Annotated in this window: 52 protein-coding genes and 1 pseudogene (1 of these 53 cut by a window edge); 28 read left to right on the top strand and 25 right to left on the bottom strand. The window is 65.6% G+C overall.

Translation table 11 applies throughout. The features are described 5' to 3' along the window. The 7 genes from BDOA9_RS09355 to BDOA9_RS09325 form a co-directional block, all read left to right on the top strand. Window positions 1-175 carry the final stretch of an MBL fold metallo-hydrolase gene (locus BDOA9_RS09355; RefSeq protein WP_025033674.1) on the top strand. Its footprint begins 674 nt before the window's first position, so only the last 175 of its 849 coding nucleotides appear in the window; its start codon lies off the left edge, out of view; its stop codon occupies window positions 173-175. A gap of 86 nt (window positions 176-261) precedes the next feature. Next, entirely contained in the window at window positions 262-1,104 is an 843-nt protein-coding gene (locus BDOA9_RS09350) for a fumarylacetoacetate hydrolase family protein (RefSeq protein ID WP_025033673.1), read from the top strand. Between the two features lie 137 nt (window positions 1,105-1,241). Then, entirely contained in the window at window positions 1,242-1,853 is a 612-nt protein-coding gene (locus tag BDOA9_RS09345) for a glutathione S-transferase family protein (RefSeq protein ID WP_025033672.1), read from the top strand. A 16-nt stretch (window positions 1,854-1,869) separates the two neighbouring features. Then, window positions 1,870-2,736 (top strand): MBL fold metallo-hydrolase, encoded by an 867-nt coding sequence (locus tag BDOA9_RS09340; RefSeq protein ID WP_025033671.1) that lies wholly within the window; start codon window positions 1,870-1,872, stop codon window positions 2,734-2,736. 203 nt (window positions 2,737-2,939) lie between these two features. After that, window positions 2,940-4,088, top strand: coding sequence for an alpha/beta hydrolase (locus tag BDOA9_RS09335; protein ID WP_025033670.1), 1,149 nt, complete (start codon window positions 2,940-2,942; stop codon window positions 4,086-4,088). Between the two features lie 66 nt (window positions 4,089-4,154). After that, window positions 4,155-5,126: an iron exporter MbfA gene (gene mbfA, locus BDOA9_RS09330; protein WP_025033669.1), complete on the top strand. Its 972-nt coding sequence runs from the start codon at window positions 4,155-4,157 to the stop codon at window positions 5,124-5,126. Between the two features lie 94 nt (window positions 5,127-5,220). Next, a complete protein-coding gene (locus tag BDOA9_RS09325; protein WP_025033668.1) occupies window positions 5,221-6,693 on the top strand; it encodes an amidase in 1,473 nt (490 codons plus the stop codon). Window positions 6,694-6,740: 47 nt separating this feature from the next. On the opposite strand, the gene BDOA9_RS09320 is transcribed toward BDOA9_RS09325, so the two are convergent. Both BDOA9_RS09320 and BDOA9_RS09315 read right to left on the bottom strand, forming a co-directional pair. Further along, a complete protein-coding gene (locus BDOA9_RS09320; protein WP_025033667.1) occupies window positions 6,741-7,829 on the bottom strand; it encodes a Zn-dependent alcohol dehydrogenase in 1,089 nt (362 codons plus the stop codon). Window positions 7,830-8,015: 186 nt separating this feature from the next. After that, window positions 8,016-9,800 carry an acyl-CoA dehydrogenase family protein gene (locus tag BDOA9_RS09315; protein WP_025033666.1) on the bottom strand — a complete coding sequence of 595 codons (1,785 nt, stop codon included), beginning with the start codon at window positions 9,798-9,800 and terminating at the stop codon, window positions 8,016-8,018. A 230-nt stretch (window positions 9,801-10,030) separates the two neighbouring features. On the opposite strand from BDOA9_RS09315, the gene BDOA9_RS09310 reads away from it, so the two are divergent. Beyond that, complete coding sequence (locus BDOA9_RS09310; RefSeq protein ID WP_025033665.1) at window positions 10,031-10,732, top strand: SDR family NAD(P)-dependent oxidoreductase; 702 nt, start codon at window positions 10,031-10,033, stop codon at window positions 10,730-10,732. A gap of 115 nt (window positions 10,733-10,847) precedes the next feature. Next, window positions 10,848-11,678 (top strand): enoyl-CoA hydratase, encoded by an 831-nt coding sequence (locus BDOA9_RS09305; RefSeq protein ID WP_025033664.1) that lies wholly within the window; start codon window positions 10,848-10,850, stop codon window positions 11,676-11,678. A gap of 52 nt (window positions 11,679-11,730) precedes the next feature. Here the strand turns inward: BDOA9_RS09305 and BDOA9_RS09300 are convergent, their stop codons facing one another. Further along, window positions 11,731-12,354 carry a GNAT family N-acetyltransferase gene (locus BDOA9_RS09300; RefSeq protein ID WP_025033663.1) on the bottom strand — a complete coding sequence of 208 codons (624 nt, stop codon included), beginning with the start codon at window positions 12,352-12,354 and terminating at the stop codon, window positions 11,731-11,733. Window positions 12,355-12,422: 68 nt separating this feature from the next. Next, entirely contained in the window at window positions 12,423-12,626 is a 204-nt protein-coding gene (locus tag BDOA9_RS09295; protein ID WP_025033662.1) for a DUF1127 domain-containing protein, read from the bottom strand. A 110-nt stretch (window positions 12,627-12,736) separates the two neighbouring features. Here BDOA9_RS09295 and BDOA9_RS09290 point away from each other — a divergent pair, with 110 nt between their 5' ends. Then, window positions 12,737-13,636, top strand: a complete 900-nt coding sequence (locus BDOA9_RS09290) for a transcriptional regulator GcvA (RefSeq protein ID WP_025033661.1) — start codon at window positions 12,737-12,739, stop codon at window positions 13,634-13,636. Between the two features lie 220 nt (window positions 13,637-13,856). Here BDOA9_RS09290 and BDOA9_RS09285 read toward each other — a convergent pair whose 3' ends face one another. The 3 genes from BDOA9_RS09285 to BDOA9_RS09275 are packed head-to-tail and all read right to left on the bottom strand — an operon-like array spanning window position 13,857 to window position 16,463. After that, the gene (locus BDOA9_RS09285; protein WP_025033660.1) at window positions 13,857-14,270 is read right to left on the bottom strand and encodes a Rieske (2Fe-2S) protein; all 414 of its coding nucleotides are present in this window, start codon (window positions 14,268-14,270) and stop codon (window positions 13,857-13,859) included. After that, a complete protein-coding gene (locus BDOA9_RS09280) occupies window positions 14,270-15,379 on the bottom strand; it encodes an amidohydrolase family protein (protein WP_025033659.1) in 1,110 nt (369 codons plus the stop codon). Before BDOA9_RS09280 ends, BDOA9_RS09285 begins: the two co-directional genes overlap by 1 nt. A 25-nt stretch (window positions 15,380-15,404) precedes the next feature. Continuing rightward, the gene (locus BDOA9_RS09275) at window positions 15,405-16,463 is read right to left on the bottom strand and encodes an amidohydrolase family protein (protein WP_025033658.1); all 1,059 of its coding nucleotides are present in this window, start codon (window positions 16,461-16,463) and stop codon (window positions 15,405-15,407) included. A 145-nt stretch (window positions 16,464-16,608) separates the two neighbouring features. Between BDOA9_RS09275 and BDOA9_RS09270 the strand changes: the two genes are divergently transcribed. Further along, on the top strand, window positions 16,609-17,091 hold the full coding sequence (locus BDOA9_RS09270) for a CinA family protein (RefSeq protein WP_025033657.1): 483 nt from the start codon (window positions 16,609-16,611) through the stop codon (window positions 17,089-17,091). 35 nt (window positions 17,092-17,126) lie between these two features. On the opposite strand, the gene BDOA9_RS09265 is transcribed toward BDOA9_RS09270, so the two are convergent. The 11 genes from BDOA9_RS09265 to BDOA9_RS09215 all read right to left on the bottom strand — a co-directional run bounded on the left by BDOA9_RS09265 (window position 17,127) and on the right by BDOA9_RS09215 (window position 28,789). Continuing rightward, the gene (locus BDOA9_RS09265; RefSeq protein ID WP_025033656.1) at window positions 17,127-17,402 is read right to left on the bottom strand and encodes a DUF1488 family protein; all 276 of its coding nucleotides are present in this window, start codon (window positions 17,400-17,402) and stop codon (window positions 17,127-17,129) included. Window positions 17,403-17,481: 79 nt separating this feature from the next. Then, window positions 17,482-18,951 (bottom strand): AMP nucleosidase, encoded by a 1,470-nt coding sequence (locus BDOA9_RS09260; protein ID WP_025033655.1) that lies wholly within the window; start codon window positions 18,949-18,951, stop codon window positions 17,482-17,484. Between the two features lie 190 nt (window positions 18,952-19,141). Continuing rightward, window positions 19,142-20,476 (bottom strand): HlyD family type I secretion periplasmic adaptor subunit, encoded by a 1,335-nt coding sequence (locus BDOA9_RS09255; protein ID WP_025033654.1) that lies wholly within the window; start codon window positions 20,474-20,476, stop codon window positions 19,142-19,144. Continuing rightward, window positions 20,473-22,221 (bottom strand): type I secretion system permease/ATPase, encoded by a 1,749-nt coding sequence (locus BDOA9_RS09250; RefSeq protein WP_025033653.1) that lies wholly within the window; start codon window positions 22,219-22,221, stop codon window positions 20,473-20,475. Before BDOA9_RS09250 ends, BDOA9_RS09255 begins: the two co-directional genes overlap by 4 nt. Window positions 22,222-22,489: 268 nt before the next feature. Next, the gene (locus BDOA9_RS09245; RefSeq protein ID WP_025033652.1) at window positions 22,490-22,759 is read right to left on the bottom strand and encodes a GlsB/YeaQ/YmgE family stress response membrane protein; all 270 of its coding nucleotides are present in this window, start codon (window positions 22,757-22,759) and stop codon (window positions 22,490-22,492) included. A 103-nt stretch (window positions 22,760-22,862) separates the two neighbouring features. Next, window positions 22,863-23,840 carry an ABC transporter ATP-binding protein gene (locus BDOA9_RS09240; protein ID WP_025033651.1) on the bottom strand — a complete coding sequence of 326 codons (978 nt, stop codon included), beginning with the start codon at window positions 23,838-23,840 and terminating at the stop codon, window positions 22,863-22,865. After that, on the bottom strand, window positions 23,837-25,252 hold the full coding sequence (locus tag BDOA9_RS09235) for an Asp-tRNA(Asn)/Glu-tRNA(Gln) amidotransferase GatCAB subunit A (protein ID WP_025033650.1): 1,416 nt from the start codon (window positions 25,250-25,252) through the stop codon (window positions 23,837-23,839). The genes BDOA9_RS09240 and BDOA9_RS09235 overlap by 4 nt, the downstream gene beginning before the upstream one ends. Next, window positions 25,249-25,446, bottom strand: a complete 198-nt coding sequence (locus BDOA9_RS09230; RefSeq protein ID WP_025033649.1) for a hypothetical protein — start codon at window positions 25,444-25,446, stop codon at window positions 25,249-25,251. Before BDOA9_RS09230 ends, BDOA9_RS09235 begins: the two co-directional genes overlap by 4 nt. Continuing rightward, entirely contained in the window at window positions 25,443-26,501 is a 1,059-nt protein-coding gene (locus tag BDOA9_RS09225) for an ABC transporter ATP-binding protein (protein ID WP_025033648.1), read from the bottom strand. The genes BDOA9_RS09230 and BDOA9_RS09225 overlap by 4 nt, the downstream gene beginning before the upstream one ends. Window positions 26,502-26,682: 181 nt before the next feature. After that, on the bottom strand, window positions 26,683-27,579 hold the full coding sequence (locus BDOA9_RS09220; RefSeq protein ID WP_025033647.1) for an ABC transporter permease: 897 nt from the start codon (window positions 27,577-27,579) through the stop codon (window positions 26,683-26,685). Between the two features lie 196 nt (window positions 27,580-27,775). Beyond that, a complete protein-coding gene (locus BDOA9_RS09215; RefSeq protein WP_025033621.1) occupies window positions 27,776-28,789 on the bottom strand; it encodes an IS5 family transposase in 1,014 nt (337 codons plus the stop codon). A gap of 127 nt (window positions 28,790-28,916) precedes the next feature. Between BDOA9_RS09215 and BDOA9_RS09210 the strand changes: the two genes are divergently transcribed. Continuing rightward, window positions 28,917-29,876, top strand: a complete 960-nt coding sequence (locus BDOA9_RS09210) for an aminoglycoside phosphotransferase family protein (RefSeq protein WP_042336447.1) — start codon at window positions 28,917-28,919, stop codon at window positions 29,874-29,876. 41 nt (window positions 29,877-29,917) lie between these two features. On the opposite strand, the gene BDOA9_RS09205 is transcribed toward BDOA9_RS09210, so the two are convergent. The 3 genes from BDOA9_RS09205 to BDOA9_RS09195 all read right to left on the bottom strand — a co-directional run bounded on the left by BDOA9_RS09205 (window position 29,918) and on the right by BDOA9_RS09195 (window position 31,626). Beyond that, window positions 29,918-30,370: a hypothetical protein gene (locus BDOA9_RS09205; protein WP_042335899.1), complete on the bottom strand. Its 453-nt coding sequence runs from the start codon at window positions 30,368-30,370 to the stop codon at window positions 29,918-29,920. Window positions 30,371-30,412: 42 nt separating this feature from the next. Beyond that, window positions 30,413-30,847, bottom strand: a complete 435-nt coding sequence (locus BDOA9_RS09200) for a hypothetical protein (protein WP_025033644.1) — start codon at window positions 30,845-30,847, stop codon at window positions 30,413-30,415. Window positions 30,848-30,912: 65 nt separating this feature from the next. Continuing rightward, window positions 30,913-31,626 (bottom strand): hypothetical protein, encoded by a 714-nt coding sequence (locus BDOA9_RS09195; protein ID WP_152033194.1) that lies wholly within the window; start codon window positions 31,624-31,626, stop codon window positions 30,913-30,915. A 74-nt stretch (window positions 31,627-31,700) separates the two neighbouring features. On the opposite strand from BDOA9_RS09195, the gene BDOA9_RS09190 reads away from it, so the two are divergent. From BDOA9_RS09190 to BDOA9_RS09150, 9 genes are all read left to right on the top strand, one after another. Continuing rightward, window positions 31,701-33,080, top strand: coding sequence for a caspase family protein (locus BDOA9_RS09190; RefSeq protein ID WP_025033642.1), 1,380 nt, complete (start codon window positions 31,701-31,703; stop codon window positions 33,078-33,080). A 216-nt stretch (window positions 33,081-33,296) separates the two neighbouring features. Then, window positions 33,297-34,916, top strand: coding sequence for an ABC transporter substrate-binding protein (locus BDOA9_RS09185; RefSeq protein ID WP_025033641.1), 1,620 nt, complete (start codon window positions 33,297-33,299; stop codon window positions 34,914-34,916). A gap of 215 nt (window positions 34,917-35,131) precedes the next feature. Beyond that, window positions 35,132-36,145: an ABC transporter permease gene (locus BDOA9_RS09180; RefSeq protein WP_025033640.1), complete on the top strand. Its 1,014-nt coding sequence runs from the start codon at window positions 35,132-35,134 to the stop codon at window positions 36,143-36,145. Between the two features lie 3 nt (window positions 36,146-36,148). Then, complete coding sequence (locus BDOA9_RS09175; RefSeq protein WP_025033639.1) at window positions 36,149-37,048, top strand: ABC transporter permease; 900 nt, start codon at window positions 36,149-36,151, stop codon at window positions 37,046-37,048. 94 nt (window positions 37,049-37,142) lie between these two features. After that, window positions 37,143-38,912: a dipeptide ABC transporter ATP-binding protein gene (locus tag BDOA9_RS09170; protein WP_025033638.1), complete on the top strand. Its 1,770-nt coding sequence runs from the start codon at window positions 37,143-37,145 to the stop codon at window positions 38,910-38,912. Window positions 38,913-38,930: 18 nt separating this feature from the next. Next, window positions 38,931-39,110 (top strand): DUF4089 domain-containing protein, encoded by a 180-nt coding sequence (locus BDOA9_RS09165; RefSeq protein WP_025033637.1) that lies wholly within the window; start codon window positions 38,931-38,933, stop codon window positions 39,108-39,110. Window positions 39,111-39,114: 4 nt separating this feature from the next. Next, a complete protein-coding gene (locus BDOA9_RS09160; protein WP_025033636.1) occupies window positions 39,115-40,509 on the top strand; it encodes an AtzE family amidohydrolase in 1,395 nt (464 codons plus the stop codon). A gap of 1 nt (window position 40,510) precedes the next feature. Next, window positions 40,511-40,906 carry an oxalurate catabolism protein HpxZ gene (gene hpxZ, locus BDOA9_RS09155; protein ID WP_025033635.1) on the top strand — a complete coding sequence of 132 codons (396 nt, stop codon included), beginning with the start codon at window positions 40,511-40,513 and terminating at the stop codon, window positions 40,904-40,906. Continuing rightward, a complete protein-coding gene (locus tag BDOA9_RS09150; protein WP_025033634.1) occupies window positions 40,903-41,625 on the top strand; it encodes a GntR family transcriptional regulator in 723 nt (240 codons plus the stop codon). The genes hpxZ and BDOA9_RS09150 overlap by 4 nt, the downstream gene beginning before the upstream one ends. A 96-nt stretch (window positions 41,626-41,721) precedes the next feature. On the opposite strand, the gene atzF is transcribed toward BDOA9_RS09150, so the two are convergent. Together atzF and BDOA9_RS09140 are read right to left on the bottom strand one after the other, a co-directional pair. Then, window positions 41,722-43,539 carry an allophanate hydrolase gene (atzF, locus tag BDOA9_RS09145; protein ID WP_025033633.1) on the bottom strand — a complete coding sequence of 606 codons (1,818 nt, stop codon included), beginning with the start codon at window positions 43,537-43,539 and terminating at the stop codon, window positions 41,722-41,724. Between the two features lie 185 nt (window positions 43,540-43,724). Then, the gene (locus BDOA9_RS09140) at window positions 43,725-44,231 is read right to left on the bottom strand and encodes a MarR family winged helix-turn-helix transcriptional regulator (protein ID WP_025033632.1); all 507 of its coding nucleotides are present in this window, start codon (window positions 44,229-44,231) and stop codon (window positions 43,725-43,727) included. Between the two features lie 152 nt (window positions 44,232-44,383). On the opposite strand from BDOA9_RS09140, the gene BDOA9_RS09135 reads away from it, so the two are divergent. After that, entirely contained in the window at window positions 44,384-46,231 is a 1,848-nt protein-coding gene (locus tag BDOA9_RS09135) for a feruloyl-CoA synthase (protein WP_025033631.1), read from the top strand. Window positions 46,232-46,589: 358 nt separating this feature from the next. Here BDOA9_RS09135 and BDOA9_RS09130 read toward each other — a convergent pair whose 3' ends face one another. Continuing rightward, window positions 46,590-47,096, bottom strand: a complete 507-nt coding sequence (locus BDOA9_RS09130) for a MarR family winged helix-turn-helix transcriptional regulator (protein WP_025033630.1) — start codon at window positions 47,094-47,096, stop codon at window positions 46,590-46,592. Between the two features lie 83 nt (window positions 47,097-47,179). Between BDOA9_RS09130 and BDOA9_RS09125 the strand changes: the two genes are divergently transcribed. The 4 genes from BDOA9_RS09125 to BDOA9_RS09110 all read left to right on the top strand — a co-directional run bounded on the left by BDOA9_RS09125 (window position 47,180) and on the right by BDOA9_RS09110 (window position 51,764). Next, on the top strand, window positions 47,180-48,388 hold the full coding sequence (locus BDOA9_RS09125; protein ID WP_025033629.1) for a cytochrome P450: 1,209 nt from the start codon (window positions 47,180-47,182) through the stop codon (window positions 48,386-48,388). A gap of 12 nt (window positions 48,389-48,400) precedes the next feature. After that, window positions 48,401-48,724 (top strand): 2Fe-2S iron-sulfur cluster-binding protein, encoded by a 324-nt coding sequence (locus BDOA9_RS09120; RefSeq protein WP_025033628.1) that lies wholly within the window; start codon window positions 48,401-48,403, stop codon window positions 48,722-48,724. A 50-nt stretch (window positions 48,725-48,774) separates the two neighbouring features. Beyond that, window positions 48,775-49,986 (top strand): ABC transporter substrate-binding protein, encoded by a 1,212-nt coding sequence (locus tag BDOA9_RS09115; RefSeq protein WP_025033627.1) that lies wholly within the window; start codon window positions 48,775-48,777, stop codon window positions 49,984-49,986. A gap of 110 nt (window positions 49,987-50,096) precedes the next feature. Then, window positions 50,097-51,764: a tannase/feruloyl esterase family alpha/beta hydrolase gene (locus BDOA9_RS09110; protein WP_244521459.1), complete on the top strand. Its 1,668-nt coding sequence runs from the start codon at window positions 50,097-50,099 to the stop codon at window positions 51,762-51,764. A gap of 166 nt (window positions 51,765-51,930) precedes the next feature. Here the strand turns inward: BDOA9_RS09110 and BDOA9_RS09105 are convergent, their stop codons facing one another. Next, window positions 51,931-53,193: an NAD(P)/FAD-dependent oxidoreductase gene (locus BDOA9_RS09105; RefSeq protein ID WP_025033625.1), complete on the bottom strand. Its 1,263-nt coding sequence runs from the start codon at window positions 53,191-53,193 to the stop codon at window positions 51,931-51,933. 300 nt (window positions 53,194-53,493) lie between these two features. Between BDOA9_RS09105 and BDOA9_RS09100 the strand changes: the two genes are divergently transcribed. Together BDOA9_RS09100 and BDOA9_RS37765 are read left to right on the top strand one after the other, a co-directional pair. Beyond that, complete coding sequence (locus BDOA9_RS09100) at window positions 53,494-54,666, top strand: ABC transporter substrate-binding protein (protein ID WP_025033624.1); 1,173 nt, start codon at window positions 53,494-53,496, stop codon at window positions 54,664-54,666. A 151-nt stretch (window positions 54,667-54,817) separates the two neighbouring features. Continuing rightward, window positions 54,818-55,456, top strand: a pseudogene (locus BDOA9_RS37765) (IS630 family transposase); the annotation flags it as partial.

Here is a 55,456-nt window from a genome sequence, read left to right as displayed (position 1 = left end):
GGCGCATCTTCAGTGGTGCTCGACGGTGGATACCAACCCCGCGCAATCGGCGGCAAGCCGGCACGCTTTGTTCTCGCGCTTCGCCGACACGCCGACGCTGGTGATCGGCGGTCATTTTTCGGCCGGGCACATCAAGCGCGACGGGGACGCGTTCAGGTTTATGGCGCTGGGGTGATCCCCGTTTTGGGCGGTTGAATTTCGCGCCGCCGTGTTCCAAGAAGCTATTCAACCGATCGGTCCAATCTCCAGGGAGAAACGAGAATGAAGCTTGTTCGTTACGGCGAGAAGGGTGCGGAAAAGCCCGGCCTGGTCGACAGATCCGGCCAATTGCGCGACCTGTCGGCGCATGTGAAGGACCTCACCGGCGAAGCCTATTCGCCTGAATCGCTGAAGAAGCTGGCGGCGCTCGATCCCGCCTCGCTGCCCGCGGTCTCCGGCAAGCCGCGGTTCGGCGCGCCCGTCACCGGCATCTCGAAATTCGTCGCGATCGGCCTCAACTATTCCGACCATGCCAAGGAGACCGGCGCCGAGATCCCGAGCGAGCCGATCATCTTCATGAAGGCCAACACCTCGCTGTCCGGCCCGAACGATCCGGTCGAGAAGCCGCGCGGCTCGACCAAGCTCGACTGGGAGGTCGAGATCGCCGCCATCATCGGCACCCGCGCCAAATACGTCTCGGAAGCCGACGCGCTGAACCACGTCGCCGGCTATTGCGTCTGCAACGACGTCTCCGAGCGCGCCTTCCAGATCGAGCGTCTGGGCCAGTGGACCAAGGGCAAGTCGCACGACACGTTCGGCCCGCTCGGGCCGTGGCTCGCCACCAAGGACGAGATCAAGGACGTGCAGAACCTGTCGATGTGGCTCGACGTCAACGGCCAGCGCCGCCAGACCGGCTCGACCAAGACCATGATCTTCTCGATGGCCAAGTGCATCTCCTATGTCTCGCAGTTCATGACGCTGCTGCCCGGCGACGTCATCACCACGGGCACCCCACCCGGCGTCGGCCTCGGCATGAAGCCGCCGACCTTCCTCAATGTCGGCGACGTCGTCACGCTCGGCATCGAAGGCCTCGGCGAGCAGCGCCAGGAGATCGTGGCGGCGTAAGGCCTGCGCCCTCTCCCGTCATTGCGAGGAGCTCTTGCGACGAAGCAATCCAGGTTCTTTCTGCGGAGACAGTCTGGATTGCTTCGCTTCGCTCGCAATGACGAAAACAACTGCCCGATGTTCATCAGGATCGTTCCATGAAGCTCACCTTCTCCCCCGCCTCGCCCTTTGCCCGCAAGGTGCGCATCGCCGCGATCGAGCTCGGGCTGATCGACAAGATCGAGCTCGTGCCGGCAAGCGTCACGCCCGGCACGGCCAATGAGGATTATTCGAAGATCACGCCGCTGAAGAAGCTGCCGGTGCTGATCACCAATGACGGCGACGTGATCCTGGATTCCTACGTCATCGTCGAATATCTCAACGAGATGGCCGGCGGCAGCCTGATCCCGGATTATGGCCCGCGGCGCTGGAAAGCCAAGACCAATCACTCGCTGATCAACGGCATGCTCGATTCCATGCTGCTGTGCCGCTACGAGAAAATGGCGCGACCGCAGGGCCTGCAATGGCAGGCCTGGTCGGACGACCACTGGAACAGGGCCTGGACCGGCATGGCGCGCTTCGAGAACATGCCTGAGGTGCTGAACGGCCCGTTCGACATCTCGCAGATCGGCCTCGTTTGCGTGCTCGGCTATGCCGACTTCCGCTTCGCCGACTCTGGCTGGCGCAAGGCCTATCCGAAGCTCGACGCTTTCCACCAGAAGATGCTGGAGCGGCCCTCGGTGAAGATCTCGGTGCCGCCGGCGGCGTAACCTGCAAGGAGTGTCCATGAGCCTGAAGTTCTCGGTCGGCGATCTCACCATCCATCGCGTCATCGAGCAGGAGACCTCGTTCGTCCCGGCGCTGGAGATGCTGCCGGGACTGACGGCAGAGGTGCTGGCCGAGAACCGTGCCTGGATGCGCGAGGCGAAGGCGCTGGACGAAGAGGACGTGCTGCTGCTGTGCTTCCAGTCCTACTTGGTGAAGACGCCGCACCACACCATCCTGGTCGACAGCTGCATCGGCAACGACAAGCCGCGGCCGCGGCCGAAATGGAACATGAAGACCGACGACACCTATCTTCGCGGCCTCGGCGCCGCGGGGTTTTCCGTCGACGACATCGACTTCGTGATGTGCACGCATCTGCATGTCGACCATGTCGGCTGGAACACGCGGCTCGAGAGCGGCCGCTGGGTGCCGACCTTCCCCAGGGCTCGCTATGTGTTCGCCAAGCAGGAATTCGATCACTGGTCCGCGCAGAATGCGACGACGGAGATCCCGCCTTTCGCCGACAGCGTGTTGCCGGTGGTCGAGGCTGGCAGGCACGAGCTCGTCGGCAACGACCACGAGATCGGCGGCCACGTCCGCATCCTGCCGACACCGGGTCACACGCCGGGCCATATCGCCATCACGATGGGCCGCGGCAAGGACGATGCGGTGTTCTCGGGCGACCTCATGCATTCGCCGCTGCAGACGCTCTATCCGGAATTGTCGATCAAGTTCGACGTCGATCCGGCCGCAGCCGCGAAAACCCGCCGCAGTTTTTTGGAACGCTATTGCGACACCGACACGCTGTGCTGCACGGCGCATTTTCCCTCGCCGTCGGTGGGGAAGATCCGGCGCAAGGGCAACGCGTTCGTGTGTGAGTCCATCTAGCGAGATGCCGTACGGTGGGCAAAGCGAAGCGTGCCCACGTCTCCAACAATGGTGGGCACGGCGCGCGAAGTGCGCGCCTTTGCCCACCCTACGATGCTCTCCTCGCTGAAACTGCCCTGTTGAGAGATCACCCCACCCCGCTCGCGCTTCGCGCGATCGACCCTCCCCCTCCAGGGGGGTCAGAGACGCCCACGGAGGAAACGATGACCGCACTCCCCGACATCCCCCTGCCCGCCGGAATCCGCTCGCGCTACATCGACGGCATCAACGGCTTGCAGATGCATGTGCTGGAGGCCGGCTTCGAGACCAAAGGGCGGCCCTGCATCCTGCTGCTGCACGGCTTTCCGGAGCTTGCCTTCTCCTGGCGCAAGGTGATGCCGGCGCTTTCCGCCGCCGGTTATCACGTCATCGCGCCGGACCAGCGCGGCTATGGCCGCACCACGGGATGGAGCGCGGACTATGACGGGGACCTCGCGCCATTCTCTCTGCTCAACCTGGTGCGCGATGCGCTCGCTTTGGTATCGGCGTTCGGCTACAGGCAGGTCGATCTCGCCGGGCACGATTTCGGCAGCCCGGTCGCGGCCTGGTGCGCGCTGATCCGGCCCGACGTGTTTCGCTCGGTGACGCTGATGAGCGCGCCGTTCGGCGGACCGCCGCCGCTGCCGTTCGGCACAGTCGACACTCCGGCAAAGCCCGCGGTGGAAGACCCCGTGCATCGCGAGCTCGCCGCGCTGCCGCGGCCGCGCAAGCACTATCAATGGTACTATTCGACGCGCGAGGCGAACGCCGACATGCAGCACGCGCCGCAGGGCCTGCATGATTTCCTGCGCGCCTATTATCATCACAAGAGCGCGGACTGGACCGACAACAAGCCCTATCCGCTGCAAGCATGGTCGGCGCAGGAATTGGCGAAGCTGCCGACCTATTACGTGATGGACTTGCACGAGACCATGGCCGAGATCGTCGCGAAGGAGATGCCCTCGCCGGCCACGATTGCCGCCAATCAATGGCTGCCGGACAGCGACCTCGCCTATTACAGCGCCGAATATGGCCGCACCGGATTCCAGGGCGGGCTGCAATGGTATCGCTACGGCACGTCGGGCATGCTCAACAGCGAGATGCAGCTGTTCGCAGGGCGCAGCATCGACGTGCCCTCCTGCTTCATCTCGGGCAAGCAGGATTGGGGCACTTATCAGCGGCCGGGCGTGTTCGAGGCGATGCAGGGGCGCGGCTGCACCAGGATGCTCGGCTGCCATCTCGTCGATGGCGCCGGCCATTGGGTGCAGCAGGAGCAGCCGGCCGCGGTGAGCCGGTTGCTGCTCGACTTCCTCACCAAGGCCCATACGGCCTGATTTGACCGGAACCGGCGGCGCCCTATATAATTTAGAACCATTCTAAATTATAACGTCAGGGCCGTCGTGAAGAATTTTGCCGATTTGACCGAACGCGAGGTGCTGGCGGTCGCGATCTCCTCCGAGGAGGAGGACAGCCGTATCTACATGACCTTCGCCGAGGATCTGAAGGAGCGCTATCCGGACTCGGCCAAGCTGTTCGAGCAGATGGCCGAGGAGGAACGCGGCCACCGCCACATGCTGCTGGAATTGTACGAGCAGCGCTTCGGCCAGCATCTGCCGCCGATCCGCCGCGAGGACGTCAAGGGCTTCCTGCGCCGCCGCCCGATCTGGCTGACCAAGAACCTGCCGCTCGACACCATCCGCCGGGAAGTCGAGACCATGGAGCTCGAGGCCGAGCGCTTCTACGCCAAGGCCGCCGAGCAGGCCGAGGACGTCAACGTGCGCCGTCTGCTCGGCGATCTCGCCGAGGCCGAGAAGAGCCACGAGCACACGGCCGCCCGGCTGACCGACGAGATCCTGAAGCCCGACGTGCGCGCCGAGGAAGACCGCACCCGCCGGCGCATGTTCGTGCTGCAATATGTGCAGCCGGGCCTCGCAGGCCTGATGGACGGCTCGGTCTCGACGCTGGCGCCGCTGTTTGCGGCCGCCTTCGCCACGCACCAGAACTGGCAGACGTTCCTGGTCGGCCTCGCCGCCTCGATCGGCGCCGGCATCAGCATGGGATTTGCGGAAGCACTGTCCGACGACGGCTCGCTGACGGGGCGCGGCTCGCCCTGGCTGCGCGGCATCACCTGCGGGGCGATGACGACGCTCGGCGGGCTCGGCCACACCGCGCCTTATCTCGTGCCCGACAGCTGGGCCAACGCGTTCTGGATCGCAACCGCGATCGCCTGCGTCGTCGTGTTCTTCGAATTGTGGGCGATCGCCTTCATTCGCTCCCGCTACATGGATACGCCGTTCCTCCAGGCCGTGTTCCAGATCGTGCTCGGCGGCGCCATCGTGCTGGCGGTGGGGATCGTGATCGGGGCGGCGTAAGCTTCGCCCCGCATATCAATCGCGATCAAACAGAAGTTGCGAGATTCGGCCAAACTGCGCATCATCCTCCAACAACCAGAGCGGGAGAAGCGCCGTGGCCGGATCGGAATGGAGTTTCAAGAGCGCGGTCGAATTGTCGGCCGCGCTGAGCGCGAAGAACGTCTCGGCGGTCGAGCTCGCGCAGGATGCGATCGCGCGCATCGAGCGGCACGACGGCAGCATCAACGCGGTGTGCGTGCGCGACTTCGATCGCGCGCTCGTTGCGGCGCGCGAAGCGGATGCGGCGCTGGCGCGCGGCGAGCGCAAGCCGCTCCTCGGCCTGCCCACGACGATCAAGGAATCCTTCAACATCGCCGGCCTGCCGACGACCTGGGGATTCGTGCCGCAGAAGGATTTCAGGCCGGTGGAAGACGCGCTGGCGGTGGCCCGCATCAAGCAGGCCGGCGGCGTGATCCTCGGCAAGACCAACGTGCCGGTCGGCCTCGGCGACTGGCAGAGCTACAACGACATCTACGGCACCACCAACAACCCCTACGATCTCGGCCGCACGCCGGGCGGTTCGTCCGGGGGATCGGCGGCAGCGCTCGCCGCGGGCTATTGCGCGCTCGCCACCGGCTCGGACATCGGCGGCTCGCTGCGTGTGCCGGCCTTTCATTGCGGCGTCTTCGCGCACAAGCCGACCATCAATCTCTGCGCGGCGCGCGGCGAGACCCCGCCGCCGTTTCCGGCCATTCCGCGCGAGGGGGACCTTGCCGTCATCGGTCCGATGGCGCGCACGGCCGCGGATCTGTCCTTGATGCTCGACGTCATTGCGGGGCCCGATCCGCTCGATGCCGGGATCGCCTACAGGCTCGACTTGCCCGCCGCGCGGCATCAGGCGCTGCGGGATTTTCGTGTCCTGGTGATCGACAGCCATCCGCTGCTGCCGAGCGACCGGGATGTCCGCGGCGCGATCGACAGGCTGGCAACCGATCTTGCGAAGGCCGGCGTCACCGTCGCACGCGAGAGCGCGCTGCTCCCGGACTTTGCGGAGACGTCGCGGCTGTACATGCGCATGCTGCTGGGCTTTCTCGGCGCGTTCCTGCCTCCCGACGAGCTGGCGGATGCGCAGGCACGGACGCGCCAGCTCTCGGCGGAGGACCGCAGCCTCGGCGCGGAACGACTGCGCGGCATCACCGCAAGCCACCGCGCCTGGGTGCTCGACGCCGGAAGCCGCGCCGTCCTGCGCGCGCAATGGCGGGCGCTGTTCAAAAGCTTCGACGCCGTGATCTGCCCGATCATGCCGACGCCGGCCTTTCCGCACGATCATTCGCCGGAGCAGCGCCTGCGAACGATCAGCATCGACGGCAAGTCTTACCCCTATTCAGATCAGCTCGCCTGGCCGGGCATCGCAACGCTTCCGGGCCTGCCCGCGACGGCCGTTCCGCTCGGCCTGTCGAAAGACGGCCTGCCGGTCGGCGTGCAGATCCTCGGCCCGTTCCTCGAGGACAGGACGCCGCTCAAGCTCGCCGAGCTGATCGAGCGCGAGTTCGGCGGGTTCGTGCCGCCGAAGATGTTCGATGATTAGCGGTCCTTCGTCATTGCGGCGAGCTGTTGCGACGAAGGTAAACTCGCTCAGCTATCGAACACGATCACGCTGCGTAGCGTCTTGCCGGCCTTCATGTTGGCAAAGCCCTCGTTGATCTCGGACAGCTTCAGCTTGGCCGAAATCCAGTCCTCCAGATGCAGCCGGCCGCGCAAATAGAAATCGACCAGGCGCGGCATGTCGACGCGGAAATGGTTCGAGCCCATCGAGGAGCCCTGGATCTTGCGCTCGCGCAGGAAGTCGAAGCCGTGCAGCTCGATCTTCTGGCCGAACGGGATCATGCCGACGATGGTGGCGGTACCGCCGGAGGCCAGCATGCCGAAGGCCTGCTCCGCGGTCTCCTTGCGGCCGAGCACCTCGAAGGAATGATGCACGCCGCCATTGGTGAGGTCACGGACCTGCTTCACGACATCGCCGTCGGCCGGGTTGATGATGTCGGTCGCGCCCAGCTTGGTCGCGAGCTGGAGTTTTGCAGGATTGGTGTCGATGGCGATGATACGGCCGGCGCCGGCGATCTGCGCGCCGTTGATCGCGGCCATGCCGACGCCGCCGCAGCCGATCACCGCCACGGTCTCGCCGGCCGTCACCTTCGCCGTGTTCACCACCGCGCCATAGCCGGTGATGACGCCGCAGCCGATCAGCGCGGCGAGATCGAGCGGCATGTCCTTGCGGATCTTCACGATGGCGTTCTCATGCACCAGCATCTGCTCGGCGAAGGAGGAGAGGTTGAGGAACTGGTGCAGCTTCTCGGAGCGAGACCATTGCATGCGGTTGGAGACGCCCGGCAGCATCTTCACCGTCGCGTCGGTGCAGAGCACGGTGCGGCCGGTGGTGCAATTGTCGCAGGTGCCGCAGAAGACGGAGAGACATGTGACGACATGGTCGCCGGGCTTGACGTAGGTGACGTCGGAGCCGACCTGCTCGACCACGCCGGCGGATTCGTGCCCGAGCACCGCCGGCAGCGGATGCGGATAGAGACCTTCCATGAAGTGCAGATCGGAGTGGCAGAGCCCGGCGACGGCGGTGCGGATCAGCACTTCGCGCGGGCCGGGCTTCGGCAGGCTGATGTCCTCGATGACGAGCGGCTGGTTGACTTCATAGAGGACGGCGGCCTTCATCGGTGTTTCCTCGTTGTTTTTGTTTCGTTGCGTGGGCTCTGCACCTCTCCCGAAGGGAGAGGTCGGAAGCGCATCGAAGATGCGATTCCGGGTGAGGGGTCCAGGTCTCACGTGATCGCGTAACCCCTCACCCGGATCGCTTACGCGATCCGACCTCTCCCTGCGGGAGAGGTGAAGAGAGAGAGCCTACGCCGCCAGGACCAGTTCGCCAACCTCGCTCATGCCGGCTGCGCGATCGCCGAGCAGCAGTTCGGCGATCTTCGCTTGCGCGGCATTTTCCGTCAGCCGGAACGGATCACTTGGTGCCACCCGATGATCGACCACGAGCCGCGACAACAGCAGCCTACGCGCATCGCCACGCATCTCGTAGATGCGGTGTGCCTCCCAGGCGAGGGCCACCGCGCTGGCGACGTGATAGAGCACGCTGGTGGCGCGGCGCGCATCGGCTTCGTTCTCGGACTTGGCCGCGACTTCGCGTGCAAAGCCGACGGCGCGGTCGGTGAGGCCACGCAGATGATCGCGCCAGGCCTGCGGCACCGAGGCGCTGTCGTCGAGGCGGGCGTGCAGATCGGCCGCGAGCGCGGATTCCGCGCCGTGACGACCGACGGCCCGCCGCAGCGCATCGATCGCGACGATGTTGCCGGTGCCTTCCCAGACCGAGCCGAGATGGGCATCGCGCAACAGGCGGGCGGTGGCGAATTCCTCGATATAGCCGATGCCGCCGCGCATCTCGAGCGCATCGCCGCAGACCTTGCGCGCATCGCGGGTAGCCCGGAACTTCAGCGTCGGTGTCAGGATGCGCAGCAGCGCCGCGGCATCCTGGCTGCCGGCCTCGGCGCGGTCGAGGGCGTCCGCAGTGAGGAAGCTCATCGACAGGCCCTGCTCGACCGGTAGCATGATCTTCAGCATCTGCCGCCGTCCCAGCGGCAGATCGATGATGCGCTGCCCGAACACCACGCGGTTGGTCGCCACCGTCATCGCATCGTGATAGGCGCGGCGCATCAGTGCGGTGGACTTGACGCCGTTGGAGAGCCGCGAGGAGTTCACCATCTCGGCCATCTGCACGAAACCACGGTCGAGCTTGCCGACGGCGTAGGCGATCGCGCCTTCCAGCTTGATCTCGCCAGAGGCCATCGAGCGCGTGCCGAGCTTGTCCTTGAGGCGCACGATCCGGTAATGGTTCTGCGAGCCGTCGTCGAGGAAGCGCGGCATCAGGAACAGGCCGACGCCGCGCGTTCCGGGCCCGGCGCCTTCGGGCCGCGCCAGCAGCATCACGACCTTGGCGTCCGCGTTCGAGCAGAACCATTTTTCGCCGGTGAGGCGCCAATGGTCGCCCTCCTGCACCGCGCGCGTGGTCAAGGTGCCGACATCGGAGCCGCCTTCCTTCTCGGTCATGAACTGGCCGCCCTGGGTCAGCTTGCTCATGTCCGTCGAGGTCAGGCCGTCCAGATATTTCGCCTTCAGCGCCTCGCTGCCGAAATTCGCCAGCAGCTTGGCGCAGCCGTCGGTGACGTTGATCGGGCAGCCCATGCCGAATTCGGTCTGGTTGAACAGGAACGTGAAGGCGTGCTTGGCGACAACAGGATATTTGTCCGGCCAGCCCATGATGCCCTTGCGGATCGAGAGCGCATGGATGCCGAACTCGCCGAACCCGGCGTTCTCCAACTCGCGATAGGCCGGGTGATATTCGATCCATTGCACGTCGCGGCCGAACTTGTCGCGCTGGTGCAGAATCGGCGTGTGACGGTCGGCGAGCCGCGCGCATTCGTCGAGATGGCCGCCGGCGAGCTCGCCGAGACGGTCGAGATGCGGCTCGATGTGGCGGAACAGGTTTTCCGGTAGATGAATGCGGAGCAGGTCCGTGAGCGAGGGATCGGCGCGATAGAAATTCATGCCCGACGTATCGGGCGCCAGCAGGCCGGATGGTGCGGCCGCGACGTTTTTCGGCTGTGCTGTGGCCGGCTTGTGCATGATCGTCCTCTATTGTTTCCGCCTTGCGGACATTTTGCGCTGATTTGGCGCTTGCCGCTTGAGATGATGTCGATCATGCTCCAGTGAGCAAGCGCGATAAAGCCGCAAATTGTCAGAGAGGCATGATCGCAACGATGGAGCAATTCGCCCTGCGGAATTGTGATCGTCCTGGCTGGTCGTTCGCGTAGGCATGCATAGATCTACGGCTCCCAGTCCTCAGAGAGCACGCCATGGAACATCCGAAATACAAGATCGCCCTCATCGTCGGTGCCGGCGAAGGCCTGAGCGCGTCGCTGGCCCGGCTGCTGTCCGCCCAGGGCATCCGCGTCGCTCTCGCCGCGCGAAAAATCGAGAAGCTTGGCGCGCTCTGCACCGAGACCGGGGCCAAGGCTTATGCCTGCAACGCCACCGAGCCTGACGAGGTGGAGCGGCTGTTCGGCCTGGTCGAGCGCGAGATCGGCACGCCCGATCTCGTCGTCTACAATGCCTCCGGCCGCACGCGCGGGCCGCTCATTGACCTCGTGCCGGCCGACGTCGCGCAGGCGATTGCGGTCAGCGCCTATGGCGGCTTCCTGGTGGCGCAGCAGGCGGCCAAGCGCATGCTGCCGAACCAGCACGGCGCGATCCTGTTCACCGGCGCCTCCGCCAGCGTCAAGGGCTATGCGCAGTCCGCTCCCTTCGCGATGGGCAAGTTCGCGCTGCGCGGACTTGCGCAGAGCATGGCGCGCGAACTGTCGCCGCAGGGCATCCATGTCGCGCATTTCGTCATCGACGGCGGCATCAGGAGCGCGACGCGAAGCGAGGCGGCGGATAGGCCGGACTCGATGCTCGATCCCGACGCGATCGCAGAGAGCTATTGGAACGTGCTGCAGCAGCCGCGCAGCGCCTGGAGCTGGGAGCTGGAGCTGCGGCCCTGGGTGGAGAGGTTTTGAAGGCGCACTGCCGTAGGGTGGGCAAAGGCGCGAAGCGCCGTGCCCACCATCTCGGCGCGATAAGAAATGGTGGGCACGCTTCGCTTTGCCCACCCTACGAGAGCAGGGAGGATCAATGACCACGGAAACCACTGTCGATACCGGCACCAGCGAGCTCCTCTGCGTCATCCGCGACCGCGTCGCCATCATCACGCTGAACCGGCCGGAGGCGCGCAACTCGCTGTCGGATGCACTGACGCCGGCGCTGCGCACGATGATCCGAGCCTGCGGGGAGAATCCCGACGTCGGCGCGCTGTTGCTCACCGGCGCGGGCGAAGCCTTCTGCGCCGGCGGCAACGTCAAGGGCATGGGCGCGCATCGCGACAAGGCGAAGCTCGACATGTCGTTTGACGACAAGGTCGCCGATCTGCAGGAGCGGCAGCGGCTGCTCACCGGCGCGCTGGTGTCGGTGCGCAAGCCGACGATCGCTGCGCTCCCCGGCCCCGCGGTCGGCGCCGGCCTTGCCATCGCCATGGCCTGCGACATCCGCATCGCCGCGCAATCGGCCTTTGTCGCCACCGGCTATGCCCGCATCGCGCTGTCAGGCGATTACGGCATCGCCTGGCTGCTCACGCGGCTGGTCGGCACCGCGCGGGCGCGCGAATTGATGTTCACCGGCGACCGCGTCGATGCCGCGCGCGCCGAGGCGATCGGCCTCGTCAACCGCGTCGTGCCCGACGACAAATTGCAGGCCGAGGCGTTCGCACTGGCCAGATCGCTCGCCGAAGGCCCGCGCCTCGCGCTGCGCTACATGAAGGACAATCTCGACGAGGCCCTGCTGTTCGACTTCGAAACCGCGCGCGACCACGAAGCCGAACGGCTGGTCCGCCTCACCACGACCGCCGACCACAAGGAGGCCGTGCAGGCCTTCATCGAGAAGCGCAAGGCGGTGTTCACGGGGAAGTAGCTGCGCAAAAAAACGCCCGGCTCTGGCTTGGCCAGGCCGGGCTGCAGTCAGGTCAGGCCGAGGCTGAGGGGCTGTCGGCCTGACGGGAAAGGGCGGCGAGGCGCCAGCTCGCGCAGGGAATGTCTTGCGGCACGAGGTTGATCTCCTTGTCGAAGCGCACCAGCTTCCAATCATCGGGATGGTTGACGAAAGCGAAGCCGGATTTGCGCGCGAGCGAGAGCATGGCCTCGTTGGAGCGCAGCGTTTCGCCGAACATGCGCTCTGCACCAAGCGCGGCCGCGCGGCACTCGAGGTTCTTCATCAGTGCGGTGGCGATGCCGTGGCCCTGCCAGCGGTCATCGACCGAGAGGCCGAACTCGAGCGTCGCGGTCTCGGCATGGAAGGCATAGCGGGTTTCGGCTACGATGGTCTCGAAGCCGTCGACCATCATGGTCGCCACGATGGTGAAGCGATCGCGCTCGCCGACCTCGAGGAAATCGTGCAGCAGGCCCTTCGGCAACTCGCTGATCGCGCCGAAGAAGCGGTTGTAACGGGAGCGGGTCGAGAGGATGCGGAAATAGTGCTGCAGCTCATCGGTGTCGCGCGGCTCGACGAAGCGGACATTGAGCCGCTCGCCGTGCCTTGTGCGCAGCACGTCCGAATATTGCTTGAGGTCTTCGAGGCGAAGCGAGCTCATGACACATGCCCTGCGAAAAAGGGACCGCCGGCGCCCCTGTGCTCAGGCGGCGCCGGCCTGGCGGCCTATCAGGCCCGCCAGAAGGGTTTATCGGCCTCGTAGGCAATGTCGGACCAGGACAGCCCGACGTCGTGGAGGTCCCGGGCGGTCCAGTGGGTCAGCTCGCGCCGGGTCCGGTAGCGCTCGTGCCAGACGTGAAGGATCTCGCCGATCTGGTAGAGCAAGCCCTGTGCATGATGATTTGTCATCGAATTGTCGGTCAATGTAGACATTTTCAGCTCCTGGAGCTAAGTTGATCGCTAATATCTGCCTGCTGCTGCGCTGCCACAAACGACAATTTGTACCTCTTCGCATGAAATAACGTCATGCATGCTGCTGCCAGATGACTGCCAGATTGCCTTCCCTGAACGGATTGCGGGCGTTCGAGGCCGCCGCGCGCCATCTCAGCTTCACGCTCGCAGCCAGCGAGCTGAACGTGACTCAGACCGCGATCAGCCATCAGATCCGCAGGCTGGAGGAGGAGCTCGGCATCCGCCTCTTCATCCGGCAGAACCGCGCGCTGGCGCTGACGCCGGAGGCGCGCGACTATCTTCCGGGCGTGCGCGCCGCCTTCAACGATTTGCGCCTCGCCACCGATCGTCTCTTGCGCAGGGACGACGACAAGGTGCTGACGGTGTCGACGCTGGCCTCGCTCGCCGCCAAATGGCTGCTGCCGCGGCTGACCGATTTCCAGGAGCAGCATCCCGGCATCGACGTGCGCATCACCACCTCGACCAGCCTCGTCGACTTCCAGCGCGACAACGTCGATGCGGCGATCCGCTATGGCCGCGGCCAATGGCCGGGCCTGCGCGCCGACTGGCTGATGGCGGACGAGCTGTTTCCGGTGTGCAGCCCCTCGCTGCTGCGCGGCGACAAGCCGTTGCGCCGGCCGGAGGATCTGCGCAACCACGCGCTGCTGCATACCTCGAACGCCAACAGCGATGATTGGCGGCTGTGGCTGACCGCGGCTGGCCTGCCGGCGGATATCGCGCGGCAGCCCGGCATCACCTTCGACATGATCTTCATGACCATCCAGGCCGCGATCGACGGCATCGGCGTCGCGATGGGGCGGACCTCCTACGTGCAGGACGACATCGCCAAGGGCAGGCTCGTCGTCCCCTTCAAGATCGCGCTGCCGGCGGATGCCGGCTTCTACCTGGTCGCGCCCGAGGGGCGCCGGGAGGCGCCGAAGCTTGCCGCGTTCCGGCAATGGGTGCTCGCGGCGGCGCAGAGCAGAGCCTAAGAACCAGCAGCTTCCTCCGGAAAAACCCTGACTCTGTCGCCGCCCTTCACCCTCCCCTGGAGGGGGAGGGTCGCTTCGCATAAAGCAAAGCGAAATGCGAAGCGGGGTGGGGTGACGGTCTCTCCCCATCCGACAGTGCCCAAGAGGAGAGATCACCCCACCCCGCTCGCGCTGCGCGCGATCGACCCTCCCCCTCCAGGGGAGGGTGAACAGATGCCGCTTACAGCTCGACCACCACGTAGTCGCTTTCGACTTTCACCGGGATGGTCTCGGCGACATAGGGTCCCTTCACCACGCTGGCACCCGGCTCGACATGGGCGGGATAGGCTTTCACGCGGAAGCGGCGGGGATCGCAATAGGATTGGCCGGTGCGGATATCGAACTCCCAGCCGTGCCAGGGGCAGCGGATGATCTCACCCAACTTGGTGTATTCGATCTCGCCGGGATCGCGCGACTGCGCAAGGCCGATCAGCGGCCCCTCGCACAATGCCGCGCCCTGATGCGGGCAGCGGTTCATCAGGCCGAAATATTCGCCCTTGATGTTGAAGACCGCGATCGGTCGTCCGTCGATCTCCAGGAATTTTCGCGTGCCCGGCGGAAGCTCGTCGACCGGCGCGATGACGTGTCTTGCCATCAGGAAATGCCATACAGCTTCTTCGCATTGCCGAGATAGAACGCCTCGCGGTTGGCCTCGCTGACGCCGGCCGGCAAGACGCGCGAAGGCTCGTCATAATCCCAATGCGGATAGTCGGTCGCGAACAAGAGGCGGTCCCAGCCGATCCATTTGATGACGTCGAACAGGTCCTCGCGGCTTTCAGGATCCTCCATCGGCTGCGTGGTCCACCACACATGCTCGCGGATATATTCCGACGGCGGCCGTTTCACGTGCGGCACCTCGCTCCTGAGCCGCTGCCAGGCCTTGTCGAGCCGCCACGCCAGCGACGGCGCCCAGCCGAAGCCGGCCTCGATCATCACCATCTTCAGCTTCGGGAAGCGCTCGAACACACCCTCCAAAACCAGGCTCGCCAGCGCCGATTGCTGGCACTGCGAGTGGCCGACCATCTCCTCGATGTAGTAGGACGGCCAGCCCGACGGCGTGATCGGGTTGCCGCCAAAGCCGAAGGCGTGGACGCCGACGGGGAGCCCCGCCTCTTCCGCAGCCTGATAGATCGGCCAATAGCGGCGCTGGCCGAGCGGCTCGACATTGCGGCTGAGCAGCAGCACCTGCACGAAGTTCTTGTCGCCGGCGCGCTCGCGGATCTCGGCGGCGGCCGAAAGCCCGTCCTCATTGCCGACGACGATGGAGGCCTTCAGCCGCTTGTCCTTGCTGGTCCATTTGTCGATCTGCCAGTCGTTGATCGCCGAGCACAGCGCGGCGGAGAGCTCGTGATTGCGGATGCCCTGCCCGGTGTTGAGCGGATTGAGCACACCCAGCTGCACGTTGTTGGGATCGAGCAGCTGCTTCTGCATGAAGGCGAGCGAGGAGCCCTGCGGGCCGCCTTCCGGCGGATAGGCATCGCGGCGCGAGGCATTGGGTTGGGCCTTCGGATAGGGCGGGCCTTCCATCATGCCCTGATAGGCATGGACGCCGTAGACTTCGAGGTGATGCTGCCAGCGTTTGGCAAGGTAGGGGTAGAGCTCGGTGCGGGTCGCGCGTGCCGGATGGATGTCGCAGTCCGCGATCGCGGTTTTGACGGACAGTGGGGAAGCGGCTTCTTGGTTCTCGCGGAACTGGATATTCATCGCCTTGCCTCCTTTGGCAGCGGGCTCATTTCAGGCGGGGATAGGTTGCATGCGGATTGTCGATCATGATCTTGCGCACGAGATCGGGGGACAGACCTTCGGGCAGCGCGTCCTGGCCGTCGAACTGCCAGTGCGGATAGTCCGTGGAGAATAGGACCAATTCGTCCGACTGCATATGATCAAACAGGCGAATTAATGTCTGAGGTTCCGGCGGCGCATCAAATGGCTGTAACGAGAAGCGGATGTTGCTGCGCACAATCTCCAGCGGCGCGCGATCGACCCACGGCGTCTCCATCCGCACTCCGCGCCAGAACTTGTGCAGGCGCCAGAGATAGGGCGCGATCCAGGACACGCCCGACTCCAGCAGCACGATTTTCAGGTGCGGATATTTGGCGAACACGCCCTCGACGATCAGGCTGGTGAGCTGGGTCTGGAACGCCTGGGCCTGCCCGACATAATCCTCGATGTGATAGGAACCCCAGCCCACCGCGGTCGGCGGATTGTGATAGGCGGAACCGGCGTGGATGCCGACCGGGAGTTCCAGACGTTCCGCGGCCTCGTAGATTGGCCACAGCGCGCGCTTGCCGAGCGGCGTGTCGCCCATCACCAGCATCAGCACCTGCACGAAGCGCTTGTCCGGTGCGCAGCGCTCGATCTCGGCAACCGCTTTCTCGACGCTCTGCGTAGGGATCACGATCGAGCCACGCAGCCGCGTGTCGCGATCGAGCCATTCCTTCGCCAGCCAGTCGTTCAGCGCGCGGCAAAAAGCCGCCTGCATGTCCTCCGAAAACACCATCTGCACGCCGTAGAGCGGATTGCAGATCGCATGCTTGAGCTGGAAGGGGTCGAGCACGTGGCGCTGCATGGCCTCCAGACTCTCGCCGGGCTTGCCGGTCTCGGGGCGCCAGTCCGGCCGCGCCGTGATCGGCGAGTTCTGCGGATAGGATTGCGAGATAAGGTCGACCATGCCGCGCGTCGTCACCTGATCGCGCCAATAATCGTTCAGGTACGGCAGCAGGCTGGTCAGATGCGGCACGGCCGGATGCACGTCGCAATCGATGCCGCCGGCGATCAGGGACGCCATCACGTTTCCCTTCTCACGTTTCCTCGCAGGTCTCTTCTTGTCCCGGCCATTGAAGCAGGCCTGCCCGTCGCCCGCAACTCGGCCAAGCGTCCTGCCATATGCTAGGAAGGCTGAGCTCGGTTGCGAAGGAATGAGGGGTTACGACATGAAAGAGCTCGTGGGCATTGCGGAACAGGTCGCCGCCAAACTGATCGCGCGCAAACAGGCCATTGCGGTTGCCGAATCCTCCGCCGGCGGCTTGATCTCGGCCAGCCTGCTCGCGGTGCCCGGCGCCTCCGCCTATTACCTCGGCGGCGCGGTGGTCTATACCCGCGATGCCAGGCGCGTGCTGATGGATATTTCGGACGAAGGAATGAAGGGCTTTCGCTCCTCGTCGGAGCCCTACGCGCGGTTGCTGGCCGAGCAGATGCGAGCGCGCTTCAATTGCGATTGGGGCCTGTCCGAGACCGGCGCTGCCGGCCCCACCGGCAACCGCTACGGCGATGCGGCGGGCCATAGCTGCATGGCGGTCGCGGGACCGGCCGTGGAGGTGATGACGCTGGAGACTGGCAGCAATGACCGGTTCGCGAACATGCAGCTGTTCGCGGCGACCGCGCTCAAGCTGCTGCTGAGGAAGCTGGAGGGATGAACGGCGGTCAGCTCCGCTGTCGTCCTGGCGCAACCTCACCGTCCCAAATGCCGCATGAAGATCCGCACCACATAGCCCGGGAAGCGTGGCGCTTCGTCGTAGAGATCCGACGCGATCCGCTCGATGGTCTCGCGCAGCGACAGGAATTGCGCCTGACGCGCGCTGCTTTCGGTACCCTGCATGCCCGCGAGCTCGTCCATCGCGGCGTCGCTGATCTGGCACTGCACGACCTCACCGTCGTTCAGCATGGTGAAGCGAAAGGCCAGCCGTTCCAGATCATGGCCAATGATCTTGTCGCGCATCAGCGGCATCAAGTCGTCCCGGTCGCGCCCCCGCGCGGACAATGCGGAAAATCGCCCCGCTTGTCAGCAGCAAAGTGTATCTTCGGTCCTACTGGAAGGCCACTTCGGCGAAGCTGCGGAGCTTGCGCGAATGCAGCCGCTCCGATTCCTGCTGCTTGAGCCGCTCCAGCGCCTTCAGGCCGATCTCGAGATGCTGGCCGACGCGGCGGCGGTAGAATTCACTGGCCATCCCCGCGAGCTTGATCTCGCCGTGCAGCGGCTTGTCGGAGACGCAAAGTAACGTGCCGTAGGGCACGCGGAAGCGGTAGCCGTTGGCGGCGATCGCAGCCGATTCCATGTCGAGCGCCACCGCGCGCGACTGTGACAGGCGCCGGATCACTTCAGGGCCTGAGATCTCCCAGTTGCGGTTGTCGACGCTCGCCACGGTCCCCGTGCGCATCAGGCGCTTGAGCTCGAAACCTTCGAGCCCGGTGACGTCCTCGACTGCCTGCTCGAGCGCGACCTGCATCTCGGCCAGCGCCGGGATCGGCACCCACAGCGGCAGCTCGCGATCGAGCACATGATCCTCGCGCACATAGCCGTGCGCGAGCACGTAGTCGCCGAGGCGCTGCGTGTTGCGCAGGCCCGCGCAATGGCCGAGCATCAGCCAGGCATGCGGCCGCAGCACCGCGACGTGGTCGGTGACGTTGCGCGCATTGGACGGACCGGTGCCGATGTTGATCAGCGTGATGCCGCGATAACCGGGCGCGATCAGGTGGAAAGCCGGCATCTGCGGTGCGCGAGCCGGCGCGGTGCCGCTGATGGCGCCGCCGCTGGTCGTGATCACATTGCCGGGCGCGACGAAAGCTTCGAGCCCGGCTTCGCCGGCCTGCAGCCGCTGCTGGCACGCTTGCGCGAAGGCGTCGACATAGAACTGGTAGTTGGTGAAGATGACGAAGTTCTGGAAGTATTCGGGATCGGTGCCGGTGTAGTGATGGAGCCGGCGCAGCGAGTAATCGACCCGGGCGGCGCGGAACAGGGACAGCGGCTCCGGCGCGCCCGGCTGGAGCTCGAAGGTGCCGTCGGCGATCGAATCGTCCATCGTCGCGAGAACGGGCACGTCGAACGCATCGCGCAGCGAGCGTGTGACGGGCGAATTCTCGCTGGTGGTGATGGCGGCTTCGATGTTGATGTCGCGGCGATAGGCGAAGTGGATCGGGATCGGCTCGGCGGACTCGCCGATCTCGACCGGCACGCCGTGGTTCTGGACCAAGAGGCCGATCTGCTCGGTGAGATAACTGCGGAACAGATCCGGCCGCGTCACGCTGGTTTCATGCACGCCGGGCCCGGCGACGAAGCCGTAGGCGAGACGCGAATCCAGCCGGGCATGCGTCGCGGTGGTGAGCCGGACGAAGGGATAATAGGCGCGCACCCGCGTCGTGATCGCTTCGCCGCCAACATAGGCCTCGAAACGATCGCGCAGGAATTTCGTGTTGCGCTCGTAGATCTCCTCGAGACGGGCAACGGCGAGAGCTGCATCGGTGAAGGACTGGGTGGCGATGGAGGGTGGAGACTGCATGGTTCGACCGCCGTGTTGCTGGGCTTTGAGTCGAACTATAGCAAGAACGGAACCGCGTAGGGTGGGTTAGCGCAGCGTAACCCACCACTTCTGCTCCTGCGGAAACCAAAGAGGTGGGTTACGCCAGCGGACTGCGCTTCGCGCAGCCGCAAGGCTAACCCACCCCACAAGACCTTCGCGCTTTCGCGCGTCACTTCTCGCGGAACGCCCGCATCAGCTGGTCGTGGAACGGCTTCATCAGATAGGACAGCATGGTGCGGTCGCCGGTCTGGACGAAGGCTTCCACGGGCATGCCGGGAATCAGCTTGACGTCGCCGAGCCGGGCGAGCTCCTCGGCCGGCATCGAGACGCGGATGGTGTAATAGCCTTGGCCGGTGCGCTGGTCGGTGGTGACGTCGGGCGAGACGCGGCTGACGACGCCGTTGAGCTCTGGCGTGGTGCGCTGGTTGAATGCTGAGAGGCGCAGCAGCGTCTTCTGGCCGATCTGGAGCTTGTCGATATCGACCGGATTGACCTTGGCCTCGACCTGGAGATCGTCGGCCTGCGGCACGATCAGCATCAAGGTATCGCCAGCGGTGACGACGCCGCCGATCGTGTGCACCGTTGATTGCAGCACCATGCCGTCCTGCGGCGCGCGGATGTCGACGCGGCGGAGCTGGTCTTCGGCCGCGACCTTGCGCTCGATCAGCTCGCCGATCTTGTCGTTGGTCTCGCGCAGGTCCTTGGAGACCTCGCTGACCACGTCCTTGTCGATCTGGATGATCTGCAGCTCGGTCTCGGTGATCTTGCCCTTGGCCTGGGCGCGCGCGGCGATGTACTGCGCGCGCTCGCCGTTGAGGCGGGCCGAATCGCGCTCGAGCTGGGTCAGGCGCGAGATCTGCACCAGGCGCTTGTCGTAGAGCTCGCGCACGCCGGTGAGCTCGTTCAGCACCAGCGCGATCTCCTGGTCCTTGGCTTTTTCCTGGGCGCTGAGACCGGCGATCTCCTCGTTGAGCTGCGTGATGCGTTCGCGCAGCTGCGCCTTCTGCCCGGTGCGGCCGTTGACGCGGACCTCGAACAGCTTGGTTTCGGCCGACAGCAGTATCTTGACGTCGGGATCGTTGGCGCGCTCGAGGAGGCTTTGCGGGAATTCGATCTTGTCGACACCGCGCTGCTCGGCCTGCAAGCGCGCCGCACGCACCTGCGCCGCATCGAGATTCTTGGTGACGATGGCAAGGTTGGCCTTGGTGACGGTGTCGTCGAGGCGCACCACGATGTCGCCGGACTTGACCAGGTCGCCGTCGCGGGCGCGCACCTCGCCGACCACGCCGCCGGTGGGATGCTGCACCTTCTTGACGTTGGATTCGACCACGATCTGGCCCGGCGCGATCAGCGCGCCCGAGATCAGGACGGTCGAGGCCCAACCGCCGAGGCCGGCGACCAGGACCACCACGATCGCGAGGCCGAGCAACAGGTGAAACTTGATGGAGTCGCGTACGGTCTTCTTCGCGGCCGCCTTGGTGCCGCCGATGGCCATCGTGCTCATGGTTTGGCCACTCCGCCTTCGCTGACGATCTTGATCGGCGCCGGCGGCGTCGCGCGCGGCTGCAGCACCTGGGCGAGCACCTGCTCCTTGGGGCCGAAGGCCTGCATGCGGCCGTCGCGCAGAACCAGGATCTGGTCGACCGCCTCGACGCCGATCGGCCGGTGCGCCACCACGACGACGATGGCGCCGCGCTCGCGCGCCGAGCGGACGGCGCGGGTCAGCGCCTCGTCGCCTTCGGTGTCGAGGTTGGAATTGGGCTCGTCGAGCACGATCAGGAAGGGGTTGCCGTAGAGCGCGCGCGCCAACGCCACGCGCTGGGCCTGGCCCGCGGAGAGCGAGGCGCCCTGCTCGCCGACTTGCGTGTTGTAGCCCTCGCGCATCTTGATGATCATCTCGTGCACGCCGGCCTCCTTGGCCGCGGCGATGATCGCCTCGGAGGTGGCCTCGGGATCGAACCGGCTGATGTTCTGGGCGATGGTGCCGCCGAACAATTCGACGTCCTGCGGCAGATAGCCGATGTGGCGGCCGAGCGCGTCGCTCGACCATTGATCGAGCGCTGCGCCGTCGAGCCGGACCTTGCCGCGCACCGGCTGCCAGACCCCGACCAGCGCGCGGATCAGCGACGACTTGCCGGAGCCGCTCGGGCCGATCACGCCGAGACCGTTGCCGGCGGTGAGCGCGAAGGTGACATCCTGCACCACGAGGCGCTGATCACCGGGCGGCACCATGGCGACGCCCTCGACCGAGAGCCGGCTGGTGGGCGCCTGCAACTGGGTCGGCATCGCCTGCGCCGGCATCTGCTCCAGCAGGCGGGTCAGGCGGTGCCAGCTCTGGCGCGCCGCGACGAAGGATTTCCAATGCGCGATGGCGAGATCGACCGGCGCGAGCGCACGGGCGGAGAGGATCGAGCCGGCGATGATGATGCCGGCGGTCGCCTCCTGGTGGATGACGAGATAGGCGCCGACCGCGAGCACGGCCGATTGCAGCATCATCCGCAGCACCTTCGCGACCGCGCCGAGACCGCCGGCGACGTCGCTCGCCCGCTGATTGCCGGCGAGGTACTTTTCGTTGGCCTCGCTCCAGCGCTGGTTCATCCGGCCGGCCATCCCCATCGACACCATGACTTCGGCGTTGCGGCGGCTGGCCTGGGCGAGATCGTTGCGCTGGGCGGCGAGGCCCATCGCCTCCTTGGCCGGCTGGCGGGACATGAACTCGGTGACCAGCGTCAGCCCGACCAGGATGATGGCGCCGACCAGCGCGGTGACGCCGATCAGGACGTGGAAGGCGAAGCAGATGGCGAGATAGAGCGGCAGCCAGGGCAGGTCGAAGAATGCGCTCGGACCCATGCCGCCGAGGAAGGAGCGGACATTGTCGAGATCGCGCAGCGGCTGCAGGCCCTCGTTGCGGCTGCCGACCAGCAGCGGCAGGCGCACGATGGTGTCGAACACGCGCTTGTTGAGGGCCTCGTCGAGCGAGGTGCCGATCCGCCCCAGGATGCGGTTGCGGATCATGTCGAGCACGCCCTGCGCCATGTAGAGGAAGCCGGCGAGGATGATGAGGCCGACCAGGGTCGGGATGCTGCGGCTCGGCAGCACCCGGTCGTAGACCTCCAGCATGAAGATCGACCCGGTCAGATAGAGCAGGTTGATCATGCAGCTCATCAGGCCGACGCCGATGAAGGCCGTGCGACAAGCGCGTAAGGCGTCACCGAGCTCTGAACGGCGGACGCCAGGGATGGCTGCCATCAGTCTGATCTCTTTCGGCTAAAGGGCAAGGCCCTGATTTGCAAGGCCCTGATTTCAAAGGCGATTCAAGGAGTACTCGCCTCGGATTAACATCTGTTTTCCGGCCGTCCAGCGCGGTTGAATTTAATCCGAAGCCTGATGGGCCACATCTACCCCCGACAGCCTTCCGCGCAAGTCCGGAATTCCACAGGCTTGCGGCTTTTTCTTGCAGGCTTTCAGCCGCTTCCGCGAAAAGTGCGGCTCGAGTTCCTCTCGGCCGGGGGCGGGGCTAGAGCCGGCCCCCGCCGCGCACCAGCCGCACTACCAGCAGCAGGATGACCGCGCCGATGGCGGAATAGACGATCTCGGAGATCAAGCCGGTGCCGAGGCGGATTCCGAGCTTTGGAAACAGCAGGCTCGCCACCAGCGCACCGCAGATGCCGATCACGATGTCGCCGATAATGCCGAACCCGGCGCCCCGCACGATCTTGCCGGCGAGCCAGCCGGCGACGAGACCGACGAACAGGATGACGAGCAGGCCTTCGTTGGAAATGTGCATCAGTGAGGTCCCTCTCCGCAAACGGGAGCCATGGAACGGGAACCGGGATGAATGGGGTGTGAATGCTGGGAACGCTCGCACAGCCGGGTTCAACTCACCCGAACTATGACGGCACGGTGACCGGCTCCGCCAGCACGCACCTCGCCGCCCGACCCGGCCCGACCGCGACATTCCCCGGCAATTGCTCCAGGCAGCGCGGCTCGGCGAGCTTGCAGCGGGGAGCGAAGGAGCAGTTGTGCGGCTTCTCGGCCAGCGACGGCGGCGTGCCCGGGATGGTCTCCAGCCGCTGGCCGCGCTTGGCGCCGTGGATGGTGGAGGCGAGCAGGCCCTTGGCATAGGGATGCACCGGCGAGCGGACGATGTCGCGAAGAGTCCCCTGCTCCACGATCTGGCCGGCATACATCACCGCGACGCGGTCGCAGATCTCGATGGCGACACCGATGTCGTGGGTGACGAAGATGACGGACATGCCGAACTCGCGCTGCAGCTCGCGCAGCAAGAGCAGGATCTGGATCTGCACGGTGGCATCGAGCGCGGTGGTCGGTTCGTCCGCCAGCAGGATCTTCGGCCGGCAGGCGAGCGCGAGTGCGATCATCGCACGCTGGCGCATGCCGCCGGACATCTCGTGCGGATAGGCGTCGAGACGCCGTTTGGCCGAGGGAATGCGCACGACCTCGAGCATTTCGAGCGCCCGCGCGCGCCCTTCCGCATAGCTCCTGCCTTCGTGGCGCACGACGCTTTCGGCGATCTGCGCGCCGATCGTGTAGACCGGATCGAGCGCGAGCGCGGGCTCCTGGAAGATCATCGAGACGGTCTGGCCGCGGAACGACGACAGCTCCTCGTCATTCATGGCGAGCACGTCCTGTCCCATCACGTTGACCGTGCCCGAAATCTGCGTGCGCTTCTTCGGCAATAGCCGCATCAAGGCACGCAGCGTCACGCTCTTGCCCGAACCGGACTCGCCGAGCAGGCCCAGCACCTCGCTGTTTCCGAGCGAGAGGCTGAGATCGTTCACGGCATAGACCGTGCGCTCGCCGGTGAAACGGATGTTGAGGCCCGAGATCTCGACGAGGTTTGTCATGACGGCAATGTCGGCAATCGGTCGTGATAGTCGGTGGCGCGCTGGAACGCGGCGCCGATGGTGAGCAGGGTGGCTTCGTCGAAGGAGCGGCCGATCAGCTGCATGCCGATAGGCAGGCCGGTCTTGGTGAAGCCCGATGGAATGGTCAGTGACGGCAGGCCGAGGTAGTTCACCGGGCGGGTGAACAGCGTCAGCCGCTGCAACAATGCCGGCGCGTTCGGGCCGCCACCGACGTCGCTCTCCTCGATCGTCGGCGCCGGCACCGGAGATGCCGGCGCGATCACCGCATCGACGCCTGCGGTCGCGGCATCGTGGGCCGCGAGCGCTGGCCCGCGCCAACGCATCGCCTCGAGATAGGTGATGGCGGGCACGGCAAGGCCGTTCTGGAGGCGCATCAATGTCTGCGCGCCGTAATCCTGCGAACGCTCGATCAGCCAGCGCTTGTGGAAGGCGGCGGCTTCAGCGGCCAGCACGAGCTGGCTCGCCGCCTGCAATTGCCGCTGGTCCGGCAGCTCGACCTTGACAATGTCGGCGCCCTCGCGCCTGAGCACTGCGATGGTCTCGTCGAGCACGCGCGCCACCTCGCTGTCGAGATCGTCGACATAGTAGGTCGCGGGCACGCCGATCTTGAGGCCTTTCAGGGACCCCTTGGTCGCGGCGACGTAGTCCGAGAGGGGCTCGTGGCTGCAGGTCGAATCGGCGGGATCGGGGCCGGCCATCAGCGCCAGCAACAGCGCGCAATCCTCGGCGGTGCGGGCCAGCGGGCCGACCGTGTCGAGCGATTGGGACAGCGGCATGGCGCCGGCGCGGCTGACGCGGCCCACCGTGGTCTTCAAGCCGGTGACGCCACAGAAATGCGCGGGCATGCGGATCGACCCACCGGTATCCGAGCCGAGCGCCGCATAGGTCAGGCGCGCGGCCACCGCCGAGCCCGAGCCCGATGACGAGCCGCCGGTGATGTGGGCGACGTTCCAGGGATTGCGCACCGGGCCGTAATGGGCGTTGTGCCCGGTCGCACCATAGGCGAATTCGGCCAGATGCAGCGTGCCGAGCCGAACCTGCCCGGCGTCCTTCAGTCGCTGCAAGGCGGTGGAGGTCGTGGTCGCGACGAAATCGCGACGGATCAGCGAGCCGCAGGTCGCAACATAGCCGGCATCGTAATACATGTCCTTGTGCGCGAGCGGCACGCCATGCAGGGGGCCGCGGACATTGCCCTTGGCGAGCTCGGCATCGGCGGCATCCGCCGCTTTCAACGCAGCCTCGGCCTCGATCGACATGAAGGCGTTGAGATGCGGTTGCCACTGCGCGATGCGCTGCAGCAGCGCGCGCGTCGCCTCGTGCGAGGACACCTGCTTCATCGCGATCGCGCGCGCGACCTCGGTGAGCGTCATCAAAGCGGGCTCACGGCTCATTTCGACACCTTCTGCGTCTGCGCGAGCACGTAAGTTGCGGGCTCCAGATCGAACGGCAGCGTGCCGGCGATGGCGGCGAAGCCTTCGAAGGCGGGGCCGATGGCATTGGAGATGCGGGTTGCGATCTCGTCGTCCACGGGCACGCCGGCAATTTGCGCGATCGGCTTGATCTCTTTCGGTGTCGGTCTGGTCATGCGGTTTCTCCCCTGGGCGCGCGGCTGTGGCCTGAATCCGGTATCGCCATGTAGCACGCGGCCTCGTGACCCATATTATCCAGCGCGGTGAGCTTTGGTGTCGCATTTGCGCAGAGCGGCTCCGCAAACGGGCAACGAGTGTGGAAACGGCAGCCCGGCGGCGGATCGATCGGATTCGGCGGATCGCCCGTGATCGGCGGCGTCTCGGTGCGACGATCAGGGTCGGAGGACGGCATCGCGGCTAGCAGCGCGCGGGTGTAGGGATGCGCCGGGCTGTCCCAGACCTGGTCGACCGGGCCGAGCTCGACGACCTCGCCGAGATACATCACCAGCACGCGGTCCGAGATGTAGCGCACGACGTTGAGGTCGTGGCTGATGAAGAGATAAGTCAGGCCGAATTCGCGCTTGAGATCGGCGAGCAGATTGAGCACCTGCGCCTCGACGGATTTGTCGAGCGCGGAGACGGCTTCGTCCAGGATCACCAGCCGCGGCGACAGCGCCAGCGCACGTGCGATGTTGACGCGCTGGCGCTGGCCGCCGGAAATCTCGTGCGGATAGCGGTTGGCGAAGTTTTCGGGGCGCAGGCCGACCTTGCCGAGCAGCTCGCGGGCCAGGTTGCGCGCCGCGCCGTCGGCCATGCCGTGGACTTTCGGGCCGAAGGCGATGGATTCCTCGATGGTCAGGCGCGGATTGAGCGAGGCGTAGGAATCCTGGAACACCATCTGCATGCCGCGGCGCAGCTCGCGCAAGCTCAGCGACTGGCCGACGGTCATGCCGTCATAGATGATGTCGCCGTCATCGCGCGGCATCAGGTGCATCAGGAGGCGCGCGGTGGTGGACTTGCCGCAGCCGGATTCCCCGACGATGCCGACGGTCTCGCCCTTGGCGACGGAGAAGGAGACGTTGTCGACGGCACGCACGGTGCGCTTGGCGGCGAAGAGGCCGCCGCGCACCGGGAAATGCTTGGTCAGGCCGTTGACCTGCAGCAACGGCTGCGCGAGCCCGCCGCGGTCCTCGACCGGCTCCAGCATTTCGACGGAGGCATTCTCGCTCATGGCCGTCGTCCTTCACCTCTCCCCATCGGGGAGAGGTCGGCGCGCAGCGCCGGGTGAGGGGGCGCGGCAAATTCGGTGGAGCGTACCCCCTCACCCGGATTGCATCTTGCGATGCAATCCGACCTCTCCCTCCAGGAGAGGTGTAGCACCGCCGCTGCGGCAAGCTGCGTCCTTCTCATCCTTAGTTCCTGATGTCCATGGCGCTACGCAGGCCGTCCGAGAGCAGGTTGAAGCAGATCGAGACCGCGAAGATCATCGCGCCCGGCAATGCTGCGACCCAGGGATTGACGTAGATCGCGGTGCGCAGCGTGTTGAGCATCAGGCCCCATTCCGGCTCCGGCGGCTTGGTGCCGAGGCCGAGGAAGGAGAGACCGGCGGCCAGAATCATCGAGACCGAAATGAGGCTGGTGGCATAGACGAAGATCGCGCCGAGCACGTTGCCGAGGATGTGCACGCGCATGATGGTGAAGGCGCCCGCGCCGGAGGCACGCGCGGCCTCGACGAAATCCATGTTGCGCACACCTGTCGTGACGCTCTCGGCGACGCGGGTGATCTGCGGCACGAACACGATGGTGAGCGCCACGATGGAGTTCAGGATGCCGGCGCCGAGCGCGCCGGAGATCGCGATCGCCAGCAGCACCGACGGGAAGGCGTAGAACACGTCCACCGTGCGCATGATCGCGGTGTTGAGCTTGCCGCCGACATAGCCGGCGATGATGCCGAGCGAGGTGCCGATGCAGAAGGCCAGGATCACCGGCAAAATGCCGATCACCAGCGACAGCCGGCCGCCATAGATCAGCCGCGCCAGCATGTCGCGGCCGAGCTCGTCGGTGCCGAGCGGATATCCCGTGGTACCGATGTGGCGGAGGCGGCGGATCATCGAGCCCTTGTAGGGGTCTTCGAGGCCGAGCCACGGCGCAAGGATCGCGGAGAGCAAGATCAGCAGCAGCACCAGCGCGCAGGCCATGCTGACCTTGTCGCGCATGATGCGGCGGCCGACGGTCGCCCAGTAACCGCGCGCCTTGGTGGCGGGTGCGGCCTGCAGCGCGGCATCGGCGGACAGGGGGAGCTCGCTCATCGGCTTGCTCCCGTTGCATACGGGTATGGTCGGTGCGAACCGCGGGCTCCCTTAACCTCTCCCGCTTGCGAGAGCTTTGCGTAATGAGTTGTGCTGGAGTGAAGTTCGATCTGGAGCTTTTTTTGAACGGCCTCACGTAGCCCCAGAGGGGTGGGGCGTCTGGTTTTCGTGGCCGCGGGGTAGCGGCGGGTGGTGGTCACGCTGCGGCTCCTATCGGGCACAGCACCGCCCATCGTTTGAGGTTCATGGCGAGGCAGATCAGGCGCAGATGTGTCTGATTGCGCGCCAAACCCAGATAGCGAGCGCGCGCCCAGCGGTAGCTGCCCTTGAGGCGCGCGAAGACCTGCTCGACCGGTGCGCGGCGCTTTCCCACGGCATCGTTGAAGCGCTTCTGCCGCTCGGTGAGCGGATGATGCTTGTTGGGCCGGAACATCAGCCTCGGCTTGATTCCCCGCGCGGCGAGCCCGCTGCGGCGCTCGTGCTTGTCATAGGCTTGATCGGCATAGACCGCCTTCTCATCACCACAGACCAGTTCGTCGGCGGGCACTGTGTCGTTGACCGCAGCGTCGGTCAGCTTGCTGCGGCGGACGATGGCCGAACCCTGATCCATGCCGATATGGGCTTTGTAGCCGAAGTACCGCTTGCCGCCCTTCTTGGTCCAGCGTGCATCTGGATCGCGCTTGCTGTTGACCAGCTTGCTCGGTTCACGGCCGTCCGGGCCGGGCGGCTGCGGGTCCTCTGGCGGCTTCGGCGGCTTTACTGCTGCCGAGATCAGGCTCGCATCGATCAATGTGCCCCGGCGCAGCACCAGCCCGCGTGCGTCGATCTGATGCAGGATCTCGGCGAACAGCTTCTCGTCCAGACCGGCTCGCTGCAAAGCCTCGCGGAATCGCCAGATCGTCGTGTGGTCAGGCGTCTCGTCGCTCAGCACAAAGCCGCAGAAGGCTCGGAACGAGGCCCGGTCGTCGAGCGCTTCCTCGAGCGCCGGATCGGAAAGCCCATACCATTGCTGCAGCAGCAGCGCCTTGAACAGCACCAGTCGCGGATAGGGCGGAGGGCCACGCTCCGGCTCCGGAAGACCACCCAGCACTCTTTCCACAGCCGCCCAGTCGACCAGTTCGCCAATCCGCTTCAGCACCGCGTTACCCTTCCCTCGCCGCGATACCAGCGCGTCCGCGAAGCTCGGTTGCCCAACCTCTCGATATGCCATCCGAATCCGCCTCCACCACAGGCCCTAGAGAATCGCAAATCCTCCTCTTATGCAAAGCTCTCGCAAGCGGGAGAGGTGCACCGTCTCCTCGGTTCGCACTGAAGAATCAATCAAGCTCAACTCGATGATGACCACCGCTCCATTGCAGATGTTGCCGGTTTTCACCGACGCCGCAAGCTTCCGCGCCTTCCGTTCCGCGTCGCCGCAATGGCTGCCGATCGCGCTCGACATCGCGCGCAGCCACGGCCTCGACACCGGCTCGCCGCATGTGTTTGCGACCGGCACCAATCTCGTGGTCGCCCTCGGCGACAAGCTGATCCTGAAGATCTTCCCGCCGCTGCTCGCAGCGCAATTCGTCTCGGAGCGCGCCGCGCTGACGCAGCTCAAGGGCCGCGTGCCGCTGCCGATCCCCGAGATCGTCGCGGAAGGGATGCGCGACGGCTGGCCGTACCTGATCATCACGCGCCTCGCCGGCACGCTCGGCTCCGAGGTGTGGCCGCAACTGCCGGAAGATCAGAAGGAGCGCCTGCTGCGCCAGATCGGCGAGACCATCGCTGCCGTGCAGCGCGTTCCGCCCGGCGAGCTTGCGTCCATCGAGCCGCGCTGGGATGCATTCATGCGCGCCCAGCTGCAGGGGTGCCGCGCCAGGCACACGCGCCTCGGCCTTGCGCCAAAATTCCTCGCCGGCCTCGACGATCTCCTGCGCGATGCCGCGACGCTGATCCCGATGGACGCGCCGCCGGTGATCCTGATCGGCGAGTACATTCCCGAGAACTTTCTGCTCGCCTGCGATGACGGCCAATGGTCGCTCGCAGGCCTGTTCGATTTCGGCGACGTGCTCACAGGCTGGCGCGACTACGATCTGCTCGGCCCCGGCGCCTTCATGGCGGCGGGCCGGCCGGGCAGGGTGAAGAGACTGCTCGAAGGTTTTGGCTATGCGAAGCTCGACTACACGCTCAAGCGCCGCCTGATGGCCCTGATGCTGCTGCACCGCGCCAGCGACCTCAACGCGCATATCTGCATCGAGGGCTGGCAGGACAAAGCGAACGATCTGGTCGCGCTGCAGGAGCTGATCTGGGCGGAGTGAGGGCGCGGGGAGCCGCGAGGCTCCCCGTCGCGTGTCCCCCGCTAACCTTTGGACTGGATCAGCTGGGCCGCCTTGGCCAAGACGCCGACGATGGCGCTGAGCCCGGAGCCGTGACCAGCGGTGGCCTGCTTGACGAGACTGGCGAACACGGACCGGCACTGAGAGATTGCGGAGAGTGCCTGAGCCTTGTTGCTCGCGGCGCGCAGCTGCGAGGCCGCGCTCTGGAGCGCGCTGCGTGCCTCCGGAGGATCATACCGGTTGAGGGTCCCGCCCATGCGATCCAGGACACCTGCCACGCAGTCGTAGAGCATCTTGCCGGCGATGGCGCTGCATGATTGCAGGCCGGCACTGCCGACCGCGGCCGCCGCAGCGGCGCCGCCTCCGGCGTAGGCAGGGCCCGCCGCCGGCACGGCGGCTCCGACCAGCAGCAATACCAAGATGCTGCGCAGCCGCGCCTTCGTCGATCTGATCAGGTCATGTCCGCTAGCCATCATGTATCCTCCTCTGTTGTTATCCCTTGTCCCGTCCTGTCCGTCCTATCCCTTGGCCTGGATCATTCGCGCCGCTCGCGCCAACACGCCCGCTATCGACGCAAGCCCATCGTCGCCCCATCCGGGCACCATCATGTTGCCGCCGGGTGTTGCCTTCACCTGCCGCAGCGCGCCTGCGATCGCGGCCTGGCATTGTGTAATGGCGGAAAGCGCCTGCGCCTTGCTGCTCGCAGCGCGCAACTGGCTGGCGGCGGTCAGGAGCGCACGTTGAGTCTCCCCGACTCTGACCGAATTGACGTCATTGGCCACGCGCTCGAGCACGTCCGCGACGCAGTTGTAGAGAGCCTTGCCTTGGCTGGCGTTGCACGCCGAGAGGCCGGAATTGGCGGTGGCCGCCGCAGCATTCAGTACGGTGGAAGCGGATGTGTCCCGGTTGGGGATCAGCACGGCTAGAATCGCCAGCATGATCAGCGCGAGCATGCGCGAGCCGGTCTGTCGGAGGCCCCTGCGGGCTCCGGAAGTCAGTATCGTCATGAAAGTCCCCCTTACCGCGCTGACGTTGGGGTCACCGCGTTGCCGACCGTGAATTCGCACGGCACTGTCGTCAGTCTCGGTTCACCCTTAAGCGCGAACAGACGCTCCCACTGTGATCTGCGGCACACGACGCCGCCCGGCGCGTCCTCGACGATCACGACGGCATAGAGCCGGTCGCGCTTCTGGAACGCCTTGATGCTGGTGTCTTCGGGAAAGGTTTGCAGCAGCGTCAGCACGCCATGGCCGCTGTCGGCGTCGGCCGCGATGCCGGCGATTCCCGAGATGGTGCGCCATTTGCCGCCCTCGGTGGTCGCGCCGATGAACGTGCCTTCGGTCACGGTGTTCTGCAGGATTTTCTGCTTGAGGAATTCGGGGCCGAGTTCGTTGCTCTGGCGCAGCCGGTTCTTCAGGCTCGGCGAGTAGAAGATCTTGTCGGTGCCGCCCTGAAACACGATGGTTGTGCCTTCAGGGCCGCCCGCGATCAGGTTCTGGAATTCGCGTCCGCTCAGCACGCCGGCCGATCCCGGCAGCGGTTGAAAGGTGAACAGCGCGCCGGTCGCGATGAGCCGCAGGGTGGATCGGAAGAGGAGATTTGGACGCGGCATGGAGGGCAAAAAATGCTTTCTGAAAAACTCAATTCTAGATAGACGCCGCCTCCTCGTCGAGAGCAGCCCTCCCGATTGTCGATCCAAATCTTCCCGCGTCTGCGCGGCGCGCCCCGGCATGACAGCGTGACGTCAATTGCGTAACCTCGATGGGACATGACGGTGTGATGGTAATGCGATTAAGCGCTCTCGCGATGATCCTGGCTGTAGCGGTCATTGTCCAGGTGACAAGTGCCGTCTGCGCCGCGGCACAGACCCGAAAACCGGTCGCCGATTCCGCGCCGCGGATCGCGCTGGTGATCGGCAACGCCCGTTACGCAAAACTCGGCACGCTCGCCAATCCCGTAAGCGACGCCCAGTTGATGGCGGAGCGGTTGCGGCAGACCGGCTTCGATGTCGACTTGGTCGCCGATCGCGACCTGAAGAGCCTGTCGCAGGACGTCGAGGAGTTTGCGCAAAAGGTGAAGGCCCGGGGTCCTTCGACCGTTGCCGTGCTCTATTACGCCGGTCATGGCGTCGAGAGTGACGGCGTCAACTACCTCGTGCCCATCAATGCCGACATCAAGCGGCGCGCCGACATCGTGTCGCAATCCCTTCCGGTCAAGCGCCTTGCCGATCGCCTCGCCGCTTCCGGCAATGCGCTCAACATCCTCATCGTGGATGCCTGCCGCGACAATCCCTTTCCGCCTGGCGTTTCCGGCGGCGCGACGCTCGGGCTGGTGCCGATGGGCGCGGTATTTGGAGTTTTCATCGCCTCGGCGACCGGCTCGGGAAAGGCCGCCTTCGACGGCGAGGACGGTCACAGCCCTTATACGAAGGCGTTGGCGGATGCGATAACCGTGCCCGGCGAGCGGCTGGAGGACGTGTTCAAGAGCGTGCGCCGCCAGGTGCGCCTTTCGACCGGCGAGCAGCAGATTCCCTGGGAATCCACCTCGCTCGAGCTCGACTTCTACTTCGTGCCGCCGCCGCTTCCGCCGAGCCAGGCCGCGCAATTGCTCGCCGCAGCGAAGGAGACCGGTAATGTCGCGCTCTATGATCTCCTGATCGATCGCTTTCCGGCAAGCCCCGAGGCCAACGATGCGCGCGCCGCCGCCGCCGAGCTGAGGAAGGGTGCCGCCGCCAGGGCTCCCGCGGCTGCATCCCCTGCCTCGCTGGTGCTCGATCGCGCGCGGCAGACGCGGACGCCCGAAGCCTATGATCTCGTCGCAGCGCTGTTTCCGGATACACCAGAGGCAGATGAAGCGCGGGCCGCTGCCTCGCGCCTGCGAGAGATCACTGTGCTCGACAGTGCCGGGCCGACCTATGAGGGCCGCGAGCTGGTGCAGCTGATCCAGGAGCAACTGGTGCGGCTCGATTGCTTCGGCGGTGAGCAGGGCGGGATATTCGACGCCGCGACGATCCGAGGCCTGCGCCGCGCCTCACAGCTCTCCGACGAACACTTCCTCTGGTATCGGCCGACCATGGCCGCGTTGCGCGCACTCAAGAAGGTGGATGGCAAGGACGGCTGCGCCGGACGGAAGACGGTCGCGGCGCCGCGCTGCCTGCGGGTCAACAACGAGGACTTCTGCCAATAGCCTATCGAATAAGCTTCTGATTTGAGCGGTCTATTTATTGGGCAAATGCGCAGCTTTGTATGCAATGAAGGTGACGTCAAGCTGCGCCTGTTTGGCGCCTGGGAAAATTTTACGTTTGATATCAATGGTTTAATCAAAAAGCAACGTCTCGTTAAGCCTTGGCACGAACCTTGCGAATCCAGTTCCAACCAAAAACTTTCATGTTGGAGCGATTTCATGAAGCGCCGCGATTTCCTCAAATCCGTTTCCGGGTTGGCCGCTGGCGCGGCGCTTCCGGCGATGCCGTCCGTGATCTCTTCGGCCAGGGCCGATGCCCGCTCGGAGACCTTGCTGATCGTCTCGGAAGGCGGCCCGAACAATCTCGACATCCATGGCATCGGCACCAACGTGCCCGGCTATGAAGTCTCCTGGAATTGCTACGACCGCCTGATCAGCCACGAGATGAAGAGCGGCCCCGGCGGCGTGCCCTATTACGACCGCGACAAGTTCAAGGGCGAGCTCGCCGAGGATTTCAAGATCGACGAGATGTCGGTCACCTTCAAGCTGAAGAAGAACGCCAAATTCCACGACGGCGCACCCGTCACGGCGAAGGACGTGAAATGGTCGCTGGATCGCGCGGTGAGCGTCGGCGGCTTTCCCACCTTCCAGATGAGCGCGGGCTCTCTCACCAAACCTGAGCAGTTCGTCGTGATCGACGACTACACCGTGCGCGTCGACTTCCTGAAGAAGGATCGCCTGACGATTCCCGATCTCGCAGTGATCGTGCCCTGTATCGTCAATTCCGAGCTCGTGAAGAAGAATGCGAGCGAGAAGGATCCGTGGGGTCTCGAGTTTACAAAACAGCAGACCGCCGGCTCCGGCGCCTACAAGGTGACGAAGTGGACCGCGGGCACCGAAGTGATCATGGAACGCAACGAGGATTGGGTCGGCGGCCCGCTGCCCAAGATCAAGCGCGTGATCTGGCGCATGGTGCCGCAGGCCGGCAACCGCCGGGCGCTGCTCGAGCGCGGCGACGCCGACATCTCCTATGAGCTGCCGTTCAAGGATTTCCAGGAGATGAAGGCGAACGGCAAGCTCAACGTGGTGTCGCTGCCGTTCTCCAATGGCATCCAGTACATCGGCATGAACGTCACCAAGCCGCCGTTCGACAATGTGAAGGTGCGGCAGGCCATCGCCTATGCGCTGCCGTATCAGAAGATCATGGACGCGGTGCTGTTCGGCCTCGGCAATCCCATGTTCGGCGCAAAGGACAAGGCCACCGAAGTCGCCTGGCCGCAGCCGCACAAGTACAACACCGACATCGAGAAGGCGAAGGCGCTGCTGACGGAAGCCGGTTACGCCAACGGCTTCGAGACCACGATCTCGTTCGACCTCAACTTCGCCGGCGTCAACGAGCCGCTCTGCATCCTCGTGCAGGAAAGCCTCGCCCAGCTCGGCATCAAGACCACCATCAACAAGGTGCCCGGCGCCAATTGGCGCACCGAATTGAACAAGAAGGAGATGCCGCTGTTCACCAACGTGTTCTCGGGCTGGCTCGATTACCCCGAGTACTTCTTCTACTGGTGCTATCACGGCAACAATTCCGTGTTCAACACCATGAGCTACAAGTCGCCGGAGATGGACAAGCTGATCGACGGCGCGCGAACCGCCGCGTCGATCGGCGACACGGCAACCTACGACAAGGACGTGAAAGGCTTCGTCGATCTCGCTTTCGCCGACGTCCCGCGCATCCCGCTCTATCAGCCCTTCGTCAACGTCGCGATGCAGAAGAACATCAGCGGCTACCAGTATTGGTTCCACCGCAGGCTGGACTATCGCGCGATGGCGAAGGGGTGAAAGGTGATGCTGATCGTCGGCGACGCATCGGCATCGGCACTGGGCTCCCTCTCCCGCTTGCGGGAGAGGGTTGGGGAGAGGGTGTCTCCGCTTTGGGGTTGGCAGGGTTTGCCTAGAGTGTCCCCGCGCGGCGAGAGCCCTCACCCGCCGCGCTCTGCGAGCACGTCGGCCTCTCCCGCAAGCGGGAGAGGCGAAGCAAGCCAGCGGAGCACCCCATGCTGACCATGATCGGCAAGCGCCTGATGTTCGCGATTCCTTCGCTGATCGGCGTCGTCATCGTCACCTTCCTGCTGACGCGCGCTCTGCCGGGCGATCCGGCGGCCTACTTCGCCGGCCCCGCCGCGACCAAGGAAGCCGTCGAGCAGATCCGGAAAAAGCTCGGCTTCGACAAGCCGCTGATCGAGCAGTTCTTCCGCTATGCCAACGATCTCGCGCATGGCGATTTCGGCAACTCGCTGACGACGGGCCAGCCGGTCGCCACCGAGATCCGCAACCGCCTGCCGGCCTCGGCCGAGCTGACGCTGCTCGGGCTCTTCGTCTCCATCGCGATCGCCATCCCGCTCGGCGTGCTCGCGGCGACGCGGCCGGGATCATGGATCGACCATCTCTGCCGGGTCACGACCACGGCCGGCGTGTCGCTGCCGGTGTTCTTCACCGGCCTCGTGCTGGTCTATGTCTTCTACTTCTGGCTCGGCTGGTCGCCGGCGCCGCTCGGCCGTCTCGACGTGTTCTACAGCGCGCCGCCGACGGTGACCGGCTTCTATCTGATCGACACTTTGATCGCGCGCGATTTTGAAGCGTTCCGCTCGGCCCTGAGCCAGCTCATCCTTCCCGCAACGACGCTCGCGATCTTCTCGCTGGCGCCGATCGCGCGCATGACACGCGCCTCCATGCTTGCGGTGCTCGCATCCGAATTCGTCCGCACCGCGCGCGCCAGCGGCCTGTCGCCGGCGACCGTGATCGTCACCTACGCCTTCCGCAACGCGATGCTGCCTGTGATCACCACGCTCAGCATGGTGTTCTCGTTCCTGCTGGGCGCCAACGTGCTGGTCGAAAAGGTGTTCGCCTGGCCGGGCATCGGCTCGTACGCGGTGGAAGCACTGATCTCCTCGGACTTCGCGCCGGTGCAGGGTTTCGTGCTGACCATGGCGGTGATGTACGTGCTGCTCAATCTTGTGATCGACATCCTGTACGGCGTGATCGATCCGCGTGTCAGGTTGGAGGGCTAAGCTATGAGCTCCGTTGCGCCTGCTGTTGAACCTGTCGGCCCCGCCCGCACGTCGGGCCTCGTCGCGGTGCTCGAACAGACCCGCTACGTCCTCGGCGAGAACAAGGTCACGGGCTTCGCCTTTGCGCTGCTCCTGATCATCGTGTTTGCCGCGCTGTTCGGCCCTTACGTGGTGCCCTACGATCCGCTCGCCTCGGATACGGCCGCTGCGCTCAAACCGCCGTCGGCGGCGCACTGGTTCGGCACCGATCAGCTCGGGCGCGACATCTTCAGCCGCGTCATCGTCGCCACGCGCCTCGACTTCTTCATCGCGATCGCCTCGGTCGCGCTGGTGTTCCTGATGGGCGGCCTTGCCGGCATCGCGGCCGGCTATTTCGGCGGCTGGACCGACCGCGTCGTCGGCCGCATCGCCGACACCATCATGGCCTTCCCGCTGTTCGTGCTGGCGATGGGCATCGTCGCCGCGCTCGGCAACACCGTGCAGAACATCATCCTGGCGACAGCGATCGTGAACTTCCCGCTCTATGCCCGCGTCGCGCGCGCCGAAGCCAATGTCCGCCGCAATGCCGGCTTCGTGCAGGCTGCGCGTCTCTCCGGCAACGGCGAATTCCGCATCCTGCTGGTGCACATCCTGCCGAACATCATGCCGATCATGATCGTGCAGATGTCGCTGACCATGGGCTACGCCATCCTCAACGCCGCCGGCCTCTCCTTCATCGGCCTCGGCGTCCGCCCGCCGACCGCGGAATGGGGCATCATGGTCGCCGAAGGCGCGGGCTTCATGGTGTCGGGCGAATGGTGGATTGCGCTCTTCCCCGGCCTTGCCCTGATGATCGCCGTGTTCTGCTTCAACCTCCTCGGCGACGGCCTGCGCGACATCGTCGATCCCCAGCGGAGGACGTGATGGCAGACGTCCGTCAAAAATTCTCCAATGATTTCAGTCGCCGCTCCACTGTGCATGGGGTTGTTTTCGAATGTTTGAGTGACGGGAGCCGTCCATGACCGCCCAGCCGCTGCTTGACGTTCAGGACCTCACGGTCGAATTCACCACCCGCCGCGGCATCGTCAAGGCGGTGCAGCACGTCAACATCTCCGTGGCAAAGGGCGAGACGCTCGCCATCGTCGGCGAGTCCGGCTCCGGCAAGTCGGTGACCTCCTACGCGGTGATGCGCATCCTCGACCGCGCCGGCAAGATCGCCGAGGGCTCGGTGATGTTCGCCGGCATCGACGTCAAGGCGGCGACCGAAGACCAGATGCGCGATCTGCGTGGCCGCGAAGTCTCGATGATCTTCCAGAACCCGCGCGCCGCGCTCAACCCGATCCGCAAGGTCGGCGATCAGATCGAGGACGTCCTGCGCACCCATGTGCAGCAGGCCCAGGTCGCCGATCACGGCGAGAAGGCGATCGAGGCGCTGGAGCAGGTCAAGATCGCCCGCCCGCGCGAGCGCTATCACGCCTATCCGTTCGAGCTGTCGGGCGGCATGTGCCAGCGCGTCGTCATCGCCCTCGCGCTGGCCTGCAATCCGCAGCTCCTGATCGCGGACGAGCCGACGACGGGATTGGATGTCACCACGCAGAAGGCGGTGATGGACTTGATCGTCGAGCTGACGAAGCGCCGCGCGATGTCGACCATCCTGATCACGCACGATCTCGGCCTCGCCGCCGCCTATTGCGACCGCGTCGTGGTGATGGAGAAGGGCCGGGTCGTCGAGACCGCCACGGCCGCCGACATCTTTGCGAACCCGCAGCACCCCTATACGAAGAAGCTGATGCGCGCGACGCCGCGGCTCGGTGTGAGCTTGCGCGATCTGCTGCCGGAAGAGGAGGGTGCCTCTGTCATGGCCGGGCCTGACCCGGCCATCCATCACGCTTCGCAGGACTCGTCTCAGTCGATGGACCCCCGGGTCAAGCCCGGGGGTGACGAGAATCCAAAGCTCCTCCTCCGCGTCGACAAGCTCGTCAAGGAATATCCCCGCCAGGGCGCCACCGCTGTGCTCGGCAAGCTGTTCGGCCGCAAGCCGACGGTGGAGCCGGACGTGTTCCGCGCCGTCGACGGCATCAGCTTCGTCATCGGCCATGGCGAGAGCGTCGGCCTGGTCGGCGAATCCGGGTGCGGCAAATCGACCACGTCGATGATGGTGATGCGCCTGCTCGACCAGACCTCCGGCCTGATCCAGTTCGACGGCGAGGACATCTCCGACATCGCTCCCGCCGCCTTCGCGCGGCTGCCGCAGCGCAGCCGCATCCAGATGGTGTTCCAGGACCCGACCGACAGCCTCAACCCGCGCTTCACCGCCGCCCGCGCCATTGCCGACCCGATCATGCAATTGGGGGACATCAGGGGACGCGACGCGCTGCGCGCCCGCTGCGAGGAACTGGCCACCATGGTCGGCCTGCCGCACAATCTGCTCGACCGCTTTCCGCACCAATTGTCCGGCGGCCAGAAGGCCCGCGTCGGCATCGCCCGGGCGATCGCGCTGCATCCCAAGCTCGTCATCCTGGACGAGCCGACCGCGGCGCTGGACGTCTCCGTGCAGGCCGTCGTCCTCAATCTGCTGCAGGACCTCAAGGCGCGGTTAGGTATGAGTTATCTGTTCGTCTCGCATGATTTGAATGTGGTGCGCTTGTTGTGCGATCGTGTCATTGTGATGCGGACGGGACGGATCGTCGAGGAGGGCTTGTCCGAGCAGGTGCTCAGCGATCCCAAGGACGACTACACCAAGGAGCTGCTGACGGCGATCCCGCATCCGCCGCTGCCGGTGCATTGAGACATTTTTGAGAGCGTGATGGCCGAACCTCTGGACGACTATATCGACGCCGTATCGAAGGCGCTGGCGCTGCCGATCGAGGAGGCCTGGCGGCCTGCCGTGCGCGCCAACCTCGAGGTCTCGCTGCGGCTCGGCCGTCTGGTCGACGAATTCGCGCTGCCGGACGACACCGAGCCGGCACCGATCTTCACGGCCTGACCCCATGTCCGCCAAGCCAGAGATGACGGCCGCCGAGATTGCAAGTGCGGTCGCGGGGCGCAAGATGTCCGCGCTCGCTGCCACCGAAGCCGCGCTCGCGCGCATCGCGCAGCATGATCGCACCCTCAACTCCTTCACCGACGTCACCGCCGAACGCGCCCGCGCGAAAGCGCGCGGGATCGACGCCGACATCGCTGCGGGCAAGACAGTCGGCCCGCTCGCCGGCGTACCCTTCGCCGTCAAGAACCTGTTCGATGTTGCGGGCCTGCCGACGCGCGCCGGCTCGAAGATCAACCGGGACCTCGCGCCCGCCAGGCGCGATGCGACGCTGATCGAGCGGATGGAGGCGGCCGGCGCCGTTCTCGTCGGCGCGCTCAACATGGGCGAATACGCCTACGATTTCACCGGCGAGAACATCCATGATGGCCCCTCGCGCAACCCGCACGACACCACGCGGATGAGCGGCGGCTCCTCCGGCGGCTCCGGCAGCGCCGTCGGCGGCGCGCTGGTGCCGATCGCGCTCGGCTCCGACACCAACGGCTCGATCCGCGTGCCGTCGTCGTTCTGCGGCATCTTCGGCCTGAAGCCGACCTATGGCCGGCTGTCACGCGCGCGCTCGTTCCCGTTCGTGGCGAGCCTCGATCATCTCGGCCCGTTCGCGCGCTCCGTCGTCGATCTCGCGCTCGCCTATGACGCGATGCAGGGGCCGGACGCGGAGGACAGCGCCTGCACGACCCGCGGGCTGGAGCCAACGCTGCCGTTGCTCGCCAATCCTGTTTCGGATCTACGCATCGCCATCGCCGGCGGGCACTTCCAGAAGAACGTGTTTCCGGAAGCGGTCGAGGCGGTCAGCCGCGTCGCCAAGGCGCTGGGCGCGACGCAAGTGGTGGACGTTCCCGAAGCCTCGCGCGCCCGTGCCGCCGCCTATGTCATCACCACCACCGAAGGCGCTTCGCTGCATCTCGACCGCCTGCGCAAGCGCCCGAACGACTTTGACCCGGCGGTGCGCGACCGGCTGATCGCGGGCGCCCTGGTCCCGGCGCCGCTGGTCGATCGCGCGCAAAAATTCCGTCGCTGGTATCGCGCACAGCTTGCCGAGATCTTCAAAACGGTCGACGTGCTGCTGGCGCCGGCGACGCCCTGCACCGCGCCAAAGCTCGGACAGGTGAACTTCAATCTGGACGGCGTCGAGCTGCCGGTGCGCGCCAATATCGGCATCCACACCCAGCCGATCTCCTTCATCGGCTTGCCGGTGGTTGCCGTCCCTGTCCCGCTCGAGCCGCTGCCGATCGGCGTGCAGATCATTTGCGCGCCCTGGCGCGAGGATATCGCGCTCCGCGTCGCGCACGCGCTGGAGAAGATGGGCGTCGCCGCGGCGCCCGCACCGAGAGGAATCTGACATGGAGATCGATCTCCCCGAGGTGATCGCGGACGTCAAAGCCGCGTTCGAGCGCTATGAGCAGGCCCTCGTCAGCAACGACGTCGCCGTGCTCGGCGAGCTGTTCCGCAACGATCCCCGCACCTTGCGCTACGGCATCGGCGAGAACCTCTATGGTTACGAGGCAATCTCCGGTTTTCGCGCCGGCCGTTCGCCGGTCGGGCTCAACCGCCGCACCGCGAAAACCGTCATCACCAGCTACGGCCGCGACACGGCCGTGGCGTCCACCTTGTTCTATCGCGATACGGCTCCCGGCAAGGTCGGCCGGCAGATGCAGACGTGGATACGTTTCCCGGAGGGCTGGCGCGTCGTCGCCGCTCATGTCAGCATCATCGAGGAGCCGAAAGAGACCGTATGACGCTTGATGATCTTCCGCAGGGCGCATTGCCGGCCGAGCCGGTGGTGCCGCGCGTCGACCGCGCATCGCCGTCGCTGCTGAAGGTCACGCGCGCCGAGGAGCTGCGGCTGCAGCTTGCCGACGAGATCGTGCGGGGAACGCTGGCGCCGGGCTCGCCGCTGGACGAGACCGACATCGCGCGGCGCTTCAACGTCTCGCGCACGCCGGTGCGCGAGGCGTTGCGCCAATTGGTGGCAAGCGGCCTCGTCGAGGCGCGGCCGCATCGCGGCGCCGTGGTGGCGCGGCCATCCGTCGAGCGGCTGAAGGGCATGTTCGAGGCGATGGCGGAGCTCGAGGCCTTGTGCGCGGGCCTTGCCGCCGAACGCATGTCGGCGGCCGAGCGTCATGGCCTGGAGGCCGTCCACGAGGAGCTGCGGGTGCTGAGCTACACCGGCAATCCCGAGCGCTTCCACGAGGTCAACGAGCGTTTCCACAACGCGATCTATGCCGGCTCGCAGAACGGCTACATCGCCGAAATCACGCTCGCGACCCGCGTGCGCGTGCAGCCGTTCCGCCGCGCCCAGTTCCGCAATCTCGGCCGCCTCGCCAAGTCGCAGGCCGAGCACGACCGCGTCGTCGTCGCCATCATGCGCGGCGACAAGCAGGGCGCCGCCGCCGCCATGCGCGCGCATATCGAGCTGGTGCGCGGCGAGTACGAGATCTACGCGGTGTCGGTGTAAGACGGTGCGCTCGGTGCCGTAGGGTGGGCAAAGCGAAGCGTGCCCACCTTATGGTGATGGTGGGCACGACGCGCGAAGAGCGCGCCTTTGCCCACCCTACGAGACCTGCTTTGCTGTAGCTTCCTTCATAAAGGCGCGCCAGCCGCCATACGCGGTGATATCCCGCGCATCGCCCAGCACTTCCGGCTCGACGAGAAAGCCCTTCACGCTGCGCCCGTCGGCTAGCCTGATCGTACCGATCGCCATCGGTGCGGGAATCGCGTTGACGAACTTGCCGAAGGCGGATGACGACAACGACCAGATCTCCAGCTCGATCGCAGCGCCTGTGCCGGCCGCGACGCGCAGCAGGCCCGGCTTCGGCGGCGTGGTTTGAAGCGCATAGAGCTTGTAGTCGGCGGCCGTCCTGGTGGCCTCGATCAAGCGTGCGTTCAGCGCCGTCAGCTCGCCGTTCAGCGCCATGCCGGACAGATGCGCGCCGACCACCGCGATCGGAATCTCGTCGTCGCCGCCGGTCGGGAGTGGCGCGAGCGGGGCCTGCGCCACCCCCTTCGCGCCGACCGTCAGCTTCGTATCGGCATGGAACACCCGCCCGATGCTCGCGAGCAGCGCATCGCATCCCGCGGGCGCCAGCAGCGTGATGCCGAACGGAATGCCGTCGCTGCGCATCGATGCCGGTACGGCGAGGCCGCAGAGGTCGAGCAGGTTGACGAAGTTCGTGTAAGTTCCGAGCCGGCTGTTGAGCTCGATCGGATTGGCCAGCACCTGCGCGGTGGTGTAGGCCGTCGGCGCCGTCGGCAGCACCAGCGCGTCGATGTTGGCGAACGTGCGCTCGGCGATCTTGCGCAGGCCCTGCAGGCGATAGAGCGCCGAGAATGTCTCGGCCGCGGTCAGCCGCGCGCCCGCCGCTGTGATCTCGCGCGTGACGGGGTGGATCGTGTCGGGCGCGGACGCCAGCAGGTTCTTGATCACGAGATAACGCTCGGCGACCCACGGCCCCTCATAGAGCAGCCGCGCCGTCTCGTAGAACGGCTCGAGGTCGAACTCGGCCAGCGTGGCCCCGAGCGCGGTCCATCGCTTCAGCGCATCGTTGTAGGCGGCCTCCGCTTGCTTGTCGCCGAAGAAGATCAGCTGGCCGTTGCGCGGCACGCCCAGGCGCAGCTTCGCCGGCATCGGCGTGATCGCGCCGAGCGGCCGGTCGCGCGAGAACGGATCGGCCTGGTCGGGGCCGGCCATCACCGACAGCGCGAGCGCGGCATCGTCCACCGTGAGTGCGAACACCGAAATGCAGTCCAGCGTGCGGCAGGCCGGCACCAGGCCTGCGGTCGAGATCATGCCGAGGCTCGGCTTCAGCCCGACGATGTTGTTGAGCATCGCCGGCACGCGGCCCGAGCCGGCGGTGTCGGTGCCGAGCGACAGCGGCACCAGCCCGGCGCCGACCGCGGTGGCCGAACCCGAGCTCGAGCCGCCGGGAATGAGATCCTCGCGGATCGAATTTTTGGGAATGCCATAGGGCGAACGCACGCCGACGAGGCCGGTCGCGAACTGGTCGAGATTGGTCTTGCCGATGATGATCGCCCCGGCCGCGCGCAGGCGCTCGACCGCGGTCGAATCGTGGGTGGGCGTGTAGGAGAAGGCCGGGCAGGCCGCGGTGGTGGGAAAGCCCAGCGCGTCGATATTGTCCTTCACCGCGACCGGCACGCCGTAGAGCGGCAGGCTGGCCGCGTCCGCGCGGGCCGCGAGCTTGTCGGCCTCCGCGACCGCGTCCTTCTCGTCGCGCAGGCTGATGAACACGGCGGGATCGTTGTAGTCGCGGATGCGCCGATAGGTCCGCGCGACCGTCTCTGCCGGCGAAAGCCGGCCCGCGCGGTGCGCGGCCACAATCGCGGCGATCGTTTCAGGCTGCTCGGCCCCCATGGCGGCAAAACTCCGGCAATTCGTCTTCGCCCGGAGTGAAGCAAGCGATGTGCCATTGTGTACAGAATCCGGGCAGGACCATCGTGCCGGATCCTATCGTGCGATCAGTGGCTTGGGCGATATTTCGGCCGGCGCTCGGCCGGTCGCCTCAGTGACCCATCTGCCCAAATCATGGGCAGTCGGGATCAGGTGAAGCCGGAGAGGATCCGGAGCAGCTGCGCCCGGTTCTCCTTGCCGATCTTCGCCTCGACGTGCCGCTCGTGCTCGGCCGCCAGCCGCTTGAACTTCTCGAGCGCCGTCTCGCCCTGCGCGGTGAGGTGCAAAGCATGCGAGCGCCGGTCCTCTTTCGACTTGATCCGCTTCACCAGCTTGCGCTGCTCGAGGCTGTCGAGCAGGTGCACCAGCCGGGCGCGCTCGATGCCGAGGCGTTTTGCCACCGCCATCTGCGACAGGCCCGGATTGGCGCCGATCACGGTCAGCACCGAATATTGCGTCGGCCTGATGTCGACCTCGCCGAGCGTCTTGATGAAGTCCTGGAAGATCCAGATCTGGAAGCGCCGCACCGCATAGCCGGCGTGGCCGACCAGTGCGTCGAGGCCGACGCCGTCTGCGTCGCTCCGCGGTACAGCGCCGTTGCCGGCGCGCTTGCGTGGGCCGTGGCGGGTGTCGGCCCGGGCTGCGGTGGGTGGCAAGTCGGTGTCTCCTGTCGCGCAATCCTAGCGCGCTTGAGTCACAAGCGAAAGATTGTTGTTGACGACAACAATTGGCGTGCCCAACATTATGACCAAGGCGGCCCGGAACGAGGCTGCGACCGATCCCGTAGCCGGGATGGAGGAGGAAACCCATGACGATCGCCTCACATGGTGACGTTGCAGGCCTGTTCGCAGCGCCGAGGACCGTCGCGGAGCATCGGCCCGACGGCAGCATCGTTCTGCGCTCGCCCGAGCCTCTCGGCGAGTTCGCGCGCTGCACCGGCGACTGGCTGGAGCAATGGGCGCAGCAAAGGCCGGACGCGATCTTCCTCGCCGAGCGCGGCAATGTCGAAATGCCCTGGACCACCGTCACCTATGCGCAGGCGCTGCGGAAGGTGCGCGCCACCGCGTCCTGGATCCTGGCGCAAGGGCTCAGCGCGGACCGCCCGCTCGCGATCCTCTCCGACAACAGCATCGATCACGCGCTGCTCGCGCTCGCCGCCCAGCATGTCGGCGTGCCTTCGGCGGCGATCTCTCCGGCCTATTCGCTGATGTCGAGGGATTTCGACAAGCTCAAGAGCATGATTGCGCTGCTCGAACCCGGCGCGATCTACGTCTCTGCGCTCCAGCCGTTCGCGCCGGCGTTGGCCGCCATCAAGCCGCTGCACAACGCGCAGATCATCAGCGGCAATGCCGATGATGCCGACGCGCTCGCGTTCCGCGCCGTTGCAGCAACGCCCGAGACGCCCGACGTCGCGAGAGCCTTCGCTGCACTGACGCCGGACACGATCGCGAAATTCCTGTTCACGTCGGGCTCGACCGGCACGCCCAAGGCGGTCATCAACACCCAGCGCATGCTGACGTCGAGCCAGCAGGCCAAGGCGCAGACCTGGACCTTCCTCGAACAGAGCCGCGATCTCGTCATTCTCGATTGGCTGCCCTGGAGCCACACCTTCGGCGCCAACCACAATTTCAACCTCGTGCTGCGCAACGGCGGCGCGCTCTACATAGACGGCGGCAAGCCCGCGCCGGGCCTGTTCGCGACTTCGCTCGCCAACCTCAGAAGCGTGATGCCGACGGTCTATTTCAACGTGCCGCGCGGCTTCGACATGCTGATCGCGGCGCTGCGCAATGACGAGGAATTGCGCCGCCGCTTCTTCGGCGAGGTGAAGTTCGCCTTCTATGCCGGCGCCGCGCTGCCGCAGAATCTCTGGGATGCCTTGGCGGAACTTTCGACCAAGACCGTAGGCCGCGCGCTGCCGATGGTCTCGGCCTGGGGCTCGACGGAAACCTCGCCGCTCGCCACCGACTGTCATTTCCTCGCCGAGCGCTCCGGCAATATCGGCGTGCCGATTCCCGGCACCGAGCTGAAGCTCGTCACCTCCGGCGACAAGCTCGAGGTGCGGGTGCGCGGCCCCAACGTCACGCCCGGCTATTGGAAGGCACCGGAGCTGACCAGGCAAGCGTTCGACGAGGAGGGCTTCTACCTGATCGGCGATGCCGTGAAGCTTGCCGACAGCGCGCGGCCGGAGCGCGGCCTGTTCTTCGACGGCCGCGTTGCCGAAGACTTCAAGCTCAACTCCGGCACCTGGGTCAGCGTCGGCGGCTTACGCGTTGCCGGCATCGCTGCGCTGGCGCCGCTGGCGCAGGACATCGTCGTCGCCGGTCACGGCGGCGACGAGGTGCGTTTCCTGGTGTTCCCGAATATTGCGGCTTGCCGCGCGCATGCCGGCCTGCCGGAGACGGCGGACGTGAGCGAGGTGCTGGCGCATGACAGGATCAGGGCGGCAATCGCACAGGGTCTGGCGAAGCTAAAACAGCAGAGTGCCAATTCCTCCGGTCACGCCACCCGCGCGCTGCTGCTCGCCGAGCCGCCGTCGGTCGACGGCGGCGAGATCACCGACAAGGGCTACATCAACCAGCGCGCCGTGCTGACACGGCGCGCCGACGTGGTGGCGCTGCTGAACGATGACGCGTCGGGGGAGTGGATCGGGTTGTAGCTAGCAGCTGACCAAGGGGACTTCAGGCGCGCTCTTCCACGTCGTCATTGCGAGGAGCCCTTGCGACGAAGCAATCCAGACCCTTCCTGCGGAAGGAATCTGGATTGCTTCGCTGCGCTCGCAATGACGGGAAAGGCGAGGAGTTCGCAAAAGCAGGCCAGCAACCCTGCCGCATTATCCTGCCGATTCTTTTGTTGCCTTAGCAACTAATTTGTGCGAACGGTTCCGGACTGAGATGACGGCGAGCCAACCGCTGCGTTCTTTTCTGGAGGAAGCAATGCACGGCAGAAGAGGTGCCGTCGGCAAATGCCGGCGCATGACCGGGAATGACGGGAGACTGCGCGCCGCGCGCGACCCGTCAGCTTTCGATGCCGCCGGTCACCGCGCCGAGATTTTCGTGCAGCCGGCGCAAGAGCTCGATCAGCACCTCGCGCTCGTCCTTGCTCAGGCAGGACAGCAGCCGCCGCTCGCGTTCGAACGCCGCCACGATCACCTTGTCATGGGTGGTGCGGCCTCTCGCCGTCAGCGAAATCGAATGGGTGCGGCCGTCGTTGGGATCGGTGCGGATCGAGATCAGCCCGCGCTTCTCGAGGCCCGCCAGCGTCCTGCTCACCGGCCCCTTGTCGAAGCCGATGACGTGGCAGATGCGCGAGGCCGGAATGCCAGGCTCGATCGCCAGCAGCGACATGATCCGCCATTCCGTGACGTTGACGCCGAACTCGCGCTGATAGAACGCGGTCGCGCTGTTCGACAGCTTGTTGGCGATGAAGGTGATGAAGGCCGGGACGTAACGGTCGAGATCGAGCGTCGGTCCCGCATCGCTGGGCGCGGGCTTGTGGCGGGCTCTGGTCGAGGACGGCGGCATATCGGGTTTCTGATTAGCGGCGGGCGCAAAGACCTAAGGGCATGCGCCGTCCTTTCACAAGATCAAAATGAGGGAGGTCTTCCATGACCGCATCCGGCTCCGCGGGATCGGGGGTCCCGCATCTCGACGTCGATCCCTTCGACATGAGCTTCTTTGCCGACCCCTATCCCGCCCATGAGCTGCTGCGGGAAGCCGGCCCCGTGGTCTATCTCGACAAGTGGAACGTCTACGGCGTGGCGCGCTATGCCGAGGTCTACGCCGTGCTGAACGATCCCGCAACCTTCTGCTCCAGCCGCGGCGTCGGGCTGTCCGACTTCAAGAAGGAAGCGCCGTGGCGCCCGCCGAGCCTGATCCTCGAGGCCGATCCGCCCGCGCACACCCGCACCCGCGCCGTTCTGTCAAAGGTGCTGTCGCCGACGGCGATGAAGCAGGTGCGCGACCGTTTTGCCGCGGCGGCCGAGGAACGGGTCGACGCCCTGCTCGACCAGCGCCGCTTCGACGCGATCACCGACCTGGCCGAGGCCTATCCGCTGTCGATCTTCCCCGATGCGCTCGGCCTGAAGCCGGAGGGGCGCGAGCATCTGATCCCCTATGCCGGCGTCGTGTTCAACGCGTTCGGTCCACCCAACCGGCTGCGCCAGGAGGCGATCGAACGATCGGCACCGCATCAGGCCTATGTTGCCGAGCAGTGCCAGCGCGCGAATCTGGCACCCGGCGGCTTCGGCGCCTGCATTCACGCGCAGGTCGACGAGGGTGCCATCACGTCCACCGAAGCGCCGCTGCTGGTGCGCTCGCTGCTCTCGGCCGGACTCGATACCACGGTCAACGGCATTGGCGCTGCCGTGTATTGCCTCGCACGCTTTCCCGATCAATGGCAGCGCCTGCGCGAGGATCTCACGCTGGCGCGCGGGGCCTTCGAAGAGGCGGTGCGCTTCGAGAGCCCGGTGCAGACCTTCTTCCGCACCACCACCCGTGAGGTCGAGCTGTCCGGCGCGAAGATCGGCGAGGGCGAGAAGGTGCTGATGTTCCTCGCCGCAGCCAACCGCGATCCGCGGCGCTGGGACAAGCCCGACCGCTACCACATCACCCGCCGCACCTCCGGCCATGTCGGCTTCGGCTCCGGCATCCACATGTGCGTCGGCCAGCTCGTCGCCCGCCTCGAAGGCGAGGTGATGCTGACGGCGCTGGCGCGCCGCATCGCGAAGATCGAGATCACGGGCGAGCCGAAGCGCCGTTTCAACAACACGCTGCGCGGGCTCGACAGCCTGCCGGTCACCATCACCCCCGCCTGACGAGGAGTCTTGATGCCCGACATCATCTTCATCCATGCCGACGGCAAGCCCGACCGCGTCGAAACTTCAGACGGCGAGAGCGCCATGCAGGCGGCGACCCGTCACGTCGTCGCCGCCATTTTGGCCGAATGCGGCGGCAACGCGATGTGCGCCACCTGCCACGTCTATGTCGATGAGAGCTGGCTCGCGCGCCTGCCGGCGATGGCCGACGACGAGGATGCGCTGCTCGACGGCACTGCCGCCGAGCGGCGGCCGAACAGCCGCTTGTCCTGCCAGATCACCATGACGTCCCAACTCGACGGGCTCGTGCTGAGACTGCCGGAGCGGCAGATCTGATTCTCGATTCGCCGGCGAGGGCCGGCAACCAACAAACAGGGGAGGGAATGATGAAGCATCTGAAGTGGACGCTCGCACTGGCCGCGAGCCTGGTGACCGGCGCGGCGAGCGCCGAGATATCGGACAATGTCGTGCGCGTCGGCGTGCTCAACGACATCTCCGGCATCTTCCAGGACACCAACGGCATGGGCTCGGTCGAGGCCGCGCGCATGGCCGCGGAGGACTTCAATGGTGGCGGTAAGAGCATCAAGGTGGAGATCGTCTATGCCGATCACCAGAACAAGGCCGATGTCGGCAATGCCATCGCGCGCAAATGGCTCGATGTCGAAGGCGTCGACGCCATCGTCGACGTGCCGAACTCGGCCGTCGGCCTCTCCATCAACGCGCTCTTGCGCGACAGCCGAATGACCTTCCTGGCGTCATCGACGGCGAGCTCTGATCTGACCGGCAAGGCGTGCTCGCCCAATACCATCCAATGGGTCAACGATGCCTGGGCGACCGGCAACACCACCGCAGCCGCCATGGTGTCGCGCGGCGGCAAGGACTGGTATTTCCTCACGGTCGATTACGCGCTCGGCAAGGGCATCGAGGCGGAGGCGCAGAAATACATCGAGGGACACGGCGGCAAGGTGCTGGGCTCCTCCAAGCATCCGCTCGGCACCTCCGATTTCGCCTCCTTCCTGTTGCAGGCGCAAAGCTCGAAGGCGCAGGTGATCGGGCTTGCCAATGCCGGCGGCGATACCATCAATGCGGTGAAGCAGGCCGCCGAATTCGGCATCCAGCAGAGCGGCCAGAAGCTCGTCGCCTTCCTGCTCTTCATCAACGACATCCACGGCATGGGCATCAAGGTCGCGCAGGGCCTCCAGCTCATGGAAGCCTTCTACTGGGACATGAACGACGATACCCGCGCGTTCGCCAAGCGCTTTGCCGCGCGGCCCGGCATGAACGGCAAGATGCCGAGCGGCAATCAGGCCGGGGTCTATGCTTCCACGCTCGCTTATCTCAACGCCGTCGCTGCCACCGGCAGCGACAATGCCAAGCGGGTCGTGCCCGAGATGAAGAAGTTCAAGGGCAAGGACAAGCTGTTCGGCGACACCACGATCCGCCAGGACGGTCGCGTCGTGCATCCGATGTATCTGTTCGAGGTGAAGAAGCCGGAGGAATCGAAATATCCGTATGACTATTACAAGCTGGTCTCGACCATTCCCGCCGATCAGGCGTTCCGCCCGCTGGCGGAAGGCGGATGCGAACTGGTGAAGTAAAGGGTGTTGTGCCTCCGACATCGTGCGGCGGCACTTGCCAAACTATGAAATGGGGGTAATAATTATAACATATAATTAAATAGGGAGGGTCCGCCATGAGGGCTGGCTTAATGTCAACCGCCGCGCTGGCCGCGCTTTTGGGATCGACCGCGCTGGCGCGCGCCGACGGCGAGGCCTGTTCGCCGGTCACCACCGCTTCGCTCGGCATCTCCGGTGTCGAGATCACCGGGTCGAAAACGCAGGACGCGGGAAGCGGTCTGCCCAAACATTGCATCGTGACGGGCCTTGCCAACCAGCGCACCGGCGTCGATGGGAAATCCTATGCGATCGGGTTCGAGTTGCGATTGCCGGCCGAGTGGAACGGCCGCTTCCTGCACCAGGTCAATGGCGGCAATGACGGCGTGGTCGTGCCCGCTCTTGGCAGCCTGCCCGAGGCCTTGGCCTTCGGCGGCACAGTGCCGCTGGCGCGCGGCTTTGCCGTGCTGTCGTCGGACAGTGGTCATTCCGGCTCGGACCCCGCGAACAAGTCGCTGGGTCTGACGGCCGGCGCGGCGTTCGGCCTCGATCCGCAGGCGCGGCGCGACTATGGCTATGCCGCCGACATGACGCTGTCGCCGGTCGCGAAGCAGATCATCGCCCTGCATTACGGGCGCAAGCCGGATCGCTCCTATATGGCGGGATGTTCCAACGGCGGGCGTCACGCCATGGTGGCGGCGTCGCGGATGCCGGAAAATTACGACGGCTTCCTCGTCGGCAATCCTGGCTTCGACCTGCCGCGCGCTGCGATCCAGCACGCCTGGGACGTGCAGGCCTTCCTGAAAGCTGATCCCGATCTGCGCAAATCCATCACCAAGGAGGACGCTCAGCTCGTGTCCTCGCGCATCACGGAGGCCTGCGATGCGCTCGACGGCGTCAAGGACGGGCTGACGGCCAATCTCGCCGCCTGCCAGAAGGCGTTCGATCTCAAGAGCCTGGTCTGCGCGCCGGGGCAGAACAGCGCCTGCTTGTCCGAAGCCAAGGTCGACGCCCTGAAGATGAGCCTCGCCGGCCCGAAGAATTCGAAAGGTGAGGCGCTCTATTCCGACTGGCCCCTCGATGGCGGGGTCGGCACGGGCAATTGGCGCACCTGGAAGGTCGAGAGCCCCATCGCGCCCTGGAATAACTATCCGATCATCGCCACCATGGGTGCAGCGTCGCTGAACTACATTTTCTCGACGCCGCCGGTCGTGGTCGAAGGCAGCAACGAGAAGCTGGTCGAGGCCCTGAAGGCCTATGACTTCGACAAGGACGCACCGAGGATTTTCGCCAAGGACGCGACCTTCACGGAATCGGCCATGGACTTCATGACGCCGCCCGACGTCGATGATCCCAAGCTCGCATCCCTCCAGAAGTCCGGCGGCAAGATGCTGATCTATCACGGCCAGGCCGATCCGGTGTTCTCGGTGAACGACACCATCCGCTGGTACGACCGGCTGAACAAGAACCTGCAGGGGCAGGCCGACATCGTCGCGCGCCTGTTCACGATTCCCGGCGAAACGCATTGCGGTGGCGGCGTCACTCTCGACAAGTTCGATGCGCTGGCCGCGCTGATCGACTGGGTCGAGAAGGGCAAGGCACCCGAGCGCATCATCGCGTCGGCCAGTCCCGCCAACAAGGAAATCCCCGCATCCTGGAGCCCAGGCCGCACGCGGCCGCTCTGCCCGTATCCGAGCTACGCCGCGTATTCCGGCCAGGGCGACAGCGAGGACGCCGCGAATTTCGTTTGCAAGGCGCCGTAGCTCGTTGTGTATCGGCGGTCTCGTGCCCCGGACGCGGTGCAGCGCGAAGCGATGCGCCGCAGAGCCGAGGCTCAAAATATGGGTCCCGGCTCTGCGTCGCGCCATGCGGGACGATGCATCGCATCGCCCGGACATGCCGCGCCGCGTCCGGGACACGAGAGCATCGTCACACCACCTTGCTCGACCCCTGCGTGATCAACCGCGCCGCGCGCTGGTCGCGCGCGTAGATCCACAGCCAGCTCAGCGCAACGCTGAGGCGGTGGCGCAGGCCGATCAGGAAGTAGATGTGGGCGATGCCCCAGATCCACCACGCGATGGCGCCGCGCAGCTTGACCTTGCCGAAGTCGATCACCGCCAGCCGCTTGCCGATCTGGGCGAGGCTGCCGGCGTGCTTGTAGCGGAACGGGCCGGTCGCAGCGCCGCGCAGCCGCGCAATGATGGTCTCCGCGACATGACGGCCCTGCTGCTTGGCGGCCGGCGCGATGCCGGGCACCGGCTTGCCGTCCCAGGCATTGATGCTGACGGTGTCGCCGATCGCGAAAATCTCGGGATGGCCGGGAATCGTCAGGTCGGCCTCGACCAGCACGCGTCCAGCGCGATCGTGCGGCGCGCCCAGCCACTCGGCGGCGGGGGAGGCGCGCACGCCGGCCGCCCAGATCCGCGTCTTCGCCTCGAGCAGCTTGCCGCCGAACACGACGCCCTCGCGGTTGATCTCGGTGACGGCCTGTCCGAGCACGACCTCGACGCCGATCTTCTCCAGCGAGGCCTGCGCATAGGCCGAGAGATCGTCGGGAAAGCCTGCCAGCACGCGCGGCCCCGCCTCGATCAGCACCACGCGCGCCTTGTGCGTGTCGATGTTGCGGAAATCGCCGGGCAGGGTGTGATGCGCCATCTCGGCGATGGTGCCGGCGAGCTCGACGCCGGTCGGGCCGGCGCCGACGATCACGAAGGTCAGTCGCGCCGCGCGCCTCGCCGGATCGTTCTCGCGCTCGGCGCGTTCGAACGCCACCAGGATGTGCCGGCGCAAGGTGGTCGCGTCCTCCAGCGTCTTCAGGCCCGGCGCCCATGCCTCCCATTCGTCGTGGCCGAAATAGGCGTGCCGAGCGCCGGTGGCCAGCACCAGCGTGTCGTAAGGCACCTCGCTGCCGTCATCGATGAGCACGGAGCGCCGCCCGGCATCGACGCCGCTCACCGTGGCGAACAGCGTCGTCACCTCGCGTCGGTCGCGCATGAGATGGCGGATCGGCCAGGCGATCTCGCTGGTCGCGAGCGAGGCGGTCGCGACCTGGTAGAGCAGCGGCTGGAACAGATGGTGATTGCGACGGTCGATCAGCGTGATCTCCACCGGGGCGCCCGCAAGTCGGTAGGTCGCCTCCAGCCCGCCGAAGCCGGCGCCGACGATGACGACGCGATGGGGAGTTGCGGCCATGATTGAACCCTCGAATCTCGCTGTTGCGCCTCTTCATTTAAGTGCGGATTGGGTGCCGCGGTCCAATAGAGGTCATCAATCGTCGCATAGGCCTGGTGTATCGATCCGGCGCGAAAAAGCGCCGCAGCCTCCGTCGAGTTGAGTAGAATTATATTTCTTGCCATCTCCGATCGGAGCGAAATATGGTGCAGGGGCGGGCGCTGAGCCATTGGCGGCGCGACGGATTTTGCGTTCAATAGAGACAGGCCTGGCGCGGCGATCACCCCGCTTCCGGGACCGATAATAAGGAGGGGAGTTGTTATGAGGACGGCATTCTGGCTGGCGGGCGCAGCGGCGCTTGTGCTGGCAGGCCCGGCATCCGCCGGCGACACCATCAAGATCGGTTTCGTCTCGACCTTCAGCGGTCCAACCGCCGTGATCGGCAACGACATGCGCAATTCATTCGAGCTCGCGCTCGACCATCTCGGCCGCAAGATGGACGGCAAGCCGGTCGAGGTGATCTACGAGGACGACGGCCAGAAGCCCGACGTCGGCAAGCAGAAGACCGAGAAGCTGGTGCAGTCCGACAAGGTCGATTTCATCGTCGGCTACATCTGGTCGAACGTGCTCCTGGCCTCGCTCAAGACCGCGGTGGACTCGCAGACCTTCCTGATCTCGGCCAACGCCGGTCCGTCGCAGCTCGCCGGCGAGCTGTGCTCGCCTTACGTGTTCTCGACCTCGTGGCAGAACGACCAGACGCCGCAGGCGGTCGGCACCTACATGAACCAGAAGGGCGTCAAATCGGTGTTCCTGATCGGCCCGAACTACGCCGCCGGCAAGGACATGCTGGCCGGCGTCAAGAGCACCTTCAAGGGGCAGGTCGTGGGTGAGGAATACACGGTGTGGCCGAGCCAGCTCGACTTCTCCGCCGAGCTCTCCAAGGCGCGTGCCTCCGGCGCCGCGTCGATCTTCGTGTTCTATCCCGGTGCCGCGGGCGTGCAATTCCTCAATCAATATGCGCAGGCCGGGCTGAAGAGCACGATGCCGCTCTACACCGCCTTCACCATCGACGAGCTCTCGCTGCCGTTGCAGAAGGAGAACGCGCTCGGGGTGCCCGGCGCGCAGCAATGGGTCAACGACCTCCCCAACGAGCAGAACAAGCGCTTCGTCGCCGACTACCGCAAGAAGTATCCCGGCCTGCGCCCGACCTTCTACGGCGCGCAGTCCTACGACGCCGCGAACCTGATCAACAGCGCCGTCGTCGCCGTGAAGGGCGACACCTCCAAGAAGGACGCGATGAAGGCCGAGATGGAGAAGGCCAACTTCAAGTCGGTGCGCGGCGCGTTCAAGTTCGGCAACAACCACATTCCGATCCAGAACTTCTACCTGCAGGACGTGGTCAAGGATTCCGAAGGCCAGCTCGCCCTGAAGACCGTCGCCACCATCGTCGAGAACGACCAGGACCGCTTCCACGACAAGTGCAAGATGAAGTGAGGTTTTGCCATTCCCTCTCCTCGCAAGCGGGGAGAGGGCCATGGTGACGGGGTCTCCGCTAAAGCGGGATGGCTTTAGTCTGAATCGATTTGGGATTCCCAAATCAGTTTGTTTCTGATTCACCATGCTTGCTGGAAGGAGGCCAGCATGGATGGGCAAGCCGTACTCTCTAGATCTTCGTAAGCGTGTCGTGGCCGCGATCGAGGGCGGGATGTCCCGTAATCGGGCCGCCAAGCAGTTTGGGGTCGCGATCAGCACCGCCATTGGCTGGATGAAGCGGGTCGATGAGACCGGCAGCGTCGAGCCTAGTCAGATAGGCGGCTACAAGCCGAAGGCGATTTCGGGCGAGCATGCAGTCTGGCTGTCGCGTCGGATCAAGGACGGCGATTTCACTATACGGGGGCTCGTGGCCGAGCTTGCCGGACGCGGCCTGAAGGTCGATTACCACTCGGTGTGGGACTTCGTGCATGCCGAGAAGCTCAGCTTCAAAAAAAAGCGTGGCGGCTGGCGAACGCGATCGACCCGACGTGGCGCGGCGGCGAGCTCAGTGGGCAAAGTATCAAGGTCAGGTCGAAGCTGAGCGGCTGGTCTTCATCGACGAGACCTGGACCAGGACCGATATGGCTCCGCTGCGCGGATGGGCACCGCGCGGGCACAGACTTCACGCCAGGGTTCCCCACGGCCGCTGGAAAACCATGACCTTCCTGGCGGCCCTGCGCCATGACCGGATCGATGCGCCATGGTTCATCGAGGGGCCGATCGATGGCGCGAGCTTTCGCGCCTATGTCGA

The sequence above is a fragment of the Bradyrhizobium sp. DOA9 genome (assembly GCF_000617845.2).
Classification (GTDB): domain Bacteria; phylum Pseudomonadota; class Alphaproteobacteria; order Rhizobiales; family Xanthobacteraceae; genus Bradyrhizobium.
Note: the sequence above shows the minus strand (reverse complement) of the source record. Positions and strands in the feature narration are given on the sequence as shown.

What these genes read in the sequence shown, in the direction of transcription:
- BDOA9_RS09180 (WP_025033640.1), top strand. Translation starts at nt 35,132, where the DNA reads ATGCTGACCATGATCGGCAAGCGCCTGATGTTCGCGATTCCTTCGCTG.
- BDOA9_RS09190 (WP_025033642.1), top strand. Translation starts at nt 31,701, where the DNA reads ATGATCCTGGCTGTAGCGGTCATTGTCCAGGTGACAAGTGCCGTCTGC.
- BDOA9_RS09210 (WP_042336447.1), top strand. Translation starts at nt 28,917, where the DNA reads ATGACCACCGCTCCATTGCAGATGTTGCCGGTTTTCACCGACGCCGCA.
- BDOA9_RS09260 (WP_025033655.1), bottom strand. Translation starts at nt 18,951, where the DNA reads ATGCAGTCTCCACCCTCCATCGCCACCCAGTCCTTCACCGATGCAGCT.
- BDOA9_RS09160 (WP_025033636.1), top strand. Translation starts at nt 39,115, where the DNA reads ATGTCCGCCAAGCCAGAGATGACGGCCGCCGAGATTGCAAGTGCGGTC.
- BDOA9_RS09265 (WP_025033656.1), bottom strand. Translation starts at nt 17,402, where the DNA reads ATGCCGCTGATGCGCGACAAGATCATTGGCCATGATCTGGAACGGCTG.
- BDOA9_RS09315 (WP_025033666.1), bottom strand. Translation starts at nt 9,800, where the DNA reads ATGCACAAGCCGGCCACAGCACAGCCGAAAAACGTCGCGGCCGCACCA.
- BDOA9_RS09120 (WP_025033628.1), top strand. Translation starts at nt 48,401, where the DNA reads ATGCCCGACATCATCTTCATCCATGCCGACGGCAAGCCCGACCGCGTC.
- BDOA9_RS09165 (WP_025033637.1), top strand. Translation starts at nt 38,931, where the DNA reads ATGGCCGAACCTCTGGACGACTATATCGACGCCGTATCGAAGGCGCTG.
- BDOA9_RS09340 (WP_025033671.1), top strand. Translation starts at nt 1,870, where the DNA reads ATGAGCCTGAAGTTCTCGGTCGGCGATCTCACCATCCATCGCGTCATC.
- BDOA9_RS09215 (WP_025033621.1), bottom strand. Translation starts at nt 28,789, where the DNA reads ATGGCATATCGAGAGGTTGGGCAACCGAGCTTCGCGGACGCGCTGGTA.
- BDOA9_RS09230 (WP_025033649.1), bottom strand. Translation starts at nt 25,446, where the DNA reads ATGACCAGACCGACACCGAAAGAGATCAAGCCGATCGCGCAAATTGCC.
- BDOA9_RS09310 (WP_025033665.1), top strand. Translation starts at nt 10,031, where the DNA reads ATGGAACATCCGAAATACAAGATCGCCCTCATCGTCGGTGCCGGCGAA.
- BDOA9_RS09175 (WP_025033639.1), top strand. Translation starts at nt 36,149, where the DNA reads ATGAGCTCCGTTGCGCCTGCTGTTGAACCTGTCGGCCCCGCCCGCACG.
- BDOA9_RS09280 (WP_025033659.1), bottom strand. Translation starts at nt 15,379, where the DNA reads ATGAATATCCAGTTCCGCGAGAACCAAGAAGCCGCTTCCCCACTGTCC.
- BDOA9_RS09185 (WP_025033641.1), top strand. Translation starts at nt 33,297, where the DNA reads ATGAAGCGCCGCGATTTCCTCAAATCCGTTTCCGGGTTGGCCGCTGGC.
- BDOA9_RS09110 (WP_244521459.1), top strand. Translation starts at nt 50,097, where the DNA reads ATGTCAACCGCCGCGCTGGCCGCGCTTTTGGGATCGACCGCGCTGGCG.
- BDOA9_RS09275 (WP_025033658.1), bottom strand. Translation starts at nt 16,463, where the DNA reads ATGGCGTCCCTGATCGCCGGCGGCATCGATTGCGACGTGCATCCGGCC.
- BDOA9_RS09205 (WP_042335899.1), bottom strand. Translation starts at nt 30,370, where the DNA reads ATGATGGCTAGCGGACATGACCTGATCAGATCGACGAAGGCGCGGCTG.
- BDOA9_RS09130 (WP_025033630.1), bottom strand. Translation starts at nt 47,096, where the DNA reads ATGCCGCCGTCCTCGACCAGAGCCCGCCACAAGCCCGCGCCCAGCGAT.
- BDOA9_RS09290 (WP_025033661.1), top strand. Translation starts at nt 12,737, where the DNA reads ATGACTGCCAGATTGCCTTCCCTGAACGGATTGCGGGCGTTCGAGGCC.
- BDOA9_RS09350 (WP_025033673.1), top strand. Translation starts at nt 262, where the DNA reads ATGAAGCTTGTTCGTTACGGCGAGAAGGGTGCGGAAAAGCCCGGCCTG.
- BDOA9_RS09345 (WP_025033672.1), top strand. Translation starts at nt 1,242, where the DNA reads ATGAAGCTCACCTTCTCCCCCGCCTCGCCCTTTGCCCGCAAGGTGCGC.
- BDOA9_RS09170 (WP_025033638.1), top strand. Translation starts at nt 37,143, where the DNA reads ATGACCGCCCAGCCGCTGCTTGACGTTCAGGACCTCACGGTCGAATTC.
- BDOA9_RS09335 (WP_025033670.1), top strand. Translation starts at nt 2,940, where the DNA reads ATGACCGCACTCCCCGACATCCCCCTGCCCGCCGGAATCCGCTCGCGC.
- atzF (WP_025033633.1), bottom strand. Translation starts at nt 43,539, where the DNA reads ATGGGGGCCGAGCAGCCTGAAACGATCGCCGCGATTGTGGCCGCGCAC.
- BDOA9_RS09240 (WP_025033651.1), bottom strand. Translation starts at nt 23,840, where the DNA reads ATGACAAACCTCGTCGAGATCTCGGGCCTCAACATCCGTTTCACCGGC.
- BDOA9_RS09300 (WP_025033663.1), bottom strand. Translation starts at nt 12,354, where the DNA reads ATGAGCTCGCTTCGCCTCGAAGACCTCAAGCAATATTCGGACGTGCTG.
- BDOA9_RS09220 (WP_025033647.1), bottom strand. Translation starts at nt 27,579, where the DNA reads ATGAGCGAGCTCCCCCTGTCCGCCGATGCCGCGCTGCAGGCCGCACCC.
- BDOA9_RS09245 (WP_025033652.1), bottom strand. Translation starts at nt 22,759, where the DNA reads ATGCACATTTCCAACGAAGGCCTGCTCGTCATCCTGTTCGTCGGTCTC.
- BDOA9_RS09105 (WP_025033625.1), bottom strand. Translation starts at nt 53,193, where the DNA reads ATGGCCGCAACTCCCCATCGCGTCGTCATCGTCGGCGCCGGCTTCGGC.
- BDOA9_RS09295 (WP_025033662.1), bottom strand. Translation starts at nt 12,626, where the DNA reads ATGTCTACATTGACCGACAATTCGATGACAAATCATCATGCACAGGGC.
- BDOA9_RS09115 (WP_025033627.1), top strand. Translation starts at nt 48,775, where the DNA reads ATGAAGCATCTGAAGTGGACGCTCGCACTGGCCGCGAGCCTGGTGACC.
- hpxZ (WP_025033635.1), top strand. Translation starts at nt 40,511, where the DNA reads ATGGAGATCGATCTCCCCGAGGTGATCGCGGACGTCAAAGCCGCGTTC.
- BDOA9_RS09270 (WP_025033657.1), top strand. Translation starts at nt 16,609, where the DNA reads ATGAAAGAGCTCGTGGGCATTGCGGAACAGGTCGCCGCCAAACTGATC.
- BDOA9_RS09125 (WP_025033629.1), top strand. Translation starts at nt 47,180, where the DNA reads ATGACCGCATCCGGCTCCGCGGGATCGGGGGTCCCGCATCTCGACGTC.
- BDOA9_RS09135 (WP_025033631.1), top strand. Translation starts at nt 44,384, where the DNA reads ATGACGATCGCCTCACATGGTGACGTTGCAGGCCTGTTCGCAGCGCCG.
- BDOA9_RS09250 (WP_025033653.1), bottom strand. Translation starts at nt 22,221, where the DNA reads ATGGCAGCCATCCCTGGCGTCCGCCGTTCAGAGCTCGGTGACGCCTTA.
- BDOA9_RS09285 (WP_025033660.1), bottom strand. Translation starts at nt 14,270, where the DNA reads ATGGCAAGACACGTCATCGCGCCGGTCGACGAGCTTCCGCCGGGCACG.
- BDOA9_RS09195 (WP_152033194.1), bottom strand. Translation starts at nt 31,626, where the DNA reads ATGCCGGGGCGCGCCGCGCAGACGCGGGAAGATTTGGATCGACAATCG.
- BDOA9_RS09320 (WP_025033667.1), bottom strand. Translation starts at nt 7,829, where the DNA reads ATGAAGGCCGCCGTCCTCTATGAAGTCAACCAGCCGCTCGTCATCGAG.
- BDOA9_RS09305 (WP_025033664.1), top strand. Translation starts at nt 10,848, where the DNA reads ATGACCACGGAAACCACTGTCGATACCGGCACCAGCGAGCTCCTCTGC.
- BDOA9_RS09225 (WP_025033648.1), bottom strand. Translation starts at nt 26,501, where the DNA reads ATGAGCGAGAATGCCTCCGTCGAAATGCTGGAGCCGGTCGAGGACCGC.
- BDOA9_RS09255 (WP_025033654.1), bottom strand. Translation starts at nt 20,476, where the DNA reads ATGAGCACGATGGCCATCGGCGGCACCAAGGCGGCCGCGAAGAAGACC.
- BDOA9_RS09235 (WP_025033650.1), bottom strand. Translation starts at nt 25,252, where the DNA reads ATGAGCCGTGAGCCCGCTTTGATGACGCTCACCGAGGTCGCGCGCGCG.
- BDOA9_RS09150 (WP_025033634.1), top strand. Translation starts at nt 40,903, where the DNA reads ATGACGCTTGATGATCTTCCGCAGGGCGCATTGCCGGCCGAGCCGGTG.
- BDOA9_RS09200 (WP_025033644.1), bottom strand. Translation starts at nt 30,847, where the DNA reads ATGCTCGCGCTGATCATGCTGGCGATTCTAGCCGTGCTGATCCCCAAC.
- BDOA9_RS09100 (WP_025033624.1), top strand. Translation starts at nt 53,494, where the DNA reads ATGAGGACGGCATTCTGGCTGGCGGGCGCAGCGGCGCTTGTGCTGGCA.